The organism is Streptomyces sp. NPDC053426, from assembly GCF_055585405.1.
Genome location: NZ_JBVJKE010000005.1, coordinates 170,470 through 226,843, shown reverse-complemented (window position 1 = coordinate 226,843; position 56,374 = coordinate 170,470). Strand labels below are relative to the sequence as shown.

The window sequence follows — 56,374 nt, the reverse complement described above, 5'->3', positions numbered from 1 at the left end:
TCATGGAGAGTGCGGACCTCGCTGTGCGGCCGAGCAAGAGCAGGGGAGAGCACGGACGGAACCGCGCGGGGTGCGTGCTCCGACCGGGTGACTCTCGCTGGCCCGGAGCCAACCCTGTGGAGCCACTGGTCGTCAAGTGAACAGCCACGTGAAGTGAGGCGATGCTGCCGCATTGTGATGAACCGTGAGTACGGTGCGGCTGTCGCCCGCCGCCGAACCGAATGGACGGTACGGAGCGGCTCCGTTCCCCCCGCGGTCACCCGCCGTTCGGCGCCGGCGCAGCCGCAGGGCCGACGCGACGCCACCGGCGAGCACCGGGACGACGGCGGCACGGGGCGGGGGAGTGCTCGCCGCCCGGGGGCGTGGAGACGGTGACGAGGGTGCCGCACTCTCCCGTGCCGGTCGCGCCGGCCTCTGCTTCTCCTCCTTCGGGAACACCACGTCCGAGCACGAGCAGTACGTGCCCGGGGTGCTGCTGTTCTCCCGCACCGCGTACAGCACATGGCGTCCCGTCCGGTCCGACGGCAGGGTCACCCGGAACCGGTGGGCGCCGTCCGTCGGCGCCGGGTCGTAGCCGGGCTCCGTCGGATGCGTCCGGAACGTGCCGGTGTGCGGGATCGTCGAGACGTACGTCATCGGCGGCGCCCCACCGGGTTCCGCCCGGGTCGCCGGCCGGTCCGTACGGGCCAGGTCGAGGCCCCGGCAGGCGGGCGGGCCCCCGCCGCACAGGTACCCGTCGGGGATCCGCAGCCGGTCCCGGCCGGCGCCGCCGCCCACAGTGGCAGCAGCGGGGCCACGAGGGCGCCGCGAGCGCGGTGCGGTGTGCGGTCGTCCGGGGCGTCCGGACCGCCTCCTTCGGCGGGCGGGGAACGCGGGGAACTCTTCCGTGCAGTACGGAGGAAAAGCCCGGTGCGTTCATCTCCGCGGCGATGCGGGCATAGCGGTCCGTTCCTGGTCAACCGCCTTTCGGCGAGGGTGGTTTCCCGGCCGGATCGAGGGTTTCCCCCGTATCCGGGCGGCCCGCGCGCTGCCTATCGTTCCACCGCAGTCGACCCGCCGGTAACCCTGGACGGGCCGCTGTTCGTGCCCGGCCGGCCGATTCGCCGCACCTCGATTCACCCCACGCTGCTTCGACGACGAGACGACAAGACGAGACGACGAAGCGAATCGATTCACCTCCCCACACTCCGCGTTGCCCGGAGTCCCGGCACGAAAGGCACCCCCTTGCGCACCTCCCCGAGCTCTCCCCACGGCTCCTCCCCGAGACGGAAGCTGATATCCGCCGCCGCTCTCTCCGTCGCCCTGCTGACGGCCGCTTCCACCCAGGTCGCGGTCGCCCAGGACGCCCCCTCCGACGCGCCGGCCGTCCCCACGGCCCGTACCGAGGCCGCCCCGGGCACCCCGGCCGAGCGGCTCATCGTCGGCTACAAGTCCGGTGCCGCCGAGGCGAAGTCGGACAAGGCCGCCGCCGCGGACGCCGCGGCCAAGGGCGAGAAGGCCGGCGAGGACGTCGGCTTCCGGCGCCGCCTCGGCACCGGCGCCGCCCTCGTCGACCTGGGCGCGAAGCCCACCACGGCGGACGTCGCCGACGTCGTCGCCGAGTACCGGGCCGACCCGCAGGTCGCCTACGTCGTACCGGACCGGCTCAACAAGCCGCTGGCCACCCCGAACGACACCGAGTACGGCAAGCAGTGGGACCTGTTCGAGTCCACCGCCGGCATGCGCGTGCCGGGCGCCTGGGACCTCGCCACCGGCAGCGGTGTCACCGTCGCCGTCATCGACACCGGGTACGTCGCCCACTCCGACCTCGCCGCGAACATCGTCGGCGGCTACGACTTCATCTCCGACACCGCCGTCTCCGTCGACGGCAACGGCCGCGACAGCAACCCGGCCGACCCGGGCGACTGGTACGCGGCCGGCGAGTGCGGCCAGGCCGCCGGCGGCAGCTCCTCCTGGCACGGCACCCACGTGGCGGGCACCATCGCCGCGGCCACCAACAACGGCAAGGGCGTCGCCGGCATCGCGTACGGCGCGAAGATCTCCCCGGTGCGGGTGCTCGGCAAGTGCGGCGGTTACGACTCCGACATCATCGACGCCATCACCTGGGCGTCCGGCGGCACCGTCTCCGGTGTGCCCGCCAATGCCGACGTCGCCAAGGTCATCAACATGAGCCTCGGCGGGGGCGGCGCCTGCTCCACCGCCACCCAGAGCGCCATCAACGGCGCCGTCAGCCGGGGCACCACGGTGGTCGTCGCGGCCGGCAACGAGAACCAGAACGCCGCCAACTCCTCCCCGGCGAACTGCGGCAACGTCATCACCGTCGCCGCCACCGACCGCACCGGCAACCGCGCCTACTACTCCAACTACGGCTCCATCGTGGACATCTCCGCGCCCGGCGGCGAGACCACGACCGCGTCCAACGGCATCCTCTCCACGCTGAACTCGGGCACCCGCACCCCGTCCACCGAGAACTACGCCTACTACCAGGGCACCAGCATGGCCACCCCGCACATCGCGGGCCTCGCCGCGCTGATGAAGTCGGCGAACCCCGCCCTCACCCCGGCCCAGGTCGAGTCGGCGATCAAGTCCAACGCCCGTGCGCTGCCCGGCACCTGCTCCGGCGGCTGCGGCGCCGGCCTCGCGGACGCCGCGAAGACCGTCCAGGCCGTCAAGGGCGGCACATCCACCGGCTCCACGTACTCCAGCAGCACCGCGCTGTCCATCCCGGACAACGGCTCGGCGGTCGAGTCGCCGATCACCGTCAGCGGCCGCAGCGGTTACGCGCCCTCGGCCCTCCAGGTCGGCGTGGACATCACCCACACCTACCGCGGTGACCTGGTGATCGACCTGGTGGCGCCGGACGGTTCGGTGTACCGCCTGAAGTCCGCCAGCGGTTCGGACTCCGCGGACGACGTCAACACCACCTACACCGTGAACGCCTCCGCCGAGACCGCGAACGGCACCTGGAAGCTGCGGGTACAGGACACGGCGTCCTACGACACCGGCCGGCTCGACGGCTGGCGACTGACCTTCTGAGCCACCCCCGAAACAGGCGGGCCGGCCGGTGCGGATGGGGCACCGGTCGGCCCGCCGTTCTCTTTTGCCCCCGCACCTGACACACTTAGATACCGGACGCGCCGTTTTCTTTCAGAGATCGCGTTTGTTTTGCCTGATGTGTCCAAGTCCGCTGCGATACCAGCGTAGTGAGCATGGGCGCAGGGTGAGATATCGTGTACCCGGCGTAAAAACAAACAGCATGACCCGTTCCTTTCCGGCTCAGGAGTTCAGGCGATGGCGAGGCAGGTACGCGCCGAGCAGACCCGCGCGACGATCATCACGGCCGCCGCCGAGCTGTTCGACCGGCAGGGCTATGAATCGACCAGTCTCAGCGACATCGTCGAGCACGCCCAAGTCACCAAGGGAGCCCTCTACTTCCACTTCGCCGCGAAGGAGGACCTCGCCCACGCCATCCTGGAACTGCAGTCCGCCACCAGCCGCCGGCTGGCCAGGGACACCGAGGTCCGGGGGCACACCTCCCTGGAGGCGCTGATGCGCCTCACCTTCGGCATAGCCAGGATGTCGGCCGAGGACCCCGTCCTGCGGGCCGGACTGCGGCTGGCCACCGGCGGCACCCGGCCGCGCCCCCCGCTGAGTCACCCCTTCACCGAGTGGCTGGACATCGTCACGGCCCGGCTCCTCGGCGCCGTCAAGGAGTCCGACGTCCACCCGGACGTCGACATCGACGTCGTGGCGCACTCCCTGGTCTGCTTCTTCGTCGGCACCCGCGTCGTCGGCCGCTCCCACGAATCCGTCACCCGGCAGCCCCGCCGTACGGCCGAGATGTGGCAGATCCTCATCCGGGGCCTGGTCCCCGTCACCCGGCGCGCCCGCTACCTCAGCCTGGCCGCACGGCTGGAGCGGGAGATCGCTCCGGTGTGACCCGCGGCGCGCGACGACCGGCGCGCGTTACGGTGAGCCACATGTCCGACCACCCCACCGCACCCGTGATCGTCGCCGACGAACCCGGCACCTTCCCCCACAGCGTGCTGGCCGAGCGGCACCCCGCGATCATCCGGCAGGTGCGCGAGGCCTTCCCGTACGAGCCCTGGCAGCACCGCGCGCTCGACGCCCTGCTCGCCGACTGCACCCGGGGCGTGATCGAACCCCTCCCCGCCGACGCGCACGACCGGCGGCACTGGGAGACCTGGGGAATGGACACCTACGCCGGCCGCTCCTGGTACGACGTGCCGTGGCTGTGGTCCGAGAGCTGGTTCTACCGCCGACTGCTGCACGCGGTGGGCTACTTCGCCCCCGGCCCCTGGCAGGGCATCGACCCGTTCCGCCCCTCCAAGCTCGCCGAACTCGACTCGCCCGCCACGGACGAGGAACTGGCCGCGCTCGACGACCTCGCCGGCCGCCCGGAGGAGGAGCGGGCCCGCGCCCTGCTGCACGGCTCCCTGTGGGGCAACCGCGCCGACCTCGGCTTCCGGCTGTCCGCCGAGGGCGCCGAGGAGACGGCCGCCGTCCCCGCGCTGGTGGCCGACGACGGCGAACGGCTGTGGCCGCTGCTCGGCACCTCCTCCGCGGGCACGCTGTGCCTGGTCGCCGACAACGCCGGCCGTGAACTCGTCCCGGACCTGCTGCTCGTCGCCCACCTGCTGGCCCGCGGCCGGATCGGCCGGGCGGTGCTGCACGTCAAGCCGTACCCGTACTACGTCTCCGACGCCACCACCGCCGACGTGATCGACGCGGTGCGCCGGCTCACCGACGCCAAGGGCGTGGCGGCCGAGTACGGCCGCGGCCTGTGGGCCGCCCTCACCGACGGCCGGCTCACCCTCCGCGCCCACCCGTTCTCCTGCTCGCCGCTGCCGTACGAGGACATGCCGGACGACCTCCGCGCGGACTTCGCCGCCGCCGCGCTCACCGTCGTCAAGGGCGACCTCAACTACCGTCGCCTCGTGGGCGACCGGTACTGGCCCCCGACCACCCCCTTCGCGGAGGTCACGGCCTACTTCCCGGGCCCGGTCGCCGCCCTGCGCACCCTGAAGTCCGACGTGATCACCGGACTGACCGCCGGCACCGAGGCGGCACTGGTCGCGGCGGAGGAACAGCGCTGGCGCACCAGCGGCACCCACGCGCTGATCCAGGTCCGGACATAGGGTCCGCGACTCCCGTACGGGGCACGGTTCACGCGATGGTGTGATCATGCCCGGCCCGGTGGATGCCGCCACCGGGCCGCGGGTAGCCCCCGGCCATGACGCAGCCGTTCGAACTCCCGCACTTCTACATGCCGCATCCCGCGCGGCTCAACCCGCATGTCGAGGAGGCCCGCGCCCATTCGACCGGGTGGGCGCGCGAGATGGGCATGCTGGAGGGCAGCGGGGTCTGGGAGCAGGACGACCTCGACGCGCACGACTACGGCCTGCTCTGCGCCTACACCCATCCCGACTGCGACGGGCCCGCCCTGTCGCTCATCACCGACTGGTACGTGTGGGTCTTCTTCTTCGACGACCACTTCCTGGAGAAGTTCAAACGCACCCAGGACCGCGCCGCGGGCAAGGCCCACCTGGACCGGCTGCCGCTGTTCATGCCGCTCGACCCGGCGGCCCCCGTGCCCGAACCGGAGAACCCGGTCGAGGCGGGCCTCGCCGACCTGTGGGCGCGCACCGTGCCGGCGATGTCCGCCGGCTGGCGCCGCCGGTTCGCCCTCGCCACCGAACACCTCCTCAACGAGTCGATGTGGGAGCTGTCCAACATCAACGAGGGGCGGATCGCCAACCCCGTCGAGTACATCGAGATGCGCCGCAAGGTGGGCGGCGCCCCCTGGTCGGCCGGGCTCGTGGAGTACGCGACCGCCGAAGTGCCCGCCGCCGTCGCCGGGACCAGGCCGCTGAGGGTGCTGATGGAGACCTTCTCCGACGCCGTGCACCTGCGCAACGACCTGTTCTCCTACCAGCGGGAGGTCGAGGACGAGGGCGAACTCAGCAACGGCGTGCTCGTCCTGGAGACCTTCTTCGGCTGCACCACCCAGGAGGCCGCCGACATCGTCAACGACGTCCTCACCTCACGGCTCCACCAGTTCGAGCACACCGCGTTCACCGAAGTCCCCGCCGTGGCCCTGGAGAACGGGCTCACCCCGGCCGAGACCGCGGCCGTCGGGGCGTACACCAAGGGCCTGCAGGACTGGCAGTCCGGCGGCCACGAATGGCATCTGCGCTCCAGCCGCTACATGAACGAGGGCGCGCGGTCCGCCGCCCCCTGGCAGTCCCCGTCCGGCCCCGGGACGTCCGCCGCCGACGTCGGCGCGCTCCTCGCCGGCGCGGGGGCCGAAAGGCTGCGCGCCCACACGCACGTGCCGTTCCGGAAGGTCGGCCCGTCGATCATCCCCGACATCCGCATGCCGTTCCCGCTGGAGCTCAGCCCCGCCCTCGACGGCGCGCGGCGGCACCTGCTGGAGTGGTCGCGGCGGATGGGAATCCTCGGTGAGGGCGTCTGGGACGAGGACAAGCTGGAGAGCTGCGACCTGCCCCTGTGCGCGGCGGGCCTCGACCCGGACGCCACCCAGGAGCAGCTCGACCTCGCCTCCGGCTGGCTGGCCTTCGGCACCTACGGCGACGACTACTACCCGCTCGTCTACGGCCACCGCCGCGATCTGGCCGCCGCCCGGCTGACCACGGCCCGCCTGTCGGCCTGCATGCCCCTCGACGCCGGCGAGGTCCCGCCGCCGCCCGTCAACGCCATGGAACGGTCCCTGATCGACCTGTGGGCACGCACCACGGCCGGTATGACGCCCGACGAGCGCCGCCCCCTGAGGGCGGCCGTCGACACGATGACCGAGGCCTGGGTGTGGGAGCTGTCCAACCAGATCCAGAACCGCGTCCCGGACCCCGTGGACTACCTGGAGATGCGGCGCGCCACCTTCGGCTCCGACCTCACCCTGGGGCTCTGCCGCGCCGGACACGGACCGGCGGTGCCGCCGGAGGTCTACCGCAGCGGTCCCGTCCGCTCCCTGGAGAACGCGGCGATCGACTACGCGTGCCTCCTCAACGACGTCTTCTCCTACCAGAAGGAGATCGAGTTCGAGGGCGAGATGCACAACGCGGTCCTCGTGGTGCAGAACTTCTTCGGCGTCGACTATCCGACCGCGCTGCCCGTGGTGCAGGACCTGATGAACCAGCGCATGCGCCAGTTCGAGCACGTCGTGGAGCACGAACTGCCCGTCGTCTACGACGACTTCCAGCTCTCGGACGAGGCACGGGCGATCATGCGGGGCTACGTGACGGACCTGCGGAACTGGATGGCGGGCATCCTCAACTGGCACCGCAGCGTCGACCGGTACAAGGACGAGTACCTGTCCGGCCGGGTCCACGGCTTCCTCCCGGACCGCTCACCGGCACCACCGGTCCTCGTCTGACACCCAGCCCGTCACACCCCATCCTCCCAGCCTGTACTGCCGCCGGAGGCGAACCATGGAACAGACCGCGTTGCGGCCCAGGCCGATGCCCGGCGACGGGGGCGGGGGTGGGGGTGGCGAATCCGCGGACGGGCCGGACCCCGGCCCGCCCGCCCGGCGGCCCGAACGGCGGCGCGGGCGACGGCTGACGGCCGTGCTGCTCGGGGTGCTGGCGGGGGTGGTCCTGGTGCTGTCCGGGGCCGGTCTCGGGGCGGTGGGGGCCACGGTCGTCGGCGCGGGCGGGCTCGCCGAGCCGAAGCGGCAGACCGGAGCGGCCCCGACCCCGGCTCCGGCCCCGTCCGCGGCACCGCGGTCCGCCCCGTCCGTGCCCGTGGTCACCAGGCTCGGCGTGGAGGTGGCCGACGACAGGAGACCCGGGGCGCTGGTCGTCGCCGTGCACGTGCCAGGACCAGGGTCCTCGGCCGGTCTCGTACGCGGTGACGTCCTCCTCGCCTTCGGCGCCACCCGTGTCGACTCGGCCGCAGACCTGGCACGAGCCGTCGCCCGTGCCCGCCCGGGCGACGAGGTGGAACTGACGGTGCGCCGCCGGGGCGGCGGCTACCAGCAGTTGACGGCCGTCCCCGGCATCGTCACATGACCACGCGGAAGTGGCTGGTGAGCCGGCCCTCGTCGTCCAGTACGTGGAAGGCGAGCCCGACCGGGGCGTCCCGGTCCGCGATCCGCTCGCCCTCCCAGGGCAGCCGCAGCGTCCAGGTCACGCCCGGTCCCACCAGCACCGGGCGGCCCGCGAACGTCGTGGCGGCCGGGGTGTGGGCGTGACCGGTGATCAGCCCGGCGACCCGGGGGTGGCGTGCCAGCAGGTCGGCCAGCCGCTCCGGGGCGCGCAGAGGAAAGGAATCGGGCAGGGGGTGGTGCAGCGGCACCGGGGGGTGGTGGAAGGCGAGCAGGGCCGGGAGACCGTCGTCGAGTCCGTCGAGCGTCGACTCGATCCAGGCACAGGTCTCCGCGTCCAGTTCCCCGTCGTCATGGCCGGGGATGCTCGAGTCGCACATCAGCACCGCGCCGCCGTTCAGTACATGCGCGCTGTTGACCGGCCCGTCGGCGGCCGGCCGGCCCAGCAGGGCCTTGCGGTACGGCTCCCGGCTGTCGTGGTTGCCCGGGCAGGTCAGCACCGGGAACGGGGCGCTCCCGTCACGCAGCCCCAGCAGACGGGCGGCCTCCTCGTACTCGGCCTCGGTGCCGTGGTCCGCGATGTCCCCGGTCACCAGCAGCGCGTCCGGCGGGACCGGAAGCTCCCACAGCCGGTCCCGCACCCGCCGGGCGCGCTCCGTCGCCCGCGCGGTTCCGTCCAGATGCAGATCGCTGATGTGCGCGAGTACGAGCACGACCGTATGCCTCCCCGATGTGCCTGTTAACGGTTCGATGAGATCAAACCATTAGATGTAATGGGAGGGCAATGCCCGGCCATTAGTTGTGGTGGGTCGCGGGGTGAACACCGCGAACCGGCTCGCGTCACCCCCGCCCGCCGGGCAGGATGCTGCCCGTAACCTGCCGTCCCCCCTGGGAGGACCCCGAATGACCGGCGCCGTGCCCGTGTCCTTCACCGCCGACGACTACGAGGCCCGCATGGAGCGCGCGGCGCGGCAGGCCGCCGACGCCGGGCTCGCCGGACTGCTCGTGGCACCCGGCCCCGACCTGGTGTGGCTCACCGGCTACACCCCCACCGCCGTCACCGAGCGGCTCACCCTGCTGGTCCTGGCGGCCGGCCGGGACCCCGTGCTCGTCGTCCCCACCCTGGAGGCCCCGGACGCCGAACACGCCCCCGGCGCCTCCGCCCTCACCCTGCGCGACTGGACCGACGGCAAGGACCCCTACGCCGCCACCGCCGCCCTGCTGGACACCGGCGGGAGGTTCGGCATCAGCGACAACGCCTGGGCCATGCACCTGCTCGGCCTGCAGAAGGCGCTGCCCGGCACCTCGTACGCCTCCCTCACCGAGGCCCTGCCGATGCTCCGCGCCGTCAAGGACGCGGCGGAGCTGGAGCTCCTGGCCGCCGCCGGAGCCGCCGCGGACGCGGCCTTCGAGGAGATCAGGCAGGTCGCCTTCGCCGGCCGTCGGGAGACCGACGTCGCGGCCGATCTGGCCGCCCTGCTGCGCCGGTTCGGCCACTCCCAGGTCGACTTCACGATCGTCGCCTCCGGACCCAACGGCGCCAACCCGCACCACGAGATCGGCGACCGCGTCATCGAACGCGGCGACATGGTCGTCCTCGACTTCGGCGGCCTCAAGGACGGCTACGGCTCCGACACCTCCCGCACCGTCCACGTCGGGGAACCCACCGACGAGGAGCGCCGGGTGCACGACCTCGTGCGCGAGGCGCAGGAGGCGGGCTTCCGCGCGGTGCGGCCCGGGGCCGCCTGCCAGGACGTCGACCGCGCCGCCCGCGCGGTCATCGCCGGCGCCGGGTACGGGGAGTACTTCATCCACCGCACCGGGCACGGCATCGGCGTCACCACGCACGAACCGCCCTACATGATCGAGGGCGAGGAGCAGCCCCTCGTCCCCGGCATGTGCTTCTCCGTCGAACCCGGCGTCTATCTGCCCGGCCGGTTCGGCGTGCGCATCGAGGACATCGTGACCGTGACCGAGGACGGCGGACGGCGGCTGAACAACACCGCGCGGGAGATGGTCATAGTGGAATGAACGGCTCCAACCGTCCCCTCCCTGCTTCCCCGAACGGCAACGGCGCGATCATGACCCAGGCACCGACACCCACCGCGGACACCGTCCGCCGACTGGCCCGCTCCCTGCTGAAGGACAGCGGGAAGGGCGGGGACGGCGGCGGCGCGCAGTCCGCCGCCGGACCCGACGTCCGGCCCGTCGCCGCGGGCGCCGAGCCCGCCACCTGGTGGGTCGGCACCCGCCATGTGCTGCGCCTCGCCCCGGACCGTGAGGCGAGCGTGCGCCGCCGCCGCGAACTGCGGCTGCGCGACCTCGTCCGCCCGCACGTCCCGGTCGCGCTGCCGTCCACCGTGGCACACGGCGAGTGGGCGCCCGGCCTGCTCTGCGTCCTGGACACCCGGCTGGCCGGCGGGACGGCGGAGGAGCACCGCGTCTCCGCCGTCGGCGAGACCGACCTGGCCGGGCTGCTCACGGGGCTGCGGGAGGTGCCGGTGCGGCAGGCGGAGACGCTCGGCGTGCTGCGCGTCCCCCCGCGCTCCCTGGAAGCCCTGCGCCGGGCCGCCGAGGAGTCCGCCGGACGGCTCGCCGAGGCCGACGAGTTCGACCCGGACCGGCTGAGCCGGCTCACCCAGCCCGCCGCGGTCCAGCTCGCCGCCCAGCCCGGCACGGCCGTCCTCGTCCACCACGCCCTCACCGGCGGGCACCTCGTGGTGAGCGCCGACGGCCGCGTACGGGGCGTCCTGGGCTGGGACGCGGCGGTGGTCGGCGACCCCGCCGAGGACATCGCGGGCCTCGCCCTCGCCGTCGGCGCCCCGGCCGCCGTACGCGCCGCCACCCTCGCCGGCTACGGCGCCCGCCCCTGCCTGCGCGGCCTGTGGCTGGCCCGCTGCGACTCCGTCCACCACCTCGCCGAGGCCCTCACCGGCCGCACCGCCCCGCCGCCCGTCCTGCGCGCCCGGCTGCGCCGCGCCTGGGAGCCGATCATGCTGGAACGGGTGACGGACCTCGGCGGCGGCGACGAAGCCCCGTAGCCGCGGCTGTCACTCCTGTGCCAGAACCACCGCCGACTCCGCGGGCAGCCGCAGCACCCCGTCCGGGCCCGGGGTCTCCACCGGCTCCCACGCCGCGAGGACGCGTGCGTCGGGGACGCCCAGGGGGATCGCCGCCGGCTCGGGGCCGAGGTTCACCGCGACCCGGACGTCCCCCCGCCGGAAGGCCAGCCAGCGGTGCTCCTCGTCGTAGGCCACCTTGGTGTCGCCGAGGTCGGGGTCGGTGAGGTCCGGCTGTTCGTGGCGCAGGGCGAGAAGGAGCCGGTACCAGGACAGCACGCGCGCGTGGGGTTCGCGTTCCGGCTCCGACCAGTCCAGGCAGGAGCGGTCGCGGGTGGCGGGGTCCTGCGGATCCGGCACGTCCTGCTCGGCCCAGCCGTGCGCCGCGAACTCCCGCCGTCTGCCCGCGCTCACCGCCTTGGCGAGCTCCGGGTCGGTGTGGTCGGTGAAGAACTGCCAGGGCGTGCCCGCCGCCCACTCCTCGCCCATGAACAACATGGGCGTGAAGGGAGCGGTCAGCGTGAGGGCCGCCGCGCAGGCCAGCAGCCCGGGGGAGAGCAGCGCGGCCAGCCGGTCCCCCTGGGCGCGGTTGCCGACCTGGTCGTGGGTCTGGCCGTAGCCGAGGAGCCGGTGTCCGGCCACCCGGTTGCGGTCCAGGGGGCGGCCGTGGCGCCGGCCCCGGAAGCTGGAGTACGTCCCGTCGTGGAAGAAGCCGCCGGTGAGCGTCTTGGCGAGGGCCGCGAACGGGGCACGCGCGAAGTCGGCGTAGTAGCCCTGCGCCTCACCGGTCAGCGCGGTGTGCAGGGCGTGGTGGAAGTCGTCGTTCCACTGTGCGTGCAGCCCGAGTCCGCCCTCCGCGCGGGGCCTGATGATCCTGGGGTCGTTCAGATCCGACTCGGCGATCAGGAACAGGGGCCGGCCGGTGTCGGCGGCGAGGGCGTCCACGGCCCCGGACAGCTCCTCCAGGAAGTGGCACGCGCGCGTGTCCACCAGCGCGTGCACCGCGTCGAGGCGCAGCCCGTCGATCCGGTAGTCCCGCAGCCAGGCCAGCGCGCTCTCCACGAGGAACGCGCGCACCTCGTCGGAGCCGGGCGCGTCCAGGTTGACCGCCGCGCCCCACGGGGTGTGATGGGTGTCCGTGAAGTACGGCCCGAACCGCGGCAGGTAGTTCCCGGACGGCCCCAGGTGGTTGTGCACGACGTCCAGGACGACGCCCAGGCCGAGGGCGTGCGCCCGGTCGACGAACCGTTTCAGCCCCTCGGGTCCGCCGTACGGCTCGTGCACCGCCCACAGCGAGACCCCCTCGTACCCCCATCCGTGCCGGCCCGGGAACGGGCACACCGGCATCAGCTCCACATGCGTCACGCCCAGCTCCGCGAGATGGCCGAGCCGCTCGGCGGCGGCGTCGAAGGTGCCCTCGCGCGTGTACGTGCCCACGTGCAGCTCGTACAGCACCGCGCCGGGCAGCGGGCGTCCCGCCCACTCCGTACGCCAGTCGAACCGGTCGTGGTCGACGACGGCGCTCAGGCCGTCCGGACCGTCCGGCTGCCGGCGCGAGCGCGGATCGGGCAGGACGGGGCCGTCGTCCGGCGCGAAGCCGTACCGGGAGCCGTCGTGCGCCTCGGCCTCCCCCCGCCACCACCCCTCCCGCTGCGGATCGCGCTCCAACGCGCGCGTGACGCCGTCGCACTCGAGCGTCACTCGGCCGGCCTGTGGTGCCCACACCTCGAACTGCACGGACGGTTCCCCTTCGTCTGCTCACCGTGAGGTAGTCCGTCCATCGTGCGCCATGGGAGATCAATTCGCCGGGGGATCCGCCCTTTTGCGGCGGGTGTCGCCGGGCACGCCCACGCGTGCGGCCGTTTCCCCGCTTTCTGGACAGCCCGGCCGTCACTGACCGACAATCGGCGGCGTGACGTCGTCCTTCGAGTTCCACACGTACCCCGCGCGGCTCTCCGACGCGGAGCGCGACAAGGCGCTGAGCGTGCTGCGGGACGGCGTCGCCATGGGCCGCCTGTCCCACGACACGTTCGTCCGGCGCATGGAACTCGCGCTCGTGGCGCGCCGTTCCGACGAACTCGCCGCGCTCATCGCCGACCTCCCGCGGGAAAGCCGCTTCTCCCGCCTGGTGTTCGGCAGCGTGGAGGCCGTATCCGGGTTCACCGTGCGGCTGCGCCGGGCCTGGCAGGCCGAGAAGCTCCCCAAGCTGCTGCTGCCGCACCCGACGAGCGGGTACCCCCTGCGCATAGGCCGCGATCCCGGCAGCGGACTGCGGCTCAGCCACGAGACGGTCTCCCGCGTGCACGCCGAACTCCGCCACCAGGGCGGCCTCTGGGTGCTGCGGGACCTCGGCTCCACCAACGGCACCACGGTGAACGGGCGTCGGGTGGTCGGCGCGGCCGTCGTCCGCGAGGGCGACCAGATCGGCTTCGGGCAGATCACCTACCGGCTCGCGGCGCGCTGACCCCGGCGGGTCCCCGCCGGGTCTCTGGCGAAATCCCCACGATCGTCGCGGTGTTGACGTACCCCCGAAGTCGTGACTGACTGTGCGTACGCCCTGCACTCCCGGTGAAACGACGGCACCACTTCGTGGAGGTGTGCCCTGCCGCCCCTCCCGCACTACCCGACCGTCGACGAACTGGGCGCGCGGGCCGCCGCCCTCGTCGCCCGGCACCCCCGCGACGCCCGGCTGCGCCGGGTCGGCGCCTCCCGCGCGGGCATCCCCCTGTGGCTGCTCAGCGTCGGCCACGGCAGCCGCCAGGCCCTCGTCGTCGCCGGGCCGCACGCCAACGAACCCGTGGGCGGCGCCACCGTGCTGCGCCTGGCCGAGCGCGCCCTGGCCGACCCCCGGCTCACCGAGGGCGCCGACGCCACCTGGAACCTGCTGCTCTGCCTCGATCCCGACGGGCTGCGCCGCAACGAGCGCTGGCTGACCGGCCCGTACACCCTGGGCCACCACTTCCGGAACTTCTTCCGGCCCGGCTTCCTGGAACAACCCGAATGGCTGCCCGACGGCGCCGCCGCAGCGGCGCTGCCCGAGACCCGAGCCCTGCTGGCCCTCCAGGACGAACTGCGGCCCTTCCTCCAGTGCTCCCTGCACGGCGTCGACGTCGGCGGCGGCTTCGTCGAGCTCACCCGTGACCTGCCCGGCCTCGACCGGCGGGTCGCGGGCATCGCCGCCCGCCTCGGCGTCCCGCGCGAGCTCGGCGCCTACGACGCCCTGTACTGGCCCGGACTCGGTCCCGCCGTCTACCGCATCCCGCCCCCGCACCGCCGCGACCTCGCCGCCGCCATCACCGAGGCCGCCGTCGAGTCGACGTGGTTCCACCCGCACCGGCACGGCACCGTCACCGCGGTCGTCGAGGCGCCCATGTGGGGCGTGGCGGCCGTCGGGGACGGCTCCCCGCACGCCGGCGTGGAGGCGGAGCTGCGGTCGGTCAGCCGCACCCTGCGCCGGGACACCCGACTGCTGGCCGGCCTGACGGCCCGCATACGGCCGTACCTCACCGGCGTCCCCGACGCGGCGCGGCTGCTCGCCCCGGTCGACGACTACCTCCTGGTCTGCCCGGGGCTCGCCGACGCGTGGGACCCCGACTGCGGGAACGATTCTGCTCATCCGCTGCCGCCCATGACCACGGCCCGCCTCGCCGCGCTGCGCCTCTCCGGGCGGCGGCTGGCCGTGCGCACCGCCGGGCTGCTGCACCAACTGGTGACGCGCGCCGGGCGCGACCCGGCCGGGGCGCTGCCGGAGCTGGACCGGCTCATCGACGCGCGGTGCGCCGACTTCCGGGAGGTGTCCGGGGCGCGCTGGATCGCGGTCGCGCGCCAGGCCGAGTACCAGGCGCGGGTGGTCCTCGCCGCGTTCGAACTGGCCGGCCGCGGAACCTTCCGTTCGGGTGAGCCGGGGTGGGGTCCGGACACCGTCGTGCCGATGCATCGGGAATGACGCACATCTCATGGAAAGCGGTACGGGCGGGACTGCTCGCCGCCCTCGTCCTGCTCGCGTGCGCGGCCCCCGCGCGGGCGGGGGGCGGGCACTCCGGCGAGGACAGCTGGCTGATGCTCACGGTCACTCCCGGAGAGACGCCGTCCACCGGGGAGAACGGCACCATGCTGCGGTGCGATCCGCCCCGGGGCCACCGGCACGCCACCGACGCCTGCGCGGAACTGACGGCGGCGGACGGCCGCATCGCCGACATCCCGCCGAGGGAGGGCGTCGTCTGCCCGATGATCTACGCACCGGTCACCGCCCACGCCGACGGAATGTGGCGAGGCCGCCCCATCGACTACACGGAAACCTTCCCGAACACCTGCACGATGACGGCCCGAACAGGCTCGATCTTCACAATCGCCTAGCCACAGACTCCCGCACGCCGCGTTCCCACGGGCACCCGCTCCCACCGTTCCCGCGGGTACTCGCTCGCCGCGTTCCCGCGGGCTCCCGCTCCCACCGTTCCCGCGGGTACTCGCTCGCCGCGTTCCCGCGGGCTCCCGCTCCCATCGTTCCCGCGGGTACTCGCTCGCCGCGTTCCCGCGGGCTCCCGCTCCCATCGTTCCCGCGGGTACTCGCTCGCCGCGTTCCCGCGGGCTCCTGCTCCCATCGTTCCCGCGGGTACTCGCTCGCCGCGTTCCCGCGGGCTCCCGCTCCCATCGTTCCCGCGGGCAGACGTGCCGCTGGGGCGGCACGGGTGGGCGCGACGGCACCCCGTCATCGCCGGGCTGCGTAGTACCCCCCGCCCAGCACCGACACGCGCGAGCACCTGGACCGGCGCGCCGGTTCGCGGCCCGTTCGGGAGGTACGCGCCCCGGCGCCCCGGCGGGTGCCGCCGCGCCCACCCGTGCCGCCCTGGGGGCACCCCCAGGCCCTTGAGGCACTGGGGGAGCCGAGCTACGTCAGGGGGCCTGTTCGCGCGCCTGGCGCGCAGTCACCAGCACCGTACGGCACTGGTGCTCCACCTGATGCTCCACCGGCACCCACCGAGCCCGAAAGCGCCCGGCGAACGCGTCACTCCAGCGCGCGACCAGCCCCTCCAGCCGAGCCGCCGCCCCCGCGTCACTCTCCCGCAGCGCCCGCCGCGACATCGCCGCCGCCCTCAACGGCACCCGCCGCACGAACGCGTCCACGCTCCCCACGTACGCCCGCGTACCGTCCACGGGCGGCGTGCGGACCAGGTCGGCGGCCAGCCCCGGCACCAGTTCCAGCCCCCAGACGGCCGCCCGCAGCAGCGGACCGTCCCCCTCCCCCCGCCGCGCTTCCTCCAGCACCCGCCGCACCTCACCCGCGTCCCGCAGCAGCCGGTCCGCGAGACGGCGCAGCTCCGCGTCCGGGTCCGGGTCCGGAGCCGTGTCGTCCACCAGGTCGCCGGCCCACATCGGCACCTCGATCACCGCCGTCAGGCCGCCGTACCGGTGGGCGTGGTACCAAGTGCTGCGCCGCGCGTCGTCGGTCAGGCTCGGATAGGCCGGGGCGGCCTCCGCCACCGGCATCACATGCACCCCGGGGCCGGACGCCGGCCAGCCCGCCGCGTCCGAGGCGCTCGTCTCCACCGGAATGTGCAGCTGCGCCGCCGACTTGGCGAACGGTTCCGCGAGCCCGGGCACGTCCCTCGTCAACTGCACCCAGCTGCCGCCCAGATCGGTGCCGTGCAGGGACACCTGCAGATAGGGCCGCACCTCGTCGATGACCCCGGTCAGCGCCCGGGTCTCGGGCGGCAGCCGGCCGGGCGGCAGCACCGACGGCGCCCACTCCGGCTGCTCCGGCCCCGAGGGACGGAAGAACCCCAGGTGGTAGTCGTACAGACTGCGCGACGCCGGCGTCACATGGAGACTCGCCCCGTCGGGGTCCGCGCACAGCAGGAAGTGCCACGACGTGCCGTCGCGCAGCTCCCGTTCCCGAACCGTCCGCCGGGCCAGCGCGAGCAGCGTGGCCCCGCCGGCCGGTTCGTTGGCGTGGGCGCCGGCGACCACCAGCACGGCCCGCCGCGCGTGTCCGACGGACAGCAGGTGCAACGGCCGGCCCGCGCGGGAGACCCCCACCTGCCGCAGGACGCACAGACCGGGCGACCCGGCCGCCAGCGCGCGGGCGGCGGAGACCAGTTCGGCCACCGTCGGATAGCGCAGCTCCAGCAGCGGACCCACCCCCCGTCACACCACCCGAATCCGCATTGCGCAGTACCCCACGGCGGGGAGGCGGTGTCAAGGGCGTTCAGTCCGGGAGCCGCTCCAGCAGCGCCACGGGTGAGCGCCCGAGCAGTTCCGCCACGCGCGCGTGCCCGCTGAACTCCCGTCCCCTCTCCAGCACGTCGGCCCACCGTCCCGGTGGCAGGGGCAGGCGGGTGTCGCGCCAGCCGCCCGCCTCCGCCAGCCGCAGCGACAGCCGGGTCACGGCGGTGAGCACCTCGCCGGAGCGCACGAAGGCCAGGCAGTGCGCCGCCGCGGGCCCCTCGGCGGACAGCGGTTCGTACGAGGCCGTGTCACCGAAGACGTCCGGCCGCCGCGCCCGCAGTCGCAGCGCCGCCCGCGTCACCGCCTCCTTGCCGCTCCCGTCGCTCCCGTCGTCCGTGAACCGCACGGGCCGCCGGTTGTCCGGGTCGACCAGCGCCCGGTACTCGTGCTCCGTGCCCTGGTAGAGGTCGGGCACCCCCGGCATCGTCAGCTGCACCAGCGCCGTACCCAGTACGTTCGCCCGGATGTGCGCCTCCAGCGAGGCGCGGAACGCCGCCACCCGCTCGCCCGGCACCCCGCACGGCCCCGCCGCCACGAACCGCGCCACCGCCTCCTCGTACGGCGGCTCCTGCTCCGTCCAGCTCGTGTACAGGCCCGCCTCCCGCACGTGCTTCAGCAGCGCCTCCCGCACCCGCTCCTCCTCCGCCGGGCCGAGCCCGAACACCGTCTGCCAGGCCGCCCACGCCAGCTGCGCGTCCGGCACGCCCTCGCCCGCGCGGGTGACCTCCGCCAGGACGTCCGCCCAGCGCTCCGGGCACTCGGTGAGCACCTGCAGCGCCGCCCGCACATCGGCACTGCGCTTGGTGTCGTGCGTCGAGACGACCGTCCCGGTCGACGGCCAGTCGCGCTGCACGCGCGCGCAGTACGCGTGGAACCGCTCCGGGGACACCGCCGGGTCACCGGGGTTCCCGCCCACCTCCGTCGCCGACAGCAGCGGCACATAGCGGTAGAACGCCGTGTCCTCCACGGACTTGGCCCGCAGCGCCGACGCGGTCTGCGCGAACCGCGTACGGAACTCCACGTACTCCGCGCCGTCCCCGTACCGCCCGAGCACCAGGTCCCGTACGACGTCCACCGCCCCGGCCTCCTCGGGGACGGCGAAGGCGAGCCGGGCCTCGGCGGCGGCCTCCTCGGTGACGACACCGGCCGCGTCCACGGAGGCGTAGGGGCGGTACACCTCCAGCCGTACCAGCAGCTCCTGCAGGGCGGTGCGCAGCGCCCAGGGCGCGCGGTCGCGCAGCCCGGTCTCCGGGGCGGTCGCGCACAGCCGGCCCGCCACCCGGGTCAGCCGGTCCATCTCGGTGGCCAGCTCGTGCGTGAGCACCTTGTACGCGGCCCGCCGCACCGTGGCGTCCCAGTCGCCGCCCCGGTCCGTCTGCGGGGCCGCGAACCGCCGGTACCGGCCGAGCAGTTCCCCGAACCCCGCCGGGTCCGTGAACAGCCCGTCCACGTGCCGCAGGGCGTCGTAGCCGGTGGTGCCGGCGACCGGCCAGGAGGCGGGCAGCGGCTCCCCGTCGGAGAGGATCTTCTCCACCACCGTCCAGCGGCCGCCCGTGGCCTCGTGCAGCCGCCGCAGATAGCCGTCGGGGTCGGCCAGCCCGTCGGGGTGGTCGACGCGCAGCCCGTCGAACACGCCCTCCCGGAGCAGCTGAAGGATCTTGGCGTGCGTGGCCTCGAACACCTCCGGGTCCTCCACCCGCACCCCGATCAGCTCGGAGATGCTGAAGAACCGCCGGTAGTTCAGCTCGGTCCGCGCCAGGCGCCACCACACGGGGCGGTACCACTGCGCGTCCAGCAGCTCCGGCAGCGGCAGCCCGGCCGTCCCCTCGCGCAGCGGGAACGCGTGGTCGTAGTAGCGCAGCACGTCGCCGTCGGTCTTCAGGTGCTCGGCCTCCTGGCCGAGCGGCCCCCCGAGCACCGGCAGCAGCACCTGGCCGCCCTGCGCCTCCCAGTCGATGTCGAACCACCGCGCGTGGCGCGACGCGGGGCCGTCGCGCAGCACCTCCCACAGGGCGGGGTTGTGGCGCGGGGACATCGCCATGTGGTTCGGGACGATGTCCACGACCAGGCCGAGCCCGTGCTCCCGCGCGGTGCGCGCCAGCTCCCGCAGGCCCTCCTCGCCGCCCAGCTCCTCGCGCACGCGCGTGTGGTCCACCACGTCGTAGCCGTGCTGCGAGCCGGGCACGGCCTCCAGGACGGGGGACAGGTGCAGGTGGGACGCGCCGAGCGAGGCCACGTACGGTACGGCGTCCGCCGCCGCCCGGAACGGGAAGCCGGGCTGTAGCTGCAGCCGGTAGGTGGCCGTGGGCACCGCCGGGTCAGGTCGCTCAGGGGTCATGGGAACGTACGTACCCGCGTGGCCGCTTCTCGTGTCATCACTCCTCCGTTCGGGGGCGGAAAACGTAAGGGGCCGCGCGCCCGCCTACGCCGGCCGCTGCAGCACCGTCATGCTGCGGTCGGTCAACGTCAGCCGGGTGCCGGCCGTCACCTTCGGCCCGGTCCCCGGCGGGACGCCGTCCGCGCGGGCGGTGTCGACGACCACCTGCCACTGCCGGCCGTGGTCGACCGGCACCACGAAGTCCAGCGGTTTCGGCGAGGCGTTGAACATCAGCAGGAACGAGTCGTCGGTGATGCGCTCCCCGCGCTGCCCGGGCTCGGAGATCGCGTTGCCGTTGAGGAACACCGTCAGCGCCGACGCCCGCGCCGAGTCCCAGTCCCGCTGGGTCATCTCCGCGCCCTCGGGGGTGAACCAGGCGATGTCGGAGAGGTCGTCGTGGGTGCCCTCCACCGGCCGGCCGTGGAAGAAGCGGCGCCGCCGGAACACCGGGTGGTCCTTGCGCAGCCACACCATCGCGCGGGTGAACTCCAGGAGCCGCCGGCGCGGGTCCTCCCCGCCGTCCTCCCCCTCGCCGGGCGCGGGCCAGTCCAGCCAGGCCAGCTCGTTGTCCTGGCAGTAGGCGTTGTTGTTGCCGCGCTGGGTGCGGGCCACCTCGTCGCCGTGGCTGATCATCGGCACGCCCTGGGACAGCATCAGCGTGGCGATGAAGTTGCGCATCTGCCGGGCCCGCAGCCGCAGCACGTCCGGGTCGTCGGTCCCGCCCTCGGCGCCGCAGTTCCAGGACCGGTTGTGGCTCTCGCCGTCCCGGTTGTCCTCGCCGTTGGCCTGGTTGTGCTTGTCGTTGTACGACACCAGGTCGTGCAGCGTGAAGCCGTCGTGGCAGGTCACGAAGTTGATCGAGGCCAGCGGGCGGCGCCCGTCGTCCTGGTACAGGTCGGAGGAGCCGGTCAGCCGGGAGGCGAACTCCGCGAGCGCGCGCGGCTCGCCCCGCCACAGGTCCCGCACGGTGTCGCGGTACTTGCCGTTCCACTCGGTCCACAGCGGCGGGAAGTTGCCCACCTGGTAGCCGCCCTCGCCCACGTCCCACGGCTCGGCGATCAGCTTCACCTGGGAGACGATCGGGTCCTGCTGGACCAGGTCGAAGAACGACGACAGCCGGTCCACCTCGTGGAACTGCCGCGCGAGGGTCGCCGCCAGGTCGAAGCGGAACCCGTCGACGTGCATCTCGGTGACCCAGTACCGCAGCGAGTCCATGATCATCTGCAGTACGTGCGGGGACCGCATGAGCAGGGAGTTCCCCGTGCCCGTCGTGTCCATGTAGTACCGGGGGTCGTCGGTCAGCCGGTAGTACGACGGGTTGTCGATGCCCTTGAGGGACAGCGTGGGACCCAGGTGGTTGCCCTCGGCGGTGTGGTTGTAGACCACGTCCAGGATCACCTCGATCCCGGCCTCGTGCAGCGCCTTCACCGCCGACTTGAACTCCAGCACCTGCTGGCCCCGGTCGCCCCAGGACGCGTAGGCGTTGTGCGGGGCGAAGAAACCGATCGTGTTGTAGCCCCAGTAGTTGTTCAGGCCCATGTCCACCAGGCGGTGGTCGTTGACGAACTGGTGCACCGGCATCAGCTCCAGCGCCGTCACCCCCAGCTCGGTCAGGTGCTCGATCACCGCCGGGTGCGCGAGGGCCGCGTAGGTGCCGCGCAGCTCCTCCGGCAGCCCCGGGTGGCGCATGGTGAGACCCTTGACGTGGGCCTCGTAGATCACCGTGTGGTGGTACTCCGTACGGGGGCGCCGGTCGTCGCCCCAGTCGAAGTACGGATTGACCACGACCGACGTCATCGTGTGCGGCGCCGAGTCGAGGTCGTTGCGCCGGTCGCGGTCGTCGAAGTGGTAGCCGTACACCTCCTCGCCCCAGTCGATCTCCCCGCTGATCGCACGCGCGTACGGGTCGAGCAGCAGCTTCGCCGAGTTGCAGCGCAGCCCCCGCTCGGGGGCGTACGGCCCGTGCACACGGAAGCCGTACCGCTGCCCGGGCATGACCCCGGGCAGGTACGCGTGCCGCACGAACGCGTCGCTCTCGCGCAGTTCGATCGCGGTCTCGGAGCCGTCGTCGTGCAGCAGACACAGCTCCACTCGGTCCGCGGCCTCCGTGAAGACCGCGAAGTTCGTTCCGGCGCCGTCGTACGTGGCACCGAGCGGATACGCCTCGCCAGGCCAGACCTGCATGGATACGACTCTTTCAGGTGTACGGCGCCGGTGGGGCGCCTTGGCTTCGAGTGTTTCCGTGTCTCCCCGAACGGACGGGAACCACCTTCTACCCAGGCCCACCGGGTCCGATGACCCGTGTCCACCGCTCATCCCGCTATGAATCAGCTCACTCCCGGGGGCGCTGCGGGCGGAACGGTCCAGTGATTGCGGGAAGTTGGGAAACGACCCTGTCCATCGGGCTGCACCGCGCGCCGCTGGCGGAGTACTCTCCTTGATCGTCGGGACGGGAGTACTCGGGGGAGCGGAAGGCGGTAAGCGGGTGGGCGCGGGAGGGCTGGAGCTCCCCCCTGGTGACGACGGTCACGAGGGGAGCAGTTCCACGGACGTCCCGCCCGGTGCGGTGTCCCTGGCACGGCCGATGGACGCGGGCTCGATCGGGCCGGAGCTGGACTGGGGCGCCGACGCCTGGCGCGAGGTGCGCACCCGCGCCCAGCGGGCCGGCCGCGCCTACATCTGGCTGAACCTCGTCGAGCAGCGGCTGCGCGCGGTCGTGGCGGCCGTGCTGCGGCCCGTCTACGAGCCCGTGCACGGCGACGACTGGGTGGTCGCCGCCGCCGGGCCCGCCGGACAGGAGTGGGTGCAGCGCGCGGTCGCGGTGCGCGAGGTCAGCCGCCGCAAGGGCTATCTGCTCGACCCGGCCGACGACAACGTCCTGTCCTTCCTCACGCTGCCGCAGCTGCGCGAGCTGATGGTGGCGCACTGGCCCTGCTTCGAGCCGTACTTCGACGACCGCCGGGACGTCGAACTCGCCCTGGACGAGCTGGAGGTCACCCGCAACGTCGTCTCCCGCAACCGCGCGCTGTCCGAGGCGGTCCTCAGCCAGGCCGAGCGGGCCTCCGCGCGGCTCCTGGAGATGCTCGGCGCCGGCGGCGACGTGCCGTCCGCGCGCCGGCTGCCCGTCGACGCGGTCGAGGACCTGGTCGGCGACCGGTACGCCGACGTGGTCGCCGTCCACCCGGACCGGGTACGGCTGCTGCGCCAGTTCCCGGCCGAGGACATCTTCGGCGGGGCCCGCCGGCTCGACGCCCTCGGCATCGGCCTCAACCTGCTGGTGCAGAACTTCTCCGGACGGCGTCTGGTGCGGCTGGCGGAGTCCGGCTGCCGGGTGCGGCTGCTGTTCCTGAACCCGGCCTCCAGCGCGGTCAAGCGCCGCGAGCGCGAACTCGGCCTCAAGCGCGGCGAGCTCGGCCGCAGCGTCGAGATGAACATCCTGCACATGCGCCGGGTCCGCTCCCGGCTGCGCGACCCCGGCGCCTTCGAGATCCAGGTCTACGACGAGACGCCCCGCTGCACCGCCTACCTCGTGGACGGGGACGGGTCGGACGGCATCGCGGTCGTGCAGAACCATCTGCGCCGGGCCCGGGGCATGGAGGCGCCGGTGCTGGTCCTGCGCAACGGGACCAAGGTGGTCAAGCCGGGCGAAGTCGAGGAAGGCGGGCTGTTCCCCACCTACCGCGAGGAATTCGAGCTGATGTGGACGGATTCGCGCCCGGTGTCGTGAACGCCCCGGCTCGGGGCCGGTGAGCGGAACACGATCCTCCGATTGTCAGTGGTGCGTGCGAAGGTGGGAACCACTGGGGGAACGCACCACACAGAAGGGGGACAGCCCATGGGCTGGCACCGGGAGCCGCTGATCGGCTTCGACCTGGAGACGACGGGTACCGACCCGCGCGAGGCACGGATCGTCACGGGGGCCGTGATCGAGGTCAGGGCGGGGGAGCCGGCCGGCCGCCGGGAGTGGCTGGCCGACCCGGGCGTACCGATCCCGGAGGACGCGGTGGCCGTCCACGGCATCAGCAACGAACGGGCGACCGCCGAGGGCAGCCCCGCCGACCGGGTCGCCGACGCCATCGCCGACGTCCTCACCGCCCACTGGAGGGCGGGCGTCCCGGTCGTCGCCTACAACGCGGCCTTCGACCTGTCCCTGCTCTCCGCCGAACTGCGGCGGTACGGACTGCCGTCCCTGCGCGACCGCCTGGGCGGCGCCGATCCCGGCCCGGTCATCGACCCGTACACCATCGACCGTTCCGTCGACCGCTACCGGCGCGGCAAGCGCAACCTCGAAGCGGTCTGCGCGGAGTACGGCGTCGTCCTCGACGCGGCGCACGACGCGACCGCCGACGCCCTCGCGGCGGCCCGGCTGGCCTGTGCGATAGCCGCCCGCCACCCCGCGGTCGCGGCCCTCGACCCGGCGGAGCTGCACCGCCGCCAGATCGAGTGGTACGCCGCGTGGGCGGCGGACTTCCAGGACTTCCTGCGCCGCAAGGGCGACACCACCGCGGTGATCGACGGCACCTGGCCGCTGCGGGAGCCGGCGGGCGAGCGGGTCTGACGCGCCGGGGGGCCGTCCGGATCAGAAGGGATACCAGCGCACGGTCTCGTCCCCGTCCCGCAGTGACGCCACCCGGCGCCGGAACTCGGCCAGCGCCTTGGGGTTGCCCGGCGCGTGCTGGGCGACCCAGGCGCAGCTCGCGGTCTCCCGCGCGCCGCGCAGCACCGAGCAGCCCTCCCAGGCGCGCACGTCCCAGCCGTAGGCGGCGGTGAAGGACGTGTACGCCTCGTCCGGCAGCCCGTAGCGGTCGTGCGAGAGGGCCATGACCACCAGGTCGTGCTCGCGAAGGTCTGCCGAGAAGGTCTCCAGGTCGACCAGGACCGGCCCGTCCGGCCCGATGTGCACATTGCGGGGCAGCGCGTCCCCGTGGACGGGGCCCGGCGGAAGCCGGGGCGTCAGCGCCGCCGCGGCCGAAGCGAAGCCGTCACGCCGCTCACGCAGATACGCCGCGTCCGCGGGGTCGATCGCGTCGCCCGCCAGCCGCAGCCAGCGTTCCACACCGCCCAGCAGCTCGCGGGGCGGAAGCCCGAAGGGGGGAGTGGGCAGTGCGTGGACCAGCCGCAGCAGTTCGGCCAGATCCCGTGGCCCGGCGGGCCGCACCGCCTCCGGCAGCCGGTGCCACACGGTCACCGGATGGCCGTCGACCAGCAGCGCCTCCGGCTCGGCCGCCCGCACCGCCGGCACGCCCTCCTCCGCCAGCCACCCCGCGACGGCCAGCTCCCGGCGGGCCCGCTCCAGCAGCTCGGCGTCGCGGCCCACCTTGACGGCCAGGTCACCGGCGGCGAACACCGCGTTCTCACCGAGGGCGAGCAGCCGCGCGTCCGCCGCCGCGCCGGGCAGCACCCCCGCCACCGCGAGTACGTCCCGCGCCCGTGCCTCGTCCATCCGTCCGCCTCCGTGTCCGTCCACGCCCGATCACCGGCCCCGTCCGACCGCCGGGATCCGGCCATCCGTCGGCCAGTGTCGCATTCGCACAGGTGACGGCGGTGTGCGCGGTGCCTTGACGAGGCAGGACGCCTTCACGACCATGACCTGGCCCACCCGCGCCGCGCAAAGGGGCTGGTTCCATGACATCGGTGACCCAGGTGAGGAGACCGGCGCCCCGCGCGCCCGGCCCGGGCCGCGAAACCGGGCGGGCCGTCGACCACGGCCCGTGGTTCCTGGTGCTGCCCGCGCTGATCCCGATCCTCGTCCTCAGCGTCGGCCCGCTGCTCTACGGCATCCTGCTGGCCTTCACCGACGCCCAGTCCGGGCGCACCGAGCCCACGCAGTGGATCGGCACCCTGAACTTCCAGGACCTGCTGCGGGACACCCTGTTCTGGGAGTCGTTCCGCATCGGCCTGGTGTGGGCCGTCGGGGTGACGGTGCCGCAGTTCCTGCTGGCGCTCGGCCTGGCCCTGCTGCTCCACCAGGACCTGAGGCTGCGCTGGCTCGCCCGCGCCCTGGCGATCGTCCCCTGGGCGATGCCCGAGGTCGTCGTCGGCATCATGTGGCGGATCGTCTACAACCCGGACGCCGGCCTCCTCAACGAGACGCTGCGCGACCTCGGCCTGGGGGACGGCCGGGACTGGCTCAGCGGGCTCGCCACCGCCCTGCCCGCGGTGATCGTCGTCGGCGTGTGGGCCGGAATGCCCCAGACCACGGTCGCGCTGCTCGCCGGGCTCCAGAACACCCCGCGCGAGCTGCACGAGGCGGCGGCCGTCGACGGCGCCGGCGCCTGGCGCCGCTTCCGGACGGTCACCTGGCCCGCCATCCGCCCCGTCGCCCTCGCCATCACGGCGCTCAACCTGATCTGGAACTTCAACTCCTTCGCCCTGGTCTACGTCCTGACCAACGGCGGCCCCGGCGGACGCACCCGGCTGCCCATGCTCTTCGCCTACGAAGAGGCCTTCCGCTACGGGCAGTTCGGCTACGCGGCCGCGATGGGCTGTGTCATGGTCGCCGCGATCTCGATCGCGCTGGCCGTCTTCCTCGCCGGCCGGCTCCGGGGAGGTGACGAGGCATGAGGACCTCCACCGGCGCCCGCGTCGGCCAGTACGCCGCGCTGCTCGCTTATCTGGTCTTCCTCGCCTTCCCGTTCCTCTGGCTGCTCTCCACCGCCTTCAAGCCGCCGACCGAGCTGGCGAGTCTGCATCCGACCTGGATCCCCCAGGACCCCACCCTCGCCAACTTCCGCCAGGCCTTCGACGAACAGCCACTGCTGCGGGCCGCCCTCAACTCCCTGCTCGCCGCGCTCGCGTCGGCCATCGTCGCCGTCGTCGTCGCCACCCCGATGGCGTATGTGATGGCCCGTCACCGCACCGCGCTCGCCCGGGCCGCGACCGGCTGGGTGGTGGTCAGCCAGGCGTTCCCGTTCGTGCTGCTGATCATCCCGCTGTTCCTGGTGCTGAAGAACCTGCGGCTGATCGATTCCGTGCCCGGCCTGGTGCTGGTGTACGTGGTGTGGGCGCTGCCCTTCGCCCTGTGGATGCTCACCGGATACGTCCGTGCCGTGCCGGCCGAGCTGGAGGAGGCGGCGGCCGTCGACGGGGCCGGGCGGCTGCGGATCCTGGTGTCGGTGACCGCGCCGCTGCTCGCGCCGGGGATCGTGGCGACCGCGCTGTTCGCCTTCGTCACCGCGTGGAACGAGTTCTTCTTCGCGCTCGTCCTGCTCAAGACCCCGGAGAAACAGACCCTGCCGGTCGTCCTCACCCACTTCATCGGTGCCGAGGGAGTCGCCGACCTCGGCCCGCTGGCGGCCGCCGCGTTCCTCGCGACGCTGCCCTCCCTGGTCGTCTTCGCGATCATCCAGCGGCGGATCACGGGCGGCATGCTCGCCGGGGCGGTGAAGAGCTGATGCGGACCAGAATCCTCGTGGCGGCCCTCGCCGTCGCCCTGCTCCTGGCGGGCTGCTCCTCCGGCGGCACCCGCGACGACGGCCGGATCACCCTGCGCTTTCTGTCCCTGGCCTGGCAGGAGGAGTCGGTCGAGGCCAACAAGGAACTGGTCGAGGAGTGGAACGCCACGCACCCGGACGTCCGGGTGGAGTACGTCCAGGGAAGCTGGGACAGCGTCCACGACCAGCTCCTCACCTCCTTCGAGGGCGGCGAGGCCCCCGACATCATCCACGACGCCTCCGACGACCTCGCCGACTTCGCCTACGGCGGCTACCTGGCCGACCTGACGGACCTGCTGCCCGAGCGGCTGAAGTCCGACATCCCGCCCAGCGGCTGGGAGACCGTCACCTTCGACGACGGCGTCTACGGCGTCCCCTTCCTCCAGGAACCGCGCGTGCTCATCGCCAACTCCACCTGGCTGAAGGAGTCCGCCGTCCGCGTCCCGACCCCCGAGCGCCCCTGGAGCTGGGCCGAGTTCCGTCAGGTGACGGAACGGCTCGCGGGCGACGGGAAGTACGGCGTCGCCTGGCCGCTCAAGGAGCCCGTGTCCGCCACCCTCAACCTCTCCCTCTCCGCGGGCGGCCGGCTCTTCCACCGGGGCGCCGACGGCAAGGTGACCGTGCGGTTCGAGGAGGGCGACGAGGTCGTCCCGCGCACGGTGCACGAGCAGGTGAACACCGACCGCAGCGCCTCGCCCACCACGCTCGGCAGCGGTGGCTCCGACACCCTGCCCGGCTTCTTCGCCGGCAAGTACGCGATGGTGCCGCTCGGCTTCTCCTACCGTCAGCAGATCGTCCAGCAGGCGCCGGAGGGCTTCGAGTGGCGGGTGCTGCCCGCTCCGGCCGGGACCGGCGGACTCACCCAGGGCGTCAGCCCGCAGACCCTCTCCGTCGCCCAGGACTGCCCGTACAAGAAGGAGGCCGTCGCCTTCCTCGACTTCCTGCTCCAGCCGCGGAACATGGTCCGCCTCGCCCTCGGCGACTGGATGCTCCCCACCGGCCGCCGGGCCCTCGCCGACCCCGCCCTGCACACCGCCGAACACGGCTGGGCCACCGGCACGGCCCTCGCCGCGCACCTGCGCCCGGCCCCCGCGCAGACGGTACGGGGCTACCCCGAGTGGAAGGACAAGGTCGCCACCCCGGCGCTCCAGGAGTACTACAGCGGCGCGATCGGTCTCGACGAGCTGCGCGAGCGGCTGGAGGAGGACGGCAACCTGGTCCTGGCCCGCTACCAGCGCTGAGCACGGCCGGGTTCGGTGACCGAGCCCGGCGCGTCGCCGTTGGTCCGGGGCGGGGTGCGGCGTTCCTTCCTGGAAAGACCTACTCGTCCGGGGCGGAGGTTCGATCCGCGAACGCGGCCACGTACGACGCCACGCACGGCTCCGGGGTGGCCAGGGAGGTGACGACGTGGCCGTCGACGGTCACCGGCGGGTCGAGCGGCATCCGCAGCAGCCGCTCGGAGCGGGACCCGTCGAACTGTTCGGCCGGCATCAGCGTCCAGCTCTCGGTGTCCCGGCCCACCTCGAACAGCACGTTGAGCATGTCCCCGGCAGGCGGCCGCAACGGGGGCACGGGCAGGGCGGCGAGGATCGCGTCGTGCATCGGCGGGTCGCTGTCGCGGGCGGGAAGCCGCAGACCGTACGGATCGAGGTCGTGCAGGCTGACCGCGGGCTTGCGGGCGGCGGGGTGTTCACGCGCGAGCACTGCGTGCAGCGGCTCGGACCAGGCGCGCACCACCGTCACCGTCGAGGAGGTGAGCGCGCCCCGCACCAGCGCCAGATCCAGCTCGCCGTCGCGGACGGCGTCGAGTCGCGCGGCCACCGGCAGGTCGACCAGTTTCGGTTCGGCGGGGCGTTCTCCGGCGCTCAGGCGGCCCACCGCCCGGTCGAGCCGTCGGGTGACGCAAGACGCGACCCCGATCCGCAGGACGGTCGCCGGTTCTCCGGCGACCACCCGCACCCGGGCCGCCGCAGCGAGGGTCCTACGGGCCGCAGCGAGCACTCGTTCGCCGGCCGGGGTGAGCCGTACCCGGCGGGAGGTGCGGTCGAGCAGGCGCACGCCGAGCTCGCGTTCGAGCCGGGCGATCTGCTGGCTCACCGCCGGCTGCACTATGCCCAGCCGTTGCGCCGCGCGTCCGAAGTGCAGCTCCTCGGCGACGGTCACGAAGTACTGCAACGCTCTCAGCTCCATCCGCCTGATCTATCACATGATGTGATTGCTGCCGAGCGTTTCTGACCATTGTTCGCGCAGGTCGATCCGGCTGTGATGGATACGAGCCCGCCGGAGCGGTCCTGTCCACCGGATGCCGCGACGCGGGGAAACGCGAACGGAGAACAGAGTGAGCACAACAACCCTCGGCGTCATCGGCACCGGCATGGTCGGCCTCGGGGCCGCCCGCCGCGCCGTCGACGCCGGCCTGCGCGTCGTCCTGAGCAACTCCCGCGGCCCCGAGACGCTGGCAGATCTCGTCGCGGAGCTCGGCGAGCGGGCCCGCGCGGCCACCCCGGCCGAAGCGGCGAGCGCCGGTGATCTGGTCATCGCGGCCGTGCCGCTGGCCGCCCACGAGCGGCTGCCCCGGGCGGAGCTCGCCGGCAAGACCGTGATCGACCCGATGAACTACGCGCCGAATCCCGACTTCGAGGTGCCGGAACTCGACAGCGACGAACTGACCTCCAGCGAACTGGTGCAGCGCCACCTCGCGGACGCCCGGGTGGTGAAGGCATTGCACAACATCGGCCCCAAGCAGTTGCTGGAGCTGTTCCGCCCGGCCGGAGCCCCCGACCGCACCGCGCTGCCACTTTCCGGCGACGACCCGGACGCCAGGAAGGAGGTGGCCGACCTGCTGGACGTCCTCGGCTTCGATGCGGTGGACCTCGGCGCACTCGCCGACAGTTGGCGCAGCGAACCCAACACCCCTTTGTACGCCCTCCCGTACGTGGGACAGCCGCCGTCCGGCCTCACCGCCAAGGAATTCGTGGCCTGGGTCCAGCAGGCGCCCGGTGTGCCCGCGCCCGTCGCCCGGGTCGAGGAGCTCGCCGCCGCCGCGGTGCGGGGGCCCGCGGGTTTCCGGATGGAGTAGAGGGCGATCCGCCCCGAGGGTACGGCCGAGTGTCCGCTCACCGTCACCGCGACCGTCATCCGGGCGCTGCGGCACGGAGATCCCGGGGACCGCTGCCCGGGGGCTCACCGGGCAGCGGCCGTTTCCCGGCCCCGGTCCCAGAGGGGCGTCCGCCGCAGTCGGGGCGGGCGGTGACGGACACCGTGTCGCGGACGACGCTCCGGCCGGTGGGCGGGCCCGGGCTGCTCGGGGCGGCGCCCACGCGCGTGGGCGGCCGCTCCGGCTCCGGGGACGGCCGCTCCGGCTCCGGGGACGGCCGCTCCGGCTCCGGGGACCGTGCGCCCGCCGTCACCGAGCCGTCGTCGACCCCGCCGGGCTGCCGCCGGAATCCGGTCCGGCCCTCCTCGCTGCCCGACCCCGACCCCGACGCCGACGCCGATGCCCACCGGAGCCGGCGGCATGAGATCAAAAAGGTTGCACGAGACGTATCGTCTCGCCTATGGTTCCGGCATGACCACTCCCGCTCACATCGCCATGTTCTCCATCGCCGCCCACGGCCACGTGAACCCGAGCCTCGAGGTGATCCGCGAGCTCGTGGCGCGCGGTCACCGGGTCACCTACGCGATCCCGCCGCTGTTCGCCGAGAAGGTCGCGGAGACGGGCGCCGAACCCAAGCTGTGGAACAGCACGCTGCCGGGCCCCGACGACGACCCGGAGGCCTGGGGCACCACGCTGCTCGACAACGTGGAGCCGTTCCTCGCCGACGCCGTCCAGGCGCTCCCGCAGCTCATCGAGGCCTACGAGGGCGACACCCCCGACCTCGTCCTGCACGACATCACCTCCTACCCGGCGCGCGTGCTCGGCCACCGCTGGGGCGTGCCCGTCATCTCCCTCTCGCCGAACCTCGTCGCCTGGGACGGGTACGAGAAGGAGGTCGCCGAGCCGATGTGGGAGGAGCCGAAGAAGACCGAGCGGGGGCAGGCCTACTACGCCCGCTTCCACGCCTGGCTGGAGGAGAACGGGATCACCATGGGTCCCGACGACTTCGGGGGCCGCCCCGCCCGCTCGATCGTCCTGATCCCCAAGGCGCTCCAGCCGAACGCCGACCGGGTCGACGAGAGCGTGCACTCCTTCGTCGGGGCCTGCCAGGGCGACCGGAGCGCCGAGGGCGACTGGCAGCGGCCCGCCGGTGCGGAGAAGGTCGTGCTCGTATCGCTCGGGTCGTCCTTCACCAAGCAGCCGGCCTTCTACCGGGAGTGCGTCAAGGCGTTCGCGGATCTGCCCGGCTGGCACCTGGTGCTCCAGGTCGGCAAGCACGTCGACCCCGCCGAGCTGGGGGACGTGCCGGAGAACGTCGAGGTGCGGTCCTGGGTGCCGCAGCTCGCGATCCTGAAGCAGGCCGACCTGTTCGTCACCCACGCGGGGGCCGGCGGCAGCCAGGAGGGGCTGGCCACGGCCACCCCGATGATCGCCGTACCGCAGGCAGTGGACCAGTTCGGCAACGCGGACATGCTCCAGGGGCTCGGAGTGGCCCGGCACGTTCCGGCCGACGAGGCGAAGGCCGAGGTGCTGAGGGCGGAGGCCCTCGCCCTGGTCGACGACCCGGAGGTCGCCGCCCGCCTGAAGTCCATCCAGGCCGACATGGCCGAGGAAGGCGGCACCATGAGGGCAGCCGACCTCATCGAGGCGGAGCTGCCCGCGTAACCGCGGACAGTCGTGCCTCCCCCAGTGCCTCAAGGGCCTGGGAGGCACCCCCAGCGGCACGAGCCCGCAGGTACGGCAAGGGCCCGGCGGAGAATCGCCGGGCCCTTGTCGCAGCTAGCCGATCACACCGGTACGCGGTCGCCCTCGTCGTCCCGTGACGTCGGCGTCGCCGCCACCGCCTCCGGCGACTCGTCGTGGGTCAGGTCGGGCATCCGGTGCAGCCACTTCGGCAGGTACCAGTTGCGCTCGCCGAGCAGGGTCATCACCGCCGGCAGCAGCACGCCCCGGATGATCGTCGCGTCGATCAGCACCGCCGCCGCGAGGCCGACACCCATCTGCTTCATGGACTGCATGGACAGCGTCCCGAAGATCCCGAACACGGCGACCATGATGACCGCGGCACTGGTGACCACGCCGGCCGTGGTGACCACACCGTGCTGGACCGCGTCCCGCGTCGTGCGGCCCCGCAGCCGGGCCTCGCGGATCCGGGAGACCACGAACACGTGGTAGTCCGTCGACAGGCCGAACAGGATCACGAAGAGGAACAGCGGCAGCCACGTGATGATCGCGCCGACGCCCTCCGCGCCCACCAGGGACGCGCCCCAGCCGTGCTGGAAGACCGCCACGAGGATGCCGTACGCGGCGCCCACCGACAGCAGGTTCAGCACGATCGAGGTGATCGCCACCGTCAGCGAGCGGAACGACAGCAGCATCACCAGGAAGGCGAAGACCACCACGAAGGCGAAGACCGGGACCACGGAGCCGACCAGCTGGTCGTTGAAGTCCTTGTTCCCGGCGACCTGCCCGGTGATCGGCGCCTCGACGCCGTCGACCTCACCGAGCGTGGCGGGCCGTACCTCGTCGCGCAGCGTGTCCAGGCTCTCGCTCGCCTTGTCCTGGTCGGAGCCGCCCACCAGCGGGACGTAGACGAACGCGACGTTCTGCTGGTCGTGCAGCTTGATCTCGACCGGGCCGCGCGAGGCCCCCGAACTGATCGCCCGCTCACGGAACTCGGCGAGCGCGGTCTTCACCTCGGGCGCGTTGATGTCGTCCGCCTTGACGACCACCTCGGCCGGCTCGGAGCCGCCCGGGAAGGCCTCGTTGACCCGGTTGTACGTCTGCACGATCGGCAGCGAGTCGCCGAACTCCTGGTCCAGCGTGAGGTTCTGCGTCTTCATCCCGACCGCCGGAGCGGCCACGGCCAGCAGCGCACCGGTCGCCACCACGACCGACAGCACCGGCTTGGCGAGCACCCGCTTCAGCACGGCAGACCAGAACCGGCTGTCGCCGTTGCCGCCGGTGCGGCGCCGGCGCAGGAACGGCACGCGGCCCTTCTCGACCCGCTCGCCCAGCAGCGAGAGGAGCGCGGGCAGGACGGTGACGGAGCCGACCATGGCGACCGCCACGACCATCAGCGAGGCCAGGCCCATCGCCTCGAACTCGGCGAGCCCGGTGAACAGCATGCCCGCCATGGCGACACACACCGTGACACCGGAGACGACGATCGCGCGGCCACTGGTGGCGGCGGCGATCCGCAGCGCGGTCTGCGCGTCCCGGCCGGCCGCCCGCTCCTCACGCTCGCGGCGCAGGTAGAACAGGCAGTAGTCGACCCCGACGGCCAGGCCGACCAGCAGCATCACCGAGTTCGCGGTCTCGCTCATCGGCTGCAGATGGCTGACCAGGCCCATCAGACCCATCGTCGCCATGATCGCGGTGATCGCCAGCGCCACCGGCAGCAGCGCCGCCACCAGCGCGCCGAACGCGATCAGCAGGATGCCGAGGGCCACCGGCACCGCGGAGTACTCGGCCTTCTTGAAGTCGTCGCCGAACGCGTCGTCGAACGTCTTCATCATGCTGGCGCCGCCGATCTCCTCGATCCGCAGCGACTCGTGGTCCTTCTGAACCTCCTCCACGGCGTTCAGCACCGGCTCGATCCGCTCACCGGCGGTGTCCGAGTCACCCCGGACGTCGAACTGGACCAGCGCGCTGCGCCCGTCCTTCGAGATGGTGTCGCTCTCGTACGGCGAGGTGACGTCCGTGGCCTCGCCGGTCTTCTCCACGGCCGTGACGACCGCGGTGACCGCCGACCGGAACTCGGCGTCCGTGGCCGTGAGGCCCTCGTCCTTCGCCTGGACGAGCACGGTCTCACTGGCCGGCTCCTCGATGCCGGCGTCCTCGATGATGCGGGCGGCGGTACTGGTCTCTCCCTTGAGCTGATCGCTGTCGCCGACGTCGACCCGGCCCGCGGCCGAACCGAGTCCCATCGCCAGCACGACGAACAGCACCCAGATGCCGACGGCCGCCCAGCGGTGCCGGGCGCTCCAGCCGCCGGCCCGTGCGGCGAGGCCCCGCACCCGTGATTGTCCGTTCCCCATGACGGGCTCGCTCCCTCGTGTTCGGCAGCGACCCCCTGCCGCCACCTGACGCTTTCGAAGGTATGGGCCGGATAAGCCCGTCTCGTCGTGCTGTCCGGTGAAGCTCGAGGACCCCGGGTCATCCCATCGGCGCCCGCCTCCTCCCCACTGGGGAGGACAGCGGCCCCCTACACGTACCCGGGCGTGTCGGGGCCGATGATCAGGGTTCCGGTACGCGACCGCCGTCGGGCACACCCCCACGGGGTACGACGGCCGTCCTAGGGTGTACGCATGGCGACGACGAGATACGCGGCGCTGCTGCGCGGGATCAACGTGGGCGGCAGCAGGAAAGTCCCGATGGCCGAACTGCGCGCCCTCGTGGACGGGCTCGGTCACGACGGGGTGCGCACCCATCTGCAGAGCGGCCAGGCGGTGTTCACCGCCGCGCACGGCGACGAGGAGTCACTGGCCGCCGAGTTGTCGGCGGCGATCGAGCGGCACTTCGGCTTCGCCGTGGACGTGATCGTGCGCGACCACGCCTATCTGAAGGGGATCGTCGACGCCTGCCCGTTCCCGGCCGGCGAGCTGGAGCCCAAGCAGCTCCACGTCACCTACTTCTCCGCGCCCGTCACCCCCGAACGCTTCGCCGAGATCGACCAACAGGCGTGTCTCCCCGAGGAGTTCCGCCTCGGCGACCGCGCGCTCTACCTGTACGCCCCGAACGGCCTGGGCCGCTCCGGACTCGCCGAACACCTGGCCAGGCCCCGTATCAACAAGGGCGTCGTCGCCACCAGCCGCAACTGGAACACGGTGCGCAGACTGGTGGAGCTCACCGAGGACTGAGATCAGGCGCCGACCGCCGCGAGCAGCGGCACCCGTGCCGCGTCGTACCGCTCCAGCAGCAGCCGCGCCACCTCCGGCGCCGGGCCCAGCACGTCCGCGAGGACGTCCGCGTCGGCCGCGCCCCGGGCGATCCGGTCCGGGAGGAAGCCGGGGGCCAGGACGTACGGGGCGACGGCGACGCGTGCGCAGCCGAGGGCGCGCAGTTCGCGTACCGCCTGCTCGGTGCGGGGGAGGGATGCGGAGGCGAACGCAGGCCGCACGGCGCACCAACCGGTGTGCCGCCACTCCCGCGCGATTTCTGCGATCACTGCGATCGCCTCCGGGTCGGAGGACCCCGCCGAGGCCAGTACGACCCCGGTCGAGGACTTGTCGGCGGGCGTGAGGCCCGCCTCGTACAGCCGGCGCTCCAGCGCCGACGTCAGCAGCGGGGAGGGGCCCAGCACCTCGGCCTGGCGGATCCGCAGCCGCGGCGGGGCCTGGGCCAGCACCGCCGGGATGTCCGCCTTGGCGTGGAAGGCGCAGGTCAGCAGCAGCGGGAGGGCGACCACATCGCGGACGCCCTCCGCGTCCAGGGAATCCAGCACCCCTTTGACGGACGGGATGTTGAAGTCCAGGAACCCGGTCTCCACGCGCAGCCCGGGCCGCAGCGACCGCACCCGCCGCACCAGGGCGTGCACGGTCGCGGCGTGCCGCGGGTCGCGGCTGCCGTGGGCGACGACGAGAAGTACCGGACGGCGCATGGTGTCCCTCAGCCCTTCACCAGCAGACCGCGGCTGCGCAGCACCCACCGCTCCAGCGGACTGAAGATCAGCAGATCGATGGCGATACCCACGGTCAGGATCAGCAGGATGGCCTCGAAGACCATGGCCATGTCGCTGGCGTTGCGGCCGTTCTCCAGCAACTGGCCGAGGCCCACGCCGAGGTCCGGGAAGGACGCGATGATCTCCGCGGCCATCAGCGAACGCCAGGAGAACGCCCAGCCCTGCTTCAGACCCGCCACATAGCCCGGCAGCGCGGCCGGCAGCACGATGTGCCAGGTGCCCTTCAGCCCCGTCGCGCCCAGCGTCCGGCCGGCCCGCAGGAACAGCGGGGGCACCTGGTCGACGCCGGAGACCAGGCCGTTGGCGATCGAGGGGACCGCGCCGAGCAGGATGACGGCGTACATCATCTGGTTGTTCAGACCCAGCCAGATCACCGCCGGCGGCACCCACGCCACCGACGGCAGCGACTGCAGACCGGACAGGATCGGCCCGATCGCCGCGCGCACGAACTTCACCCGCGCCACCAGCAGCCCCAGCGGGGTGCCGATCAGCAGCGCGAAGAAGAAGCCGAGCAGGCCGCGCGAGACGCTGGTCCAGATGTAGCCGAGCAACTCGCCCTGGAGCCACGCCTGACGGAGGACGTCCCACACGGCGCCCGGCGAGGGCAGCTTGGTCGGATCGTCGACGATCTTGAACGACACCAGGGCCTGCCACACCGCCAGCACCAGGGCGATGGCGACGACCGGCGGCAGGATCTTCTCCACGAAGGTCTGCCGCAGCGGCTTGCGTCCGGTCTGCACCGTCTCCAGTGCGTCGAGGCCCGCCTCCAGACCGGCGAGGTCGCCCCCGTCCTTGTCCTTGGCGGTCGTCTCAGTGCTGGCCATGACGGCGGATCTCCCCACGGAGTTCTTCGGTGATCTCGACGGACAGTTCCGCCACGGCGGTGTCCTCGATACGGCGCGGATGCGGGATGCCCACCGTCCACTCGCGGGCGATCCGGCCCGGACGGGAGGAGAGCAGCACCACCCGCTGCGCGAGCCGTACGGCCTCGCGCACGTTGTGCGTGACGAACAGGACGGACAGCCGGGTCTCGCTCCAGATCCTGGTCAGCTCGTCGTGCAGCACGTCCCGCGTGATGGCGTCCAGCGCCGCGAACGGCTCGTCCATCAGCAGCAGCCGGCTGTCCTGGGCGATCGCCCGCGCCAGCGCCACGCGCTGCCGCATACCGCCGGACAGCTCGTGCACCCGCTTGCCGTGCGCGCCCTTCAGCCGGACGAGTCCGAGGAGTTCCTCGGCCCGTTCCCGCCGCTCGGTCTTCGCCACGCCCCGCAGCTTCAGGGCCAGTTCGATGTTCTTGCCCGCGGTCAGCCACGGGAAGAGGGCGTGCTCCTGGAACATCAGGGCCGGCCGCCCGTCCGTGCTGATCGTGCCGGCCGTGGGGCGGTCGAGCCCCGCGACCAGGTTGAGCAGCGTGGACTTGCCGCAGCCCGAGGCACCCAGGAGGGTGACGAACTCACCGGGCGCGACATCGAGGCTGATGTCGTCCAGCACGAGCTGCTGTCCGGCGGGGCCCGCGAACGACTTCGAGACGTGCTCGATGCGGGCGGCGTGGGTGGCCGCCTCGGTGCCGTCGGCGGCCTTGGCGAGGGTCGTGGCCATGGTCGTCACCTCCTGGGAGATCTCTGTGATCCGGGCTGATCCGGGCTTACTCGGCGCCGAGACCGGCGTCGTCGACGGCCGGTTCGCCGGCGGCCTTCAGGACCTTGTCGAGCAGCGTGAGGTCGTAGATGCCGTCCAGGTCGGGCTGGTCCAACAGGCCCGCCTTGACGGCGTGCTTCGCCTGCGCGTCGAGGGTGGCGGCCAGCGGGTCGTCGGTGAACTCGATCGACTCCCACGCCGGGTCCAGCACCTCGGCGGGCAGCGCCTTGCCGGTGTCCTTCTCCAACTGCTCGTTGGCTGCGGCCTTCGCCTCGTCCGGGTGGGCGTCGATCCACTCGTTGGTTTCGACGGACGCCTTCAGCACCGCCTCGACGGCCTTCGGGTGCTCCTCGAGGAACTCCTGGCGCACGATGATGTTCGTGATCACGAACTTCTCGTCCGGCCACAGCGACGCCTCGTCCAGCAGCACCTCGCCGCCCTGCGCGACCAGCTTCGACGCGGTCGGCTCCGGCACCCAGGCGCCGTCGACCGACCCGGCCCTGAACGCGTCCGGGGTGACCTTGTTGTCGCTGCGGACGACCGTGACGTCGCCCTTGCCGCTCTGGGCGTCGACCTTCCAGCCCTGCTCGGCCGCCCAGTTGAGGAACGCCACGTCCTGGGTGTTGCCGAGCTGCGGGGTCGCGATCCGCTTGCCCTCGACGTCCTCCAGCGACTTCACCTTGTCCGGGTTCACCACGAGCTTCACCCCGCCGGACGCCGAACCGCCGATGATCCGCAGGTTCTTGCCGCCGGACTTGGTGTAACCGTTGATGGCGGGGGACGGGCCGATGAACCCGATGTCGAGGGAACCGGAGTTGAGCGCCTCGATCTCCGACGGCCCCGCGTTGAAGACGGCGTACTTCGCCTCCGTGGCGCCCAGTTCCTTCTGGAACAGACCCTTGTTGTTGCCCACCAGGGCGGTGCCGTGGGTGAGGTTGCCGAAGTAGCCGATCCTGACGGAGTCGAGACCGTCGGTCTTCTTCGCCCCGGCGGCGATCTTCGCGGCGCCGTCGTCCTTGGCCTGGGAGCCGTAGCCGCAGGCGGCCAGGGTGAGCAGCGGGAGCGCGGCCATGACCGCGAGGGTACGGCGCAGGGCGGATGTGGCAGGCACGGGAGGTGTTCCTCTCGCAAGGCCCGGCGGTCACGGTCCTGGTCTCTCAGGCCGTGGCCGGGAAGTCGGCGGGTTTTCGTCTACGGCGGTGGGGGATGAGGGCGCGCGAGCGGTGCGCGTACGTCATCGCGCACATCGGTCCACCCCGCCCTGCCCGCTGCCGAGGGCACCGCTGCCGACGCGGCCGCCCTCCTTCGCGAACTCGGAGTAGAAATCCGTGGGGTTCATGCTCAGAAGTCCCACCCGTCGTCCTCGGCCTCGTCCTTGACGGGTTCCGGTGCGGCGAAGGACTCACCGACCATGCCGGCGGTGAGCGTGGTGCCGTCGCTGGGGTCGATGAGGATGAACGAACCGGTGCGCCGCGAGTCCGCGTAGGAGTCGGCGGGCAGCGGTTCGGCGGTACGGATCTTCACCCGGCCGATGTCGTTGGCGCCCAGGGTGCCGGGGTGCGGGTGCAGCGACAGGTCGTCCAGCGTCAGCCGGGACGGGATGTCCTTCACGATCGCCTTGACGGTGCGGGTGCCGTGCTTGAGCAGCACCCGGTGGCCGACGGTCAGCGGCTGGTCGGCGACGTGGCACACGGTGGCCTCGACGTCCTGCGTGGTGGCCGGCGCGTCCTTGCTGGGCACGATCAGGTCACCGCGGGAGATGTCGATGTCGTCGGCCAGCAGCAGCGTCACCGACTGCGGCGTCCAGGCGACGTCGACCGGCTCGCCCAGCAGGTCGATCCCCGTGACCGTCGTCGTCCGCCCGGACGGCAGCACGGTCACCTCGTCGCCCACCCGGAAGGTGCCGGCGGCGATCTGGCCCGCGTAGCCCCGGTAGTCGGGGTGCTCGGCGCTCTGCGGACGGATCACGTACTGCACGGGCAGCCGTGCGTGGCAGTGCGCCAGGTCGTGGCTGACCGGGACGGTCTCCAGGTGCTCCAGCACGGTGGGGCCGCCGTACCAGTCCATGTGCGCGGACGGCTCCACCACGTTGTCGCCGACCAGCGCCGAGATCGGGATCGCGGTGACCTCGGGGACGCCCAGCTCGGTCGCGTACGCCGTGAACTCCTCGGCGATCGACGCGAACACGGACTCCCGGTAGTCGACCAGGTCCATCTTGTTGACGGCGAGGACGACGTGCGGGACGCGCAGCAGGGCGGCGATGGCGGCGTGCCGGCGGGTCTGCTCGACGACACCGTTGCGGGCGTCGACCAGGATCACCGTCAGTTCGGCCGTGGAGGCGCCGGTGACCATGTTCCGCGTGTACTGCACATGGCCCGGGGTGTCGGCGAGGATGAACCGGCGCCGGGGCGTGGCGAAGTAGCGGTAGGCCACGTCGATGGTGATGCCCTGCTCCCGCTCGGCCCGCAGGCCGTCGGTGAGCAGCGCGAGGTCGGGCGTCTCCTGGCCCCGGCTCGCCGACGCCCGCTCCACGGCCTCCAGTTGGTCGGTGAGGACCGACTTGGAGTCGTGCAGCAGCCGGCCCACCAGGGTGGACTTGCCGTCGTCGACGGAACCGGCGGTGGCGAACCGCAGCAGCGTGGTGGCCGCGAGCTCCTCGGTGGTGATGGTGCTCATGTCTAGAAGTACCCCTCGCGCTTGCGGTCTTCCATCGCGGCCTCGGAGAGCTTGTCGTCGGCGCGGGTGGCACCGCGCTCGGTGAGCCGGGAGGCGGCGATCTCGGTGATCACCTTCTCGATGGTGTCGGCGTCGGAGTCCACCGCGCCGGTGCAGGACATGTCGCCCACCGTGCGGTAGCGCACCAGCCGCTTCTCGACGGTCTCGCCGTCCTTCGGGCCGCCCCACTCACCGGCGGTCAGCCACATGCCGCCGCGGGCGAACACCTCGCGCTCGTGCGCGTAGTAGATCTCCGGCAGTTCGATGTTCTCGCGGGCGATGTACTGCCACACGTCCAGCTCGGTCCAGTTGGACAGCGGGAACACGCGGACGTGCTCACCGGGGGCGTGCCGGCCGTTGTAGAGGTTCCACAGCTCGGGGCGCTGGCGGCGCGGGTCCCACTGGGAGAACTCGTCGCGCAGCGAGAACACCCGCTCCTTCGCGCGGGCCTTCTCCTCGTCGCGGCGCCCGCCGCCGAAGACGGCGTCGAACCTCTCGCTCTGGATCTTCTCGGTGAGCGGCACGGTCTGCAGCGGGTTGCGGGTGCCGTCCGGGCGCTCCTTGAGCACCCCGCGGTCGATGTAGTCCTGCACGGAGGCGACGTGCAGCCGCAGCCCGTGCTCGGCGACCGTGCGGTCGCGGTAGTCGAGGACCTCGGGGAAGTTGTGCCCGGTGTCGACGTGCAGCAGCGAGAACGGGACCGGCGCCGGGGTGAACGCCTTCAGCGCCAGGTGCAGCATGAGGATGGAGTCCTTGCCGCCGGAGAACAGGATCACCGGCTTCTCGAACTCACCCGCCACCTCGCGGAAGATGTGCACCGCCTCGGACTCGAGGGCGTCCAGGTGGGAGAGGGCGTACGGGCTGTCCGTGCCCTCCTTCACGGTGGCGACGGTCGTCATGCCAGTCCCCTTTCGCTGAGCGCGGCGTACACCGACGCCGCGGACTCCTGCACGGTCTGGTTCTGGGACTCGATCCGCAGATCGGGTGTCTCGGGCTCCTCGTACGGGTCGTCCACTCCGGTCAGCCCGGTCAGTTCACCCGCGGCCTGCTTGGCGTACAGGCCCTTCACATCGCGTACGGAGCACACCTCGACCGGGGTCGCCACGTGCACCTCGACGTACGGCGTGCCGTTCGCCCCGTGCCGCTTGCGCACCGCGTCCCGGCTGTCCGCGTACGGCGCGATGACCGGGACGAGCGCGATGACGCCGTTGCGGGCGAGCAGTTCGGCGACGAAGCCGATGCGCTGCACGTTGGTGTGCCGGTCCTCGCGGGTGAAGCCGAGGCCCGCGGAGAGGAACTCGCGGATCTCGTCGCCGTCGAGCACCTCGACCCGGCGGCCCTGCTCGCGCAGCCGGCCCGCCAGCTCGTGGGCGATGGTGGTCTTGCCCGCACTCGGCAGACCCGTGAGCCAGACGGTGGCTCCGGTCGTCACGTGGTTCTCCCTGGCTCTCGATGGTCCGGTGGTCGTCGTCATGTCAGCCGTGCAGCCCGCACTCGGTCTTGGCGCGGCCCGCCCAGCGGCCGGCGCGGGCGTCCTCGCCCTGGAGCACCCGGCGGGTGCAGGGCGCGCAGCCCACGGAGGCATAGCCGTCCATCAGCAGCGGATTCGTGAGGACGCCGTGCTCGTCGACGTACGCTTGCACATCTTCCTGTGACCACTTCGCGATGGGGGAGATCTTCACCTTCCGCCGCTTCTCGTCCCAGCCGACGACCGGGGTGTTCGCCCGGGTCGGGGACTCGTCGCGGCGCAGGCCGGTCGCCCAGGCCACATAGCCCTTCAGGCCCTCCTCCAGCGGCTTGACCTTGCGCAGGGCGCAGCACAGGTCGGGGTCGCGGTCGTGCAGCTTCGGGCCGTACTCCGCGTCCTGCTCGGCGACCGTCTGCCGCGGGGTGAGCGTGATGACGTTCACGTCCATCACGGCCTCCACCGCGTCCCGGGTGCCGATGGTCTCCGGGAAGTGGTAGCCGGTGTCGAGGAACACCACGTCGACTCCGGGCATCGCGCGGGAGGCGAGGTGGGCGACGACCGCGTCCTCCATCGAGGAGGTCACGCAGAACCGCTTGCCGAAGGTCTCGGCGGCCCACTGGAGGATCTCCAGGGCGGAGGCGTCCTCCAGGTCCCGGCCCGCCTGCTCGGCCAGTGCCTTCAGGTCCTCGGTGGTGCGCTCTTCCTGAACAGCAGTCATGTCCGGTCCCCTCCCGTGTCGGATCGCTCAAGCCCCCGGGCGAGCAGCCCGAGGAACTTCAGCTGAAAGGCTCGGTTGCACGCGCCGCATTCCCACGCCCCGTGGCCCTCTTCGGCCGGTCGCAGGTCCTCGTCCCCGCAGTAGGGGCAGTAGAACGGCGCCGCACGCTCGCTCACGACAGGGCCTCCTCCGACGCGCGGCCGACCCAGGCCGCGAACCGCTCGCCGTCCTCGCGCTCCTCCTGGAAGCGGTTGAGGACCCGCTCGATGTAGTCGGGCAGCTCGTCCGAGGTGACCTTCAGACCGCGGACCTTGCGTCCGAACGACGGCTCCAGGCCGAGCGCGCCGCCCAGGTGCACCTGGTAGCCGCCGACCTGGTTGCCCTCGGCGTCGGTGACGAGCTGGCCCTTGAGACCGATGTCCGCGGTCTGGATGCGGGCGCAGGCGTTCGGGCAGCCGTTGATGTTGATGGTGAGCGGCTCGTCGAAGCCGGGGAGCCGGCGCTCGAGTTCGTCGATGAGGTCGCTGCCGCGCTCCTTGGTCTCGACGATGGCGAGCTTGCAGAACTCGATGCCCGTGCAGGCCATCGTGCCGCGCCGGAAGGGGGAGGGGCTGACCCTGAGGTCCAGCGCCTCCAGCCCGTCGACCAGGGAGTCGACCCGGTCCTGCGGCACGTCGAGGATGATCATCTTCTGTTCGACGGTGGTGGAGACCCGGCCCGAGCCGTGGTTCTCGGCCAGTTCGGCGACCTTGGTGAGCAGCGAGCCGTCCATCCGGCCCACACGCGGGGCGAAACCGACGTAGAAGCGGCCGTCCTTCTGGCGGTGCACGCCGATGTGGTCGCGCCACCGCTGCGCCGGCATCTCGACGGCGGGGCCGTCGATCAGCTTGCGGCCCAGGTACTCGTCCTCCACCACCTGGCGGAACTTCTCCGGGCCCCAGTCGGCGACCAGGAACTTCAGCCGGGCGCGGTTGCGCAGCCGCCGGTAGCCGTAGTCGCGGAAGACGGAGGTCACGGCCTCCCACACGTCCGGCACGTCCGCCTCGGGCACCCAGGCGCCCAGCCGCACGCCGAACTTGGGGTTGGTGGACAGACCGCCGCCGACCCACAGGTCGAAGCCGGGGCCGTGCTCGGGGTGGACCACGCCGACGAAGGAGATGTCGTTGATCTCGTGGGCGACGTCGAGGAGCGGGGAGCCGGAGACGGCCGTCTTGTACTTGCGCGGCAGGTTGGAGAAGCGCGGGTCGCCGATGTAGCGGCGGGCGATCTCGTCCAGCGCCGCCGTGCCGTCGATGATCTCGTCCTCGGCGACCCCGGCGACCGGGGAGCCGAGCATGCCGCGCGGGCAGTCGCCGCACGCCTCGGTGGTGGACAGGCCGACGGCCTCCAGACGCTCCCAGATGGCGGGCACGTCCTCGATGCGCACCCAGTGGAACTGGATGTTCTGCCGGTCGGTGATGTCGGCGGTGCCGCGGGCGTAGGTCTCGGCGACCTCGCCGATCGCCCGGAGCTGCTCGGTGGTGAGCCGGCCGCCGGTAATGCGCACGCGCATCATGAAGTACTTGTCCTCGAGCTCTTCCGGCTCCAGCAGACCGGTGCGCCCGCCGTCGATCCCGGGACGGCGCTGGGTGTACAGGCCCCACCAACGGAAGCGTCCGCGCAGGTCGTTGGGGTCGATGGAGTCGAAACCGCGCTTGGAGTAGATCGTCTCAATGCGTGTCCGCACATTGAGACCGTCGTCGTCCTTCTTGAACTGCTCGGCGCCGTTGAGCGGGGTCAGGTGCCCCACGGCCCACTGTCCCTCTCCGCGGTGACGGCTCACCTTGCGGCGGGGAGTCGCGGCGGCAGGCTTCTGCGCGGCGGCAGGGTTCTGCGGGGTGGCGGCCATGGTTGATACGTCCTTCGGGACAGGCGGGAATGCGGCTCTGACCTGCGCATATATGCGCACGAATGTGAGTGCGCGTCATTGCGCGGGGAGTGAGGCGAAGAAGGGATGTCGGGCGGTGCTGGGTGCTCTCAGCGCGCCGGACAGATGGCGCTGGACATGCGGCCGAGGTCGACGTGCCGCCGACTCACCAAGGCTGTTCCAGTTCCAGGCATGGCGGAAGCGTGTCATGGCGATCTGGACACAGTCCAGCTTCGTCCAAAATTCGGACACCCTTGTCTCGGAATGAGAGACAAGGGTGTGCTTGGTCACAAGCGCCGCAGGCGCTCTTGTCCGTGCTGGTCAGGCAGGGTAGGCCCCGGCCCACGGGCCCGGCGTCGGCGCCTCCGGCTCGTCCTCGACCTTGGTGTCGAACAGGGTGAAGCCCCGGCGCCGGTAGTTGTCCATGGCGTGCTCGCCGTCCTTGCTGCAGGTGTGCAGCCACACCCGCGTGGTCGGCTTCAGCTCCGGCCGGCGGTCCGCCAGGTCCCAGGCGCGGGCCGTGCCGTACGACAGCAGGTGTCCGCCGATGCGCCGCCCCCGGAAGGCGGGCAGCAGCCCGAAGTAGACGATCTCGACGACCCCGTCCGCCTGGGCCTCCAGCTCCACGTACCCGGCCGGCGTCCCCCGGTCGTAGGCGACCCAGGTCTCCACCTCGGGCCGGTCCAGGTGCTCCAGCCACCGCGCGTACGTCCAGCCCAGCCGGTCGGTCCAGCGGATGTCCCCGCCGACCGAGGCGTACAGGAAACGGCTGAACTCGGGGGAGGGCACCTCGGAGCGGACGACCCGCACGTCCCCCTCGGGCACGGCGGCCGGAAGGAGGTCGGTGGGCGCGGTCTGCTCCAGGGACCAGGTGGTCACGGAGATGGTCGTCATGCCGGAAAGGGAACCATCCGGCACGAGCTTCTGTCGAACGCCTGATCAGGGTGCGGACGGGTCCTGGTCCGGCAGGTCCTGGTCCGGCGGGTGTCCTAGTCCAGGGACCGGTCCACGGACGTCAGCGGCAGGGCGAAGAGCATCCGGCCGGACTGGGACCACACGTCGCCGGTCTCCTCCCAGTAGGACAGGGACGCCGCCGGGCCGCTCCAGCAGCGGTGGGTCTCGTCCGCGCCGCAGCGGGTGGGGCGGGCCCCCTCCGTGTCCTGCCGCCACAGCGTGCCGCGCTCCTCCGGTGTCCCGGTCATCCGGCCCAGGTACCAGCCCGACCGGTACGACAGCACACCGCGCACATCGGTCAGCTCCGTCTCGTACGCCCCGACCGGGTCCGGGTCGAGCAGTCCCGCACGTTCCGGTTCGGTGCTGAAGGAGTACCGCCACAGCCGGGTCGGCCCGTCCTCGTCCACGGGCGCCGCCTCGCGGGTGACCAGGCTGTCGGGTGCGGTGCTGCGGTCCAGGGAGATGCCGTCCGGCCGGGGCGCGCCGGCCCCGCTCGTCCGATAGGAGGCGACGGCCGGCAGCACGTACCGCGCCCCCGCCGCCGACCAGCCGCCGGGCACCCGCCCGACCGACGTGCCGTCCACGGTGGCCCGCTGGACCCGGCCCAGGTCGTACACGTACAGCGCGCTGTCGTCCGCCGGGCCCGCGGTGACCAGCAGTTTGTCCTGGTACCAGACCATGCCGGACACGGCGGAGCCCAGTCCGCGGTAGTCGCGGCCGCCGTCCTCGGGGACGGTCAGCAGGGCCCAGGTGTAGCGGAGGTCGTCCGGGTCGCCGGCGTCCACGAAGGCGACGCGGGCGAGACCGTCCTCGGCCGGGGCGCCGGTGCTGCGGCTCCACCCGGAGAGGATCACCCGGTGCTCGCCCCAGCGGCCGTCGTCGTCCGCGTCCCCGGAGGTGGTGACCGCGCCGGACCGCCAGCCGTCGGTGTCGGCGTCCGGCCAGCAGTACGCGCGGGTCGCGGCGGGCTCGGCCGGCAGGGCCCGCCGGTCGTCGTCCGTACAGTCCTCCGCGTCGCCCAGGGAGCCGTCGGGGTCGGCGAGCACGGAACCGACACCGACCGGCCCGCCCATCCCGTCGGAGAGCCGGTCCAGCGCCTCGCGCGGCACGTGGTGCTCGGTCAGCCGCAGCGGCGCGGTCTCGGCGGACGCGGTGAGCGGCTTCAGCGCCCCGGGGTCGTCGGCGTCGGTGGCCTGGGAGGCGCTGATCATGGTGGCGGCCGCGGTCAGCGCGAGGGCGGTCCCGGCCAGCGCCGCCCGCAGCGCCCTGCCCTGCCTGCGCCGGCGGTGTCTGCCGCGATGCTTCATGACGTCCTCCCGAGACGAGCCAACTGCGTCCGGTGGTCCGAGGGTTGACCGTGGAGCAGTTGGGGTGGCCCGTACCCGGATGCTACGGCAGCCGAACGGCCCGGGAGCCGAAGACCCTGCAAATATGCGAAACAGCGACCTTCCGAGCGTGCCCCCGGGCACGCCTGTACGACCCCGCGCGGTCTTGACGGACGGGAGTCAGGCTTCCCGCCCCGGCCGCCGCCGGCGGCCCAGCGCCGGGGCCGTCGAGTGGGGGAACAGGTCGCGCGGGTCGTCCGGGAGGACCGTCCTCACCTCGGCGGTCTCCGTGAAGCGGTAGGGGCGGTGGTCCAGGAGGGGGCCCAGATAGCGGCGTACACGGGACATCTCCGCGCGGACCGTCACCGTACGGGCCGGGTCGCCGAAGACGTCCCGGGCGAGGTCCGCGGCACTGCGCCCCGCACGGTGCACGGCCAGCAGATACAGCAACTCGGCGTGCCGGGGGCTCAGTTCCCGGGTCCACGAGCCCGCCCCGCCGGACACCTCCACCGACCAGCGGCGCGGCCCCCGAAGGTCCAGCACGATCCGGGTCGAGGAACGTGCCACCGGTTCGTCCGCCGCCCGCACCAGCCAGCCCCCGGCCAGCGGCTCCAGCGAGCAGCGGCCCAGCGCGGACAGCCACCGCATGCCCGCCGACACCGACTTGGGCAGCGCCAGCCGCTCCGTGTACGGCATCCCCGTCACCGCCGCCGTCCACCCCTGCCGGTCCACGACCAGCGCCCGCCCGTCGATCCGGGCCAGCACCGGAGCCGCCACCGCGCGCAGCCGCTCCAGCGACCGCAGATGCGTCTCCCGCAGCCGCGCCTCGGCGAGCTTGGCCACCGAGTCGACCCACGCCAGCGTGGCCGGGTGCATCGTCTCCAGCGGCCCGCTCACATCCACCACGCCGATCAGCCGCCCGTCGCGGGGATCGGTGATCGGCGCCCCGGCACACGTCCAGGCGGCGTGCGACCGTACGAAGTGCTCGGCGGCGAACACCTGCACGGGGCGCCGCGTCACCGCCGGCGTCCCCACCCCGTTGGTGCCGACGACCTCCTCGCGCCAGTCCGCGCCGATCTCGAAACCCAGCCCGTCGGCCTTGCGCAGCACCGGCGCGCTGCCCTCCCGCCACAGCACCCGGCCCTCCTCGTCGGCCACCACCATGATGTGATGGGCGACGTCCGCGACCGACAGCAGCCCCTCCCGCAGCACCGGCAGCACCTGCCGCAGCGGCGACGACTCCCGCCGCCGCTGCACCTCCTCCCAGGACAGCAGACCGCTGCGGAAGTCGTGGTCCGGGTCCACGCCACTGCGCAGCATCCGCTCCCAGGACTGCCCGATCACCGGGCGGGGAGCCACGGGCGTACGCTGCCCGGAGAGCGCGGCGGAGCGGACCTCGTCGAGCACCCGCGCCGCACGCGCGGTGTCGACGGCGGCCAGCCGCGTCACGTCCATCGGCGAGAGCGCCACCGGTCCTCCCGGGAAGAAAGCCTGTCAGGACTCATACTGCCGTCCGCCCCCGGCAGGGACGCCCGGTACGGCCACGACAACAACAAGTTGCAACCCCTTGCAACCCTGGTGAAGCGCCCCCGGCTGTTTGAAACTTGAGCGACGCCGTCCCGAGCGGCGTCCACGGCTCGTAAGGGGCCTGTGCGGCGGGGGTGGTGCCGTGTCGGCGCAGCACCACCCCCGCGTCATGCCTGCGGCGGCCGGGCGGTGTGCGCGGCACGGGGTGCGGCTTGACGCGCGTCGGCGGCTGCCGGCTGTGGGTGGTCGGCCGCGCGGTTCCCCGCGCCCCTGGGGCGGGCCCCTCAGGGCATCGGCCGGGCCCGTTCCACCACCGACGCCAGGTCCAGTGTGTGCGGCAGCGTTCCGAACGCCGCGCCCCCGTCGCCGCCCAGCCGCGCCGCGCAGAACGCGTCCGCCACCTGCGGCGGCGCGTACCGCACCAGCAGCGACCCCTGGAGCACCAGCGCGAGGCGCTCCACCAGCCGCCGTGCCCGTCCCTCGACGCCCTCCAGGTCCGCCAGTTCGGTCAGCAGGTCCTTGATCGCCGCGTCCAGCCGGTGATCCGCCCCGCGCGCCCGCCCCACCTCCCGCAGATAGGCGTCCAGCGCGGCCGGCTCCCGGCGCAGCGCCCGCAGCACGTCCAGCGCCTGGACGTTCCCCGCGCCCTCCCAGATCGAGTTCAGCGGCGACTCCCGCACCAGCCGGGGCATCCCCGACTCCTCCACGTACCCGTTGCCGCCCAGGCACTCCGCCGCCTCCACCGCGAGCGGCGCGCACCGCTTGGTCACCCAGTACTTCGCCGCCGGCACCGCGATCCGCAGCAGCGCCCGCTCCCGCTCGCCGCCGTCGTCGTACGCCGCCGCCAGCCGCAGCGCCAGCGTGGTGGCCGCCTCCGACTCCAGCGCCAGATCGGCCAGCACGTTGCGCATCAGCGGCTTGTCGACGAGCTTCCCGCCGAACGCCTCCCGGTACGCGCAGTGGTGCACCGCCTGCGCCACGGCCTGCCGCATCAGCCCCGCCGAGCCCAGCACACAGTCCAGCCGGGTCGCCGCCACCATCCCGATGATGGCGTGCACCCCGCGCCCCTCCTCCCCGACCCGGCGCGCCCACGTCCCGGCGAACTCGACCTCGGCCGACGCGTTGGACCGGTTGCCCAGCTTGTCCTTCAGCCGCTGGATCAGGAACACATTGCGCGTACCGTCCTCCAGCACGCGCGGCACGAGGAAACACGTGAGCCCGCCGGGTGCCTGCGCCAGCACCAGGAAGGCGTCCGACATCGGCGCCGAGCAGAACCACTTGTGCCCGGTCAGCTCGTACGCGCCGTCCTCGGCCAGCGGGCGCGCCGCCGTCGTGTTCGCCCGTACGTCGCTGCCGCCCTGCTTCTCCGTCATGCCCATCCCGAACAGGGCGCCGGGCTTCTGCCCCGGCGGCCGCAGGGCACGGTCGTAGACCGTCGACGTCAGCCGGGGCTCCCACTGGGCCGCCAGCGCCGGATCGGTGCGCAGCGCGGGAACCGCCGCGTGGGTCATCGACAGCGGACAGCCGTTGCCGGCCTCGACCTGCGTCCACACCAGGAACGCCGCGGCCCGCCGCACGTGCCCGCCCGGCCGCCCCCACGCCGCCGTCAGCCCCGCCGAGACGCCCTTGCCGAGCAGCCGGTGCCAGGACGGATGGAAGTCGACCTCGTCGATCCGGTGACCGTAGCGGTCGTGGGTGCGCAGCCGCGGCGGGTTCTCGTTCGCCAGCACCCCCCACTCCTGCACCTGGGCGGACCCGGCGGTCCGCCCCAGCCCCGACAGCTCGGAGCGGCCCTCGTCCAGCACGTCCGGCGCCAGATGCCGCTCGACCGCCTCCACCAGCGCCCGGTCGGCGCCGAACACGTCGTACTGCACCAGCGGGGGAGCCTGATTGGTCACGGTGTGCGTGGTGCCTGCCATGCCCACGAACCTACCCCGCGGTACGCCGGCCTCACCCGCCGATCCGGCCTCGGGTGAGTGCGACCTGGTACGACGGATACCTTTAGGTCGTGCAGCCAGCAAGTGAATCCCCCGACGAGCCCTCCGGCCGCCTCCACCGGGCCCGGGCCCTCTACCGGAACGTCTCCAAGCGCAGGACCGCCTGGCTGCTGCTGAAGGACACCGTCAACTCGTGCATGGAGTACCGCATCCTGGGTCTGGCGGCGGAGGCGGCGTTCTTCACGCTGCTGTCGGTGCCCCCGCTGCTGCTCAGCATGATCGGCCTCCTCGGCTACGTCGACGCCTGGACCGGCGCCGACACCATCCAGAGCCTGCAGCGCAACCTCCTGGACGCCTCGCAGACGGTGCTCTCCGACCGGGGCGTGAAGGAGATCGCGGAGCCGATCCTGCGGGACGTCACCAAGGGCGGCCGGCCCGACGTGATCTCCCTGGGCTTCCTGATCGCCGTGTGGTCGGGCTCCCGCGCGGTGAACGTCTTCATCGAGACCATCACCGTCATGTACGGCCTCGACGGCGTCCGGGGCATCGTGAAGACCCGGCTGCTGGCCTTCCTGCTGTTCATCGTGGCCCTGCTGATCGGCTCGGTCGCGCTGCCGCTGATGGTGGCGGGACCGGACGCGGTCGTCCGGGTGGTGCCCTGGTCGACGACGCTCGTCCAGATCCTCTACTGGCCGGTCGTCATCCTGCTCTCCGTGGCCTTCCTGACCACGCTGTACCACGTCTCCGTGCCCGTGCGCTCCCCGTGGATCGAGGACGTGCCCGGCGCGCTGGTCGCCCTCGCCATGTGGGTGCTCGGCAGCTTCCTGCTGCGGCTCTACCTGACGAACACCGTCGAGGGACCCACCATCTACGGCTCCCTCGCGGCCCCCGTCGCCGTACTGCTGTGGATCGGTGTGTCCGCGTTCGCCGTGCTCGTCGGGGCCGCGGTCAACGCGGCCATCGACCGGGTCTGGCCGGCCGCCGCGACGGCCGCGGCCCGTGAGGCGAACGAGCGGCTGCGGCAGGCGCAGGTCGCCGAGTACGTCGCCCGCACGACCGCGGCCGGGGAGGCGGACCCCGACATGCCCTCCGAGTTCCCCGAACGCTGGTCCCGCTTCCTCCCCCCGGAGGACGTCACGGCCCGTCTGCGCACCCACGTGAAGTCCACGCACCCGAGGAACGGGGAGGGGCCGGGGCACGAGGAGAAATGAGCCGTTCTCCACCCCGCTCCTCAAACGCCGGAGTGGCTGGAAATCAGCCCCTCCGGCGTTTGAGGAGCGGGGGTCCGGGGGCAGCGCCCCCGGGACGGGACGGGTAAGGGCGGCGGGGGCGAGAAAAAATCAGGCTCACGCCTTCCAGGTACCGGCCCCCGCCTCCTCCGCCACGAAGTCGGCGAAGTCCCGCGGCCCCCGTCCCAGCACCCGCCGCACCCCGTCCTCCACCCGCGCGTTCCGGCCGTCGAGCAACGTCTCGAACAGCCCGGTGAGGAAGGCGGCCTCCTCCGGCGGCACCCCGAAACCGGCCAGCGCCTCACCGTAGTCCCGCGCCGGCACCGCCCGGTACGCCAGCGACCGCCCCGTCGCCGCCGCGATCTCCGCCACCGCCTCCCCCCAGGTCAGCAGCCGGGGCCCGGTCACGGAGAGCGTCCGCCCGGCATACCGCTCCCCACCCGTCACCGCGGCCACCACCACCTCCGCGATGTCCCGCACGTCCACGAACGGCTCGGCCACCTCACCCGCCGGGAACACCAGCTCCCCGCCCCGCACCTCCGCCGCCAGCGGCCCCTCGCTGAAGTTCTGCGCGAACCACGCGGCCCGTACGACCGTCCAGTCCGCGCCCGACGCCCGCAGCGCCTCCTCGGTGGGCAGCGCCTGGTCCTGGCCCCGCGCCGACAGCAGCACCAGCCGCCGTACGCCCAGACCGACCGCCGTCCCGGCCAGCTCACCGACCGCCTCCGCGGTCCCCGGGGCGCCGACGTCCGCCGGGTGGACGAGATACGCCGCGTCGGCGCCCCGCAGGGTCTTTGCCCACGTCGACCGGTCCGCCCAGTCGAACCCGGTCGCCCGCGACGCCGCCCGCACCGTCAGCCCCGCCGCCCCGGCGGCCCGCGCCACCCGGCTTCCCGTACGCCCCGTCGCGCCCGTCACCACGATCGTCGTGTTCTTGGTGTCCTGTGTCATGCCGACGAGTCAACTCCCGCACGCCGCACGGAACCATCGCTGAACGGCTCGTTCCCATAAGCCCGCGTCTACGCTGCTCCCATGGACGCACTCACCGGCCTGCTCGAGGGCCCCCGCGCGCGGGGCGCGTTCATGATCAGGGCCTGTCTCGACCCGCCGTGGGCGATCCGCGTGGAGGACCGCGCCCCCCTGACGCTGATGCTGCTCGTCCGCGGCGAGGCGTGGATCGTGCCGGACGGGGGAGAGCGCCTCCGGCTGCGCCCCGGCGACCTCGCCATCGCGCGCGGCCCCGACCCGTACACCTGCGCCGACGACCCGGCCACGGCCCCGCAGGCGCTGATCCTGCCCGGCGGCGAGTGCTCCTACCCCGACGGGCGCCCCCTGAACGGCGTCATGGACCTGGGCGTCCGCACCTGGGGCCACCGGCCGGACGGCGGGACGGTGGTGCTGATCGGCACCTACCAGATGCGGGGCGAGATCGGCGGCCGGCTCCTGGACGCGCTGCCGCCGCTGCTCTCCCTCACCACCGACGTGTGGGACTGCCCGCTCACGCCGTTCCTCAGCGAGGAGATCGTGCGCGACGCCCCCGGACAGGAGGTCGTCCTGGACCGGCTGCTCGACCTGCTGGTCATCGCCGCGCTGCGCGCCTGGTTCGCCCGCCCGGAGGCGGAGCCGCCCGCCTGGTACCGCGCCCAGGCCGACCCGGTGGTGGGCCCGGTCGTCCGGCTGCTCCAGGACGACCCCGCCCACCCGTGGACGGTCGCCACGCTCGCCGCGAAGGCCGGGGTCTCCCGCGCCGCCCTCGCCCGACGCTTCACCGAACTCGTCGGCGAACCCCCGATGACCTACCTCACCGGCTGGCGCCTCGCCCTCGCCGCGGACCGCCTCCGCGACACCGACGACACCATCGGCGCGATCGCCCGCCAGGTCGGTTACGGCAGCGCGTTCGCCCTGTCCACGGCCTTCAAACGGGCCTACGAGGTCAGCCCGCAGGAGTGGCGGACGCGGGCGGCGTAGCCTGGGGGCGTGTACAGGGAGCGGGAGTCACGAGTGGCGGGCGCGGTCGTGTGGACCAACACCCCGTCCACGAGCGGGCAGGGCCGGGTGCTCCCCGACGGCTGCATGGACCTGCTCTGGAACGAGGGCCGCCTGCTGGTCGCCGGCCCCGACACCCACGCCCACCTCACCGAAGGCCGGCCGAGCGCCTGGGCGGGCGTCCGTTTCCGCCCCGGCACCGCGCCCGCCCTGCTCGGCGTACCCGCCCACGAGCTGCGCGACCTCCGCGTCGCCCTGTCCGACCTGTGGCCGGCGGCCGACGTGCGCCGCATGACCGCCCGGGTGAACGCGGCGGACGATCCGGCGCACGCCCTGGAGGACCTGGCCCTGCGCCGGGCGGCGCGGACGCCCCCGCCCGACCCCCTGCTCGGCCGTCTGGTCACCGCCCTCGCCGCGGGCCGCCCGGTGGCCACCACCGCCGACGAACTGGGCGTGGGCGCCCGCCAGTTGCACCGCCGCTCGCTGGCCGCGTTCGGCTACGGCCCGAAGACCCTGGCCCGCATCCTCCGGATGCGCCGTGCCCTCGCCCTGGCCCGGACGGGCGTCCCCTTCGCGGAGACGGCCACCCGGACCGGCTACGCGGACCAGGCCCATCTCTCCCGCGAGATACGGGACTTGACGGGCCTGCCGCTGGGCGAGCTACTGACCGCTCACGGCTAGCGGCGCGAACAGGTCCACCCCGTTCCCGTCCGGGTCGAGGAGGACGGCGTACCGCTGCCCCCACACGGCGTCCCACGGCTTGAGCTCGAAACCGCTCCCGGCGTCGGTCATCTCCGCGAACAGCGTGTCGACCTCCGCGGGACTGTCGCACCGCAGCGCCAGGGAGGTCCTGCCCCCGCCCGACGGCGGCTCCCATCCCGTGTGGAAGGACCGGACCACCTCCTCCGTGTCCAGCAGCAACCGCAGCCCTCCCGGCAGCCCGGCCTCCACATGTCCCTGCTCCTCGGCCCCCTCGGGGAAGGCGAACCCGAGACGCCGGTAGAAGGCGACGGAGGCGGCCATGTCCGAGACGACCATCCCGATGGCATCGAATCGTGCACTCATGCGGCCCACCGTAGGGCCGCGCCCCTACGACGGTCTTGAAGGAATCGGACACGCGAGTTCGGACCGGACCAGTTCGAGGAGGCGGCCGGTCCAGTTGCGGCCCCTGCCGCGGTCGTCGCCCCAGAACGCGGAGTCGGAGTCGCCGTAGACGATCGTCGCGTCCCCGGTGCCGAGGAGGACGCGGGCCAGTTCCGGATGCCGGGTGAACTTGGCGCGCAGCAGTGCCGTCATGACGGCGGTCCGCCGCTGCTCCCAGCCCTCGCTCCGCTCGGCGTCGGCGGCCAGGTTCCGGGCGCTGAACGTGCTGTCCGCGGCGGCGACCGCCTCCCGCAGGGCGGGGTCGGCGACGGAGAGGGCCCAGTAGGCGTGGGTGACGGTGGGGTAGGTGACGCCGTCGACCTCGACGGGCGCCGGGTACTCGTTGCGCAGCGCCTTCGTGCCCGGGTCGTCGGACGGCTTGAGCGGGTAGCTCTCGTACAGGTGGACCGCGGGGGCGACGGCGGTCGCGGGACCGTCGGCCGGAACGCGCGCACGCGCCTTCGCCATCCACTCGGCCCGCTCCTCGAAGTAGGAGAGCGCCCAGTCGTACTGGTCCCGCGTGACCTCCTTGTCGGGCCGGCGGCCGGTGGTCCCGCCGGGGCCGGCCAACAGCACCTGCAACGGCCAGTCCTTGTGGTCCATGTCGCCCAGCGCGTAGTGCCGCTGCGTCTCGGGAATGGCGAAGTACAGGTCGCGTGCCGCCTCCCGGTTCTCCTCGGAGCGGTCGGCCAGGAACACGTCGACCGCCGCCAGACAGCGGGCCGTCGAGTCCGGGCGCCTGTTGAGCTGGTCGATCGTGTCCCGTATCTCGGCGACCAGGACCTCGGGAGTGAGCCAGGTCTGCGGCTCGGCGAACTTCCACCGGGCCAGGTCGAAGGCGGACGCCTCCGCGCCCTCCGGGAGTTCGGTCGCGACCCGGCCGCTGCGCAGCTTCCGCTCGAACTCCTCCAGGGTGACCAGTCCCCAGCAGTCGATGAGCCCGTCCGCGTAGATGAACAGGTCGGTCAGGTGGTAGTCGAGGTTACGGATGAAGGCGTGCCGCCAGGTTCCGGGGACGCGTACGCCGTCCGCCATGCGGTAGGTGATCCGGTTGCCGATCATCCGCACATTCTGGAGGACCGTGACGGCTGCCCGACATCGAGTTTCCGGCGCCCGCCGCATAGGCTCCCGCCCATGCCCGCCTCCGCACGCCCCGCCCTCCTCGTGTACACCCGCACCACCGACTACCGGCACGACTCCATCCCCGCCGGCGTCGCCGCCCTGCGCACCCTCGGCGACTTCGCCGTCGACGCCACCGAGGACCCGGCCGCCCTCGAGGAACCGCTGGACCGGTACGCCGCCGTCGTCTTCCTCTCCACCAGCGGCGAGGTGCTCACCCCGGCCGGGCGGCGACGACTCACGGCGTACGTCGAGGCGGGCGGCGGGTTCGTGGGCGTGCACGCCGCCGCCTGTACGGAGTACGACTGGCCGTACTACGGCGAACTCCTCGGCGCCCGCTTCGACAGGCACCCCGCCTTCCAGCCGGGCCGCGCCCTGACCGAGGACCACGACCACCCGGCGACCCGACACCTGCCCGCCGTATGGGAGTTCACCGACGAGTGGTACGACTTCCGCACCAACCCCCGTGGTGCGGTACGGGTCCTCGTCACCGCCGACGAGTCGTCGTACGACGGCGGCGGCATGGGCACCGACCACCCGCTGGCCTGGTGCCGCGAACAGGGCGCGGGCCGCGTCTTCTACACCGCCCTCGGCCACGCCGCCGAGGCCTACGACGACCCGGACTTCCGCGCCCATCTGCTCGGCGGCATCACCTGGGCCACCGCCCGCTGATCACTCCTTGCAGGAGGAGTACGTGTTCACGTCCTGCGGGTCGGGGCGGAAGCGGTTCTCCCAGTCACCGGGGTAGG

The 56,374-nt window shown here is 72.8% G+C and carries 51 protein-coding genes (2 of these 51 running past the window's edge); 22 read left to right on the top strand and 29 right to left on the bottom strand.

The window, feature by feature from the left end:
- Nucleotides 1-4 carry the 5' portion of a substrate-binding domain-containing protein gene (locus ACZ62B_RS12805; protein ID WP_469690224.1) on the bottom strand. 995 nt of this gene lie to the left of the window's left edge, so only the first 4 of its 999 coding nucleotides appear in the window; it begins with the start codon at nucleotides 2-4; the stop codon falls past the left edge of the window.
- Nucleotides 5-132: 128 nt separating this feature from the next.
- A complete protein-coding gene (locus ACZ62B_RS12800) occupies nucleotides 133-777 on the bottom strand; it encodes a lytic polysaccharide monooxygenase (RefSeq protein ID WP_469690222.1) in 645 nt (214 codons plus the stop codon).
- Nucleotides 778-1,224: 447 nt separating this feature from the next.
- Here ACZ62B_RS12800 and ACZ62B_RS12795 point away from each other — a divergent pair, with 447 nt between their 5' ends.
- The 5 genes from ACZ62B_RS12795 (at nucleotide 1,225) to ACZ62B_RS12775 (ending at nucleotide 8,051) form a co-directional block, all read left to right on the top strand.
- Entirely contained in the window at nucleotides 1,225-3,036 is a 1,812-nt protein-coding gene (locus ACZ62B_RS12795; protein ID WP_344556504.1) for a S8 family peptidase, read from the top strand.
- A 255-nt stretch (nucleotides 3,037-3,291) separates the two neighbouring features.
- On the top strand, nucleotides 3,292-3,939 hold the full coding sequence (locus tag ACZ62B_RS12790; RefSeq protein WP_344556502.1) for a ScbR family autoregulator-binding transcription factor: 648 nt from the start codon (nucleotides 3,292-3,294) through the stop codon (nucleotides 3,937-3,939).
- 41 nt (nucleotides 3,940-3,980) lie between these two features.
- Nucleotides 3,981-5,159 (top strand): damage-control phosphatase ARMT1 family protein, encoded by a 1,179-nt coding sequence (locus ACZ62B_RS12785; protein WP_344556500.1) that lies wholly within the window; start codon nucleotides 3,981-3,983, stop codon nucleotides 5,157-5,159.
- Between the two features lie 95 nt (nucleotides 5,160-5,254).
- Nucleotides 5,255-7,414 (top strand): germacradienol/geosmin synthase Cyc2, encoded by a 2,160-nt coding sequence (gene cyc2, locus ACZ62B_RS12780; RefSeq protein WP_469690220.1) that lies wholly within the window; start codon nucleotides 5,255-5,257, stop codon nucleotides 7,412-7,414.
- A gap of 55 nt (nucleotides 7,415-7,469) precedes the next feature.
- Nucleotides 7,470-8,051, top strand: a complete 582-nt coding sequence (locus ACZ62B_RS12775) for a PDZ domain-containing protein (protein WP_344556496.1) — start codon at nucleotides 7,470-7,472, stop codon at nucleotides 8,049-8,051.
- Here the strand turns inward: ACZ62B_RS12775 and ACZ62B_RS12770 are convergent.
- A complete protein-coding gene (locus ACZ62B_RS12770) occupies nucleotides 8,044-8,799 on the bottom strand; it encodes a metallophosphoesterase (RefSeq protein WP_469690218.1) in 756 nt (251 codons plus the stop codon). The two genes, ACZ62B_RS12775 and ACZ62B_RS12770, sit on opposite strands and share 8 nt — an antisense overlap.
- Nucleotides 8,800-8,989: 190 nt before the next feature.
- Between ACZ62B_RS12770 and ACZ62B_RS12765 the strand changes: the two genes are divergently transcribed.
- Together ACZ62B_RS12765 and ACZ62B_RS12760 are read left to right on the top strand one after the other, a co-directional pair.
- The gene (locus ACZ62B_RS12765) at nucleotides 8,990-10,117 is read left to right on the top strand and encodes an aminopeptidase P family protein (protein WP_468720558.1); all 1,128 of its coding nucleotides are present in this window, start codon (nucleotides 8,990-8,992) and stop codon (nucleotides 10,115-10,117) included.
- 50 nt (nucleotides 10,118-10,167) lie between these two features.
- Nucleotides 10,168-11,127 carry an aminoglycoside phosphotransferase family protein gene (locus ACZ62B_RS12760; RefSeq protein WP_469690217.1) on the top strand — a complete coding sequence of 320 codons (960 nt, stop codon included), beginning with the start codon at nucleotides 10,168-10,170 and terminating at the stop codon, nucleotides 11,125-11,127.
- A gap of 9 nt (nucleotides 11,128-11,136) precedes the next feature.
- On the opposite strand, the gene treZ is transcribed toward ACZ62B_RS12760, so the two are convergent.
- Entirely contained in the window at nucleotides 11,137-12,882 is a 1,746-nt protein-coding gene (treZ, locus tag ACZ62B_RS12755) for a malto-oligosyltrehalose trehalohydrolase (RefSeq protein ID WP_469690215.1), read from the bottom strand.
- 175 nt (nucleotides 12,883-13,057) lie between these two features.
- On the opposite strand from treZ, the gene ACZ62B_RS12750 reads away from it, so the two are divergent.
- The 3 genes from ACZ62B_RS12750 to ACZ62B_RS12740 all read left to right on the top strand — a co-directional run bounded on the left by ACZ62B_RS12750 (nucleotide 13,058) and on the right by ACZ62B_RS12740 (nucleotide 15,501).
- Nucleotides 13,058-13,609, top strand: coding sequence for a DUF1707 and FHA domain-containing protein (locus ACZ62B_RS12750; protein WP_344556488.1), 552 nt, complete (start codon nucleotides 13,058-13,060; stop codon nucleotides 13,607-13,609).
- Between the two features lie 138 nt (nucleotides 13,610-13,747).
- Entirely contained in the window at nucleotides 13,748-15,091 is a 1,344-nt protein-coding gene (locus ACZ62B_RS12745; RefSeq protein WP_344556655.1) for a M14 family zinc carboxypeptidase, read from the top strand.
- Complete coding sequence (locus ACZ62B_RS12740) at nucleotides 15,088-15,501, top strand: SSI family serine proteinase inhibitor (protein WP_344556487.1); 414 nt, start codon at nucleotides 15,088-15,090, stop codon at nucleotides 15,499-15,501. The genes ACZ62B_RS12745 and ACZ62B_RS12740 overlap by 4 nt, the downstream gene beginning before the upstream one ends.
- A 537-nt stretch (nucleotides 15,502-16,038) precedes the next feature.
- Here ACZ62B_RS12740 and ACZ62B_RS12735 read toward each other — a convergent pair.
- The 3 genes from ACZ62B_RS12735 to glgX all read right to left on the bottom strand — a co-directional run bounded on the left by ACZ62B_RS12735 (nucleotide 16,039) and on the right by glgX (nucleotide 21,931).
- Nucleotides 16,039-17,283, bottom strand: a complete 1,245-nt coding sequence (locus ACZ62B_RS12735; RefSeq protein WP_469690213.1) for a M14 family zinc carboxypeptidase — start codon at nucleotides 17,281-17,283, stop codon at nucleotides 16,039-16,041.
- A gap of 67 nt (nucleotides 17,284-17,350) precedes the next feature.
- Nucleotides 17,351-19,708, bottom strand: coding sequence for a malto-oligosyltrehalose synthase (gene treY / locus ACZ62B_RS12730; RefSeq protein ID WP_469690210.1), 2,358 nt, complete (start codon nucleotides 19,706-19,708; stop codon nucleotides 17,351-17,353).
- 84 nt (nucleotides 19,709-19,792) lie between these two features.
- Nucleotides 19,793-21,931: a glycogen debranching protein GlgX gene (glgX, locus tag ACZ62B_RS12725; RefSeq protein WP_344556485.1), complete on the bottom strand. Its 2,139-nt coding sequence runs from the start codon at nucleotides 21,929-21,931 to the stop codon at nucleotides 19,793-19,795.
- Between the two features lie 301 nt (nucleotides 21,932-22,232).
- Here glgX and ACZ62B_RS12720 point away from each other — a divergent pair, with 301 nt between their 5' ends.
- On the top strand, nucleotides 22,233-23,474 hold the full coding sequence (locus ACZ62B_RS12720) for an SAV2148 family HEPN domain-containing protein (RefSeq protein ID WP_344556483.1): 1,242 nt from the start codon (nucleotides 22,233-22,235) through the stop codon (nucleotides 23,472-23,474).
- Nucleotides 23,475-23,582: 108 nt separating this feature from the next.
- Complete coding sequence (locus ACZ62B_RS12715) at nucleotides 23,583-24,305, top strand: 3'-5' exonuclease (protein ID WP_344556481.1); 723 nt, start codon at nucleotides 23,583-23,585, stop codon at nucleotides 24,303-24,305.
- A gap of 21 nt (nucleotides 24,306-24,326) precedes the next feature.
- Here ACZ62B_RS12715 and ACZ62B_RS12710 read toward each other — a convergent pair whose 3' ends face one another.
- On the bottom strand, nucleotides 24,327-25,190 hold the full coding sequence (locus ACZ62B_RS12710; RefSeq protein ID WP_469690207.1) for an aminoglycoside phosphotransferase family protein: 864 nt from the start codon (nucleotides 25,188-25,190) through the stop codon (nucleotides 24,327-24,329).
- A gap of 182 nt (nucleotides 25,191-25,372) precedes the next feature.
- On the opposite strand from ACZ62B_RS12710, the gene ACZ62B_RS12705 reads away from it, so the two are divergent.
- Genes ACZ62B_RS12705 through ACZ62B_RS12695 form a run of 3 tightly spaced genes read left to right on the top strand, consistent with a single transcriptional unit; the run spans nucleotide 25,373 to nucleotide 28,421 of the window.
- A complete protein-coding gene (locus ACZ62B_RS12705) occupies nucleotides 25,373-26,311 on the top strand; it encodes a carbohydrate ABC transporter permease (RefSeq protein WP_344556477.1) in 939 nt (312 codons plus the stop codon).
- The gene (locus ACZ62B_RS12700; RefSeq protein ID WP_469690204.1) at nucleotides 26,308-27,141 is read left to right on the top strand and encodes a carbohydrate ABC transporter permease; all 834 of its coding nucleotides are present in this window, start codon (nucleotides 26,308-26,310) and stop codon (nucleotides 27,139-27,141) included. Before ACZ62B_RS12705 ends, ACZ62B_RS12700 begins: the two co-directional genes overlap by 4 nt.
- A complete protein-coding gene (locus tag ACZ62B_RS12695) occupies nucleotides 27,141-28,421 on the top strand; it encodes an ABC transporter substrate-binding protein (protein WP_469690202.1) in 1,281 nt (426 codons plus the stop codon). The genes ACZ62B_RS12700 and ACZ62B_RS12695 overlap by 1 nt, the downstream gene beginning before the upstream one ends.
- 79 nt (nucleotides 28,422-28,500) lie before the next feature.
- Here the strand turns inward: ACZ62B_RS12695 and ACZ62B_RS12690 are convergent, their stop codons facing one another.
- Nucleotides 28,501-29,370, bottom strand: coding sequence for a LysR family transcriptional regulator (locus ACZ62B_RS12690; RefSeq protein ID WP_469690200.1), 870 nt, complete (start codon nucleotides 29,368-29,370; stop codon nucleotides 28,501-28,503).
- Between the two features lie 148 nt (nucleotides 29,371-29,518).
- Here ACZ62B_RS12690 and ACZ62B_RS12685 point away from each other — a divergent pair, with 148 nt between their 5' ends.
- Nucleotides 29,519-30,259, top strand: a complete 741-nt coding sequence (locus tag ACZ62B_RS12685) for an NADPH-dependent F420 reductase (protein WP_469690197.1) — start codon at nucleotides 29,519-29,521, stop codon at nucleotides 30,257-30,259.
- A gap of 438 nt (nucleotides 30,260-30,697) precedes the next feature.
- Complete coding sequence (mgt, locus tag ACZ62B_RS12680) at nucleotides 30,698-31,942, top strand: macrolide-inactivating glycosyltransferase (protein WP_344556467.1); 1,245 nt, start codon at nucleotides 30,698-30,700, stop codon at nucleotides 31,940-31,942.
- 122 nt (nucleotides 31,943-32,064) lie between these two features.
- Here the strand turns inward: mgt and ACZ62B_RS12675 are convergent, their stop codons facing one another.
- Entirely contained in the window at nucleotides 32,065-34,317 is a 2,253-nt protein-coding gene (locus tag ACZ62B_RS12675) for an MMPL family transporter (protein ID WP_344556465.1), read from the bottom strand.
- Between the two features lie 270 nt (nucleotides 34,318-34,587).
- On the opposite strand from ACZ62B_RS12675, the gene ACZ62B_RS12670 reads away from it, so the two are divergent.
- Nucleotides 34,588-35,139 (top strand): DUF1697 domain-containing protein, encoded by a 552-nt coding sequence (locus tag ACZ62B_RS12670; RefSeq protein ID WP_344556463.1) that lies wholly within the window; start codon nucleotides 34,588-34,590, stop codon nucleotides 35,137-35,139.
- Between the two features lie 2 nt (nucleotides 35,140-35,141).
- Here ACZ62B_RS12670 and ACZ62B_RS12665 read toward each other — a convergent pair whose 3' ends face one another.
- The 15 genes from ACZ62B_RS12665 to ACZ62B_RS12595 all read right to left on the bottom strand — a co-directional run bounded on the left by ACZ62B_RS12665 (nucleotide 35,142) and on the right by ACZ62B_RS12595 (nucleotide 50,130).
- Nucleotides 35,142-35,879 carry a sirohydrochlorin chelatase gene (locus tag ACZ62B_RS12665; RefSeq protein ID WP_469690190.1) on the bottom strand — a complete coding sequence of 246 codons (738 nt, stop codon included), beginning with the start codon at nucleotides 35,877-35,879 and terminating at the stop codon, nucleotides 35,142-35,144.
- Nucleotides 35,880-35,887: 8 nt separating this feature from the next.
- Nucleotides 35,888-36,784, bottom strand: a complete 897-nt coding sequence (locus ACZ62B_RS12660) for an ABC transporter permease (protein ID WP_073931005.1) — start codon at nucleotides 36,782-36,784, stop codon at nucleotides 35,888-35,890.
- Nucleotides 36,771-37,559 (bottom strand): ABC transporter ATP-binding protein, encoded by a 789-nt coding sequence (locus ACZ62B_RS12655; protein ID WP_344556457.1) that lies wholly within the window; start codon nucleotides 37,557-37,559, stop codon nucleotides 36,771-36,773. Before ACZ62B_RS12655 ends, ACZ62B_RS12660 begins: the two co-directional genes overlap by 14 nt.
- A 46-nt stretch (nucleotides 37,560-37,605) precedes the next feature.
- Nucleotides 37,606-38,709 carry an aliphatic sulfonate ABC transporter substrate-binding protein gene (locus ACZ62B_RS12650; RefSeq protein ID WP_344556455.1) on the bottom strand — a complete coding sequence of 368 codons (1,104 nt, stop codon included), beginning with the start codon at nucleotides 38,707-38,709 and terminating at the stop codon, nucleotides 37,606-37,608.
- 230 nt (nucleotides 38,710-38,939) lie between these two features.
- Nucleotides 38,940-40,274 carry a sulfate adenylyltransferase subunit 1 gene (locus ACZ62B_RS12645; RefSeq protein ID WP_344556453.1) on the bottom strand — a complete coding sequence of 445 codons (1,335 nt, stop codon included), beginning with the start codon at nucleotides 40,272-40,274 and terminating at the stop codon, nucleotides 38,940-38,942.
- Between the two features lie 2 nt (nucleotides 40,275-40,276).
- Entirely contained in the window at nucleotides 40,277-41,212 is a 936-nt protein-coding gene (gene cysD, locus ACZ62B_RS12640; RefSeq protein WP_344556451.1) for a sulfate adenylyltransferase subunit CysD, read from the bottom strand.
- On the bottom strand, nucleotides 41,209-41,745 hold the full coding sequence (cysC, locus tag ACZ62B_RS12635; RefSeq protein ID WP_344556449.1) for an adenylyl-sulfate kinase: 537 nt from the start codon (nucleotides 41,743-41,745) through the stop codon (nucleotides 41,209-41,211). The genes cysD and cysC overlap by 4 nt, the downstream gene beginning before the upstream one ends.
- Nucleotides 41,746-41,788: 43 nt before the next feature.
- Nucleotides 41,789-42,499 (bottom strand): phosphoadenylyl-sulfate reductase, encoded by a 711-nt coding sequence (locus ACZ62B_RS12630; RefSeq protein WP_344556448.1) that lies wholly within the window; start codon nucleotides 42,497-42,499, stop codon nucleotides 41,789-41,791.
- A complete protein-coding gene (locus ACZ62B_RS12625) occupies nucleotides 42,496-42,675 on the bottom strand; it encodes a hypothetical protein (protein ID WP_217134628.1) in 180 nt (59 codons plus the stop codon). Before ACZ62B_RS12625 ends, ACZ62B_RS12630 begins: the two co-directional genes overlap by 4 nt.
- Nucleotides 42,672-44,387, bottom strand: a complete 1,716-nt coding sequence (locus ACZ62B_RS12620) for a nitrite/sulfite reductase (protein ID WP_344556445.1) — start codon at nucleotides 44,385-44,387, stop codon at nucleotides 42,672-42,674. The genes ACZ62B_RS12625 and ACZ62B_RS12620 overlap by 4 nt, the downstream gene beginning before the upstream one ends.
- A gap of 128 nt (nucleotides 44,388-44,515) precedes the next feature.
- The gene (locus tag ACZ62B_RS12615) at nucleotides 44,516-44,599 is read right to left on the bottom strand and encodes a putative leader peptide (protein WP_311136957.1); all 84 of its coding nucleotides are present in this window, start codon (nucleotides 44,597-44,599) and stop codon (nucleotides 44,516-44,518) included.
- Nucleotides 44,600-44,726: 127 nt separating this feature from the next.
- The gene (locus ACZ62B_RS12610; RefSeq protein ID WP_344556443.1) at nucleotides 44,727-45,299 is read right to left on the bottom strand and encodes a GNAT family N-acetyltransferase; all 573 of its coding nucleotides are present in this window, start codon (nucleotides 45,297-45,299) and stop codon (nucleotides 44,727-44,729) included.
- 95 nt (nucleotides 45,300-45,394) lie between these two features.
- Nucleotides 45,395-46,666, bottom strand: coding sequence for a hypothetical protein (locus tag ACZ62B_RS12605; RefSeq protein WP_469690179.1), 1,272 nt, complete (start codon nucleotides 46,664-46,666; stop codon nucleotides 45,395-45,397).
- 198 nt (nucleotides 46,667-46,864) lie between these two features.
- Nucleotides 46,865-48,154 (bottom strand): helix-turn-helix domain-containing protein, encoded by a 1,290-nt coding sequence (locus ACZ62B_RS12600; protein WP_468720589.1) that lies wholly within the window; start codon nucleotides 48,152-48,154, stop codon nucleotides 46,865-46,867.
- A 341-nt stretch (nucleotides 48,155-48,495) separates the two neighbouring features.
- Nucleotides 48,496-50,130: an acyl-CoA dehydrogenase family protein gene (locus ACZ62B_RS12595; RefSeq protein ID WP_469690177.1), complete on the bottom strand. Its 1,635-nt coding sequence runs from the start codon at nucleotides 50,128-50,130 to the stop codon at nucleotides 48,496-48,498.
- Between the two features lie 89 nt (nucleotides 50,131-50,219).
- On the opposite strand from ACZ62B_RS12595, the gene ACZ62B_RS12590 reads away from it, so the two are divergent.
- Nucleotides 50,220-51,359 (top strand): YihY/virulence factor BrkB family protein, encoded by a 1,140-nt coding sequence (locus ACZ62B_RS12590; RefSeq protein WP_344556435.1) that lies wholly within the window; start codon nucleotides 50,220-50,222, stop codon nucleotides 51,357-51,359.
- 135 nt (nucleotides 51,360-51,494) lie between these two features.
- Here ACZ62B_RS12590 and ACZ62B_RS12585 read toward each other — a convergent pair whose 3' ends face one another.
- Nucleotides 51,495-52,328, bottom strand: coding sequence for an NmrA family NAD(P)-binding protein (locus ACZ62B_RS12585; protein ID WP_469690175.1), 834 nt, complete (start codon nucleotides 52,326-52,328; stop codon nucleotides 51,495-51,497).
- Between the two features lie 81 nt (nucleotides 52,329-52,409).
- On the opposite strand from ACZ62B_RS12585, the gene ACZ62B_RS12580 reads away from it, so the two are divergent.
- A complete protein-coding gene (locus tag ACZ62B_RS12580; RefSeq protein ID WP_073931020.1) occupies nucleotides 52,410-53,345 on the top strand; it encodes an AraC family transcriptional regulator in 936 nt (311 codons plus the stop codon).
- Between the two features lie 9 nt (nucleotides 53,346-53,354).
- Entirely contained in the window at nucleotides 53,355-54,044 is a 690-nt protein-coding gene (locus ACZ62B_RS12575) for a helix-turn-helix transcriptional regulator (RefSeq protein ID WP_344556429.1), read from the top strand.
- On the opposite strand, the gene ACZ62B_RS12570 is transcribed toward ACZ62B_RS12575, so the two are convergent.
- Together ACZ62B_RS12570 and ACZ62B_RS12565 are read right to left on the bottom strand one after the other, a co-directional pair.
- On the bottom strand, nucleotides 54,024-54,428 hold the full coding sequence (locus ACZ62B_RS12570) for a VOC family protein (RefSeq protein ID WP_344556427.1): 405 nt from the start codon (nucleotides 54,426-54,428) through the stop codon (nucleotides 54,024-54,026). The two genes, ACZ62B_RS12575 and ACZ62B_RS12570, sit on opposite strands and share 21 nt — an antisense overlap.
- A 24-nt stretch (nucleotides 54,429-54,452) precedes the next feature.
- On the bottom strand, nucleotides 54,453-55,568 hold the full coding sequence (locus ACZ62B_RS12565; RefSeq protein ID WP_469690172.1) for an NADAR family protein: 1,116 nt from the start codon (nucleotides 55,566-55,568) through the stop codon (nucleotides 54,453-54,455).
- Between the two features lie 72 nt (nucleotides 55,569-55,640).
- Between ACZ62B_RS12565 and ACZ62B_RS12560 the strand changes: the two genes are divergently transcribed.
- A complete protein-coding gene (locus ACZ62B_RS12560) occupies nucleotides 55,641-56,297 on the top strand; it encodes a ThuA domain-containing protein (protein WP_468720596.1) in 657 nt (218 codons plus the stop codon).
- Here the strand turns inward: ACZ62B_RS12560 and ACZ62B_RS12555 are convergent, their stop codons facing one another.
- Nucleotides 56,298-56,374, bottom strand: the end of a protein-coding gene (locus ACZ62B_RS12555; RefSeq protein ID WP_344556421.1) for a transporter substrate-binding domain-containing protein. Its footprint extends 829 nt past the window's final position; 77 of the gene's 906 nt are visible here — the last part of the coding sequence; its start codon lies beyond the right edge, outside the window; the stop codon is at nucleotides 56,298-56,300. It abuts the gene before it with no gap.

Coding starts and splice junctions, on each gene's coding strand:
- ACZ62B_RS12775 (WP_344556496.1), top strand. CDS start 7,470: ATGGAACAGACCGCGTTGCGGCCCAGGCCGATGCCCGGCGACGGGGGC.
- ACZ62B_RS12585 (WP_469690175.1), bottom strand. CDS start 52,328: ATGACACAGGACACCAAGAACACGACGATCGTGGTGACGGGCGCGACG.
- ACZ62B_RS12710 (WP_469690207.1), bottom strand. CDS start 25,190: ATGGACGAGGCACGGGCGCGGGACGTACTCGCGGTGGCGGGGGTGCTG.
- ACZ62B_RS12610 (WP_344556443.1), bottom strand. CDS start 45,299: ATGACGACCATCTCCGTGACCACCTGGTCCCTGGAGCAGACCGCGCCC.
- ACZ62B_RS12660 (WP_073931005.1), bottom strand. CDS start 36,784: ATGGCCAGCACTGAGACGACCGCCAAGGACAAGGACGGGGGCGACCTC.
- ACZ62B_RS12675 (WP_344556465.1), bottom strand. CDS start 34,317: ATGGGGAACGGACAATCACGGGTGCGGGGCCTCGCCGCACGGGCCGGC.
- ACZ62B_RS12665 (WP_469690190.1), bottom strand. CDS start 35,879: ATGCGCCGTCCGGTACTTCTCGTCGTCGCCCACGGCAGCCGCGACCCG.
- ACZ62B_RS12645 (WP_344556453.1), bottom strand. CDS start 40,274: ATGAGCACCATCACCACCGAGGAGCTCGCGGCCACCACGCTGCTGCGG.
- cysD (WP_344556451.1), bottom strand. CDS start 41,212: ATGACGACCGTCGCCACCGTGAAGGAGGGCACGGACAGCCCGTACGCC.
- ACZ62B_RS12620 (WP_344556445.1), bottom strand. CDS start 44,387: ATGGCCGCCACCCCGCAGAACCCTGCCGCCGCGCAGAAGCCTGCCGCC.
- glgX (WP_344556485.1), bottom strand. CDS start 21,931: ATGCAGGTCTGGCCTGGCGAGGCGTATCCGCTCGGTGCCACGTACGAC.
- ACZ62B_RS12705 (WP_344556477.1), top strand. CDS start 25,373: ATGACATCGGTGACCCAGGTGAGGAGACCGGCGCCCCGCGCGCCCGGC.
- treY (WP_469690210.1), bottom strand. CDS start 19,708: ATGACCCCTGAGCGACCTGACCCGGCGGTGCCCACGGCCACCTACCGG.
- ACZ62B_RS12655 (WP_344556457.1), bottom strand. CDS start 37,559: ATGGCCACGACCCTCGCCAAGGCCGCCGACGGCACCGAGGCGGCCACC.
- ACZ62B_RS12740 (WP_344556487.1), top strand. CDS start 15,088: ATGACGCACATCTCATGGAAAGCGGTACGGGCGGGACTGCTCGCCGCC.
- cyc2 (WP_469690220.1), top strand. CDS start 5,255: ATGACGCAGCCGTTCGAACTCCCGCACTTCTACATGCCGCATCCCGCG.
- mgt (WP_344556467.1), top strand. CDS start 30,698: ATGAGATCAAAAAGGTTGCACGAGACGTATCGTCTCGCCTATGGTTCC.
- ACZ62B_RS12615 (WP_311136957.1), bottom strand. CDS start 44,599: ATGCCTGGAACTGGAACAGCCTTGGTGAGTCGGCGGCACGTCGACCTC.
- ACZ62B_RS12760 (WP_469690217.1), top strand. CDS start 10,168: ATGACCCAGGCACCGACACCCACCGCGGACACCGTCCGCCGACTGGCC.
- ACZ62B_RS12605 (WP_469690179.1), bottom strand. CDS start 46,666: ATGAAGCATCGCGGCAGACACCGCCGGCGCAGGCAGGGCAGGGCGCTG.
- ACZ62B_RS12690 (WP_469690200.1), bottom strand. CDS start 29,370: ATGGAGCTGAGAGCGTTGCAGTACTTCGTGACCGTCGCCGAGGAGCTG.
- ACZ62B_RS12580 (WP_073931020.1), top strand. CDS start 52,410: ATGGACGCACTCACCGGCCTGCTCGAGGGCCCCCGCGCGCGGGGCGCG.
- ACZ62B_RS12695 (WP_469690202.1), top strand. CDS start 27,141: ATGCGGACCAGAATCCTCGTGGCGGCCCTCGCCGTCGCCCTGCTCCTG.
- ACZ62B_RS12560 (WP_468720596.1), top strand. CDS start 55,641: ATGCCCGCCTCCGCACGCCCCGCCCTCCTCGTGTACACCCGCACCACC.
- ACZ62B_RS12715 (WP_344556481.1), top strand. CDS start 23,583: ATGGGCTGGCACCGGGAGCCGCTGATCGGCTTCGACCTGGAGACGACG.
- ACZ62B_RS12570 (WP_344556427.1), bottom strand. CDS start 54,428: ATGAGTGCACGATTCGATGCCATCGGGATGGTCGTCTCGGACATGGCC.
- ACZ62B_RS12670 (WP_344556463.1), top strand. CDS start 34,588: ATGGCGACGACGAGATACGCGGCGCTGCTGCGCGGGATCAACGTGGGC.
- ACZ62B_RS12595 (WP_469690177.1), bottom strand. CDS start 50,130: ATGGCAGGCACCACGCACACCGTGACCAATCAGGCTCCCCCGCTGGTG.
- ACZ62B_RS12785 (WP_344556500.1), top strand. CDS start 3,981: ATGTCCGACCACCCCACCGCACCCGTGATCGTCGCCGACGAACCCGGC.
- ACZ62B_RS12765 (WP_468720558.1), top strand. CDS start 8,990: ATGACCGGCGCCGTGCCCGTGTCCTTCACCGCCGACGACTACGAGGCC.
- ACZ62B_RS12565 (WP_469690172.1), bottom strand. CDS start 55,568: ATGATCGGCAACCGGATCACCTACCGCATGGCGGACGGCGTACGCGTC.
- ACZ62B_RS12700 (WP_469690204.1), top strand. CDS start 26,308: ATGAGGACCTCCACCGGCGCCCGCGTCGGCCAGTACGCCGCGCTGCTC.
- ACZ62B_RS12790 (WP_344556502.1), top strand. CDS start 3,292: ATGGCGAGGCAGGTACGCGCCGAGCAGACCCGCGCGACGATCATCACG.
- ACZ62B_RS12630 (WP_344556448.1), bottom strand. CDS start 42,499: ATGACTGCTGTTCAGGAAGAGCGCACCACCGAGGACCTGAAGGCACTG.